The organism is Actinoalloteichus sp. GBA129-24 (assembly GCF_001941645.1).
GTDB lineage: Bacteria > Actinomycetota > Actinomycetes > Mycobacteriales > Pseudonocardiaceae > Actinoalloteichus_A > Actinoalloteichus_A fjordicus.
On record NZ_CP016077.1, the window covers coordinates 1319917 to 1376122 of the forward strand.

The following is a 56206-nucleotide window of genomic DNA, read 5'->3' on the forward strand; positions in this document are numbered from 1 at the left end:
GCGGGGCGTCATCGACACTGGCCGCAGGAGGGACGACGAGCCGGGGCCGCCGCGTCTGCTTCGTAGTGCGCCCGGCATGCGCGGGGGGAAGACCGAGCGGCTCCTCTTCGGTTCCGCCTCCTCTGACCGCCTTTCGCCGCAGGGAGGTGACACCGCGTGATCGGCCTGATCGCCCTCGGCGTACTCCTGCTCGCCGCAGAATTTCCCCTCGCATTCTGGGGATATCGCCCGCCGCCTGTTCGAAGCGCACACGTCCGCAGCGTCGCTCTCGCGTCGATCCTGGCCCGGTTGACCGAGGAGCGACTGGCGATGGCGGTGCGGTTATGACCCGGCTGGATGCATCGTTTCTTGATACCGATACTCGGAGTGGCAACATGTTCGTCACCACGGGCGGGCACGGCGTGCTCGTCGAAGGAGTCCGCCCGGGGGCCGACCCCGTGCGGGCCGCGATCAGCGCGACGGACGCGGTCGACGTGCTCGACTCCCTGAAGTCCGGGCGGACGATCGACCTGCCCGCGATCAACGGCGTCACCGGCACCCGGCGGCTTCAGGTCCGGCCCCGTCCGGACGGGGTGGAGATCTCCATCCGCAGCCGAGCCGCGGTGCTGGGCCGCTGGTTCGTCTACGCCGATCGTGTCGCCGAGCTGGCCGACGCACTGCGCCGGGCGCTGACCGCCGCCCGCGCTACGAACGGCATGGACACCCCGAACGGCATCGACACCCCGAACAGGTCCGACACCGCCGTCCGAGGTGCTGCCGATGTCCTCGTCGGGCTCGGCTCGGCTGCCGACGCCCCGCGTAGGGCGACTGCCCTGTCCGGCCATGTCGCGCCCGCCGCCGAGACCGCCTGCGGCGGCCGACGATGACGGGCGGCCCCTGGTTCGTCCGTGCCGTCGAGGACGGGGGGACCCATCGCGCCGAGGCCGAATACTGGACCGCCGACGGCCGCGTCCGTATCCGTCCGGTGTGTGATTCGACGACGGTGTTCACCGCGCTGAACCGCGAGCCCGTCGCCGTGCCCTACTACGACGAGCAGCGGTGCCCGGTCTGCCTGGCCGCCGCACCGGAGCCCCGCACCACCCGGCCACGCCACCTGGCGGTCGTCCGATGAGGACCCTCACGACGTGGACCGCCGTGGCGGTCGTGCATCGGTTGCGGGCGGCGCGGGTGCGGCCCTATGTCCGCGCGGTCACCGGGGGCAGGGGATGACGGGCGAGCGGGAGGTGACTGACCAGCCGATGCTGCGCAGCCAGGACGCGCTTCCCGTCGTCGGATTGATCCTGGATCGACATCTGGTGTTCCTGGACGTCGGCGACTCGGTCCCCCTCGACGGCGACGTGGCCGAGACCCTGTGTCGGGCACGAGTGACCATCGGCCCGGCGCCCGCCGAGGTGCTGCCGGGCATTCCGGCCACCCACGTGGCCGATTGTGCGGACTGTCAGGCCGTCGCCGATGCAGGATGCCGGGCCGACCTCGAACCGGCGACGGCATCGGTCGGCGCCGAATCCGTGGTGCGGGCCTTCGTTCGGCGGGTCGGTGCCGTAGCGGTGCACATCGTCGAACTCGACTCCGCCCAGGATGCGCCGGAGGTCCTGGTTGCGCTCTGCGGACAGGTCTTCCCGGCGGGGGAGCCGCTCGACAGGCTGTCGCTGGGGGACGGCGCCCCATGTTTTCGCTGCCTGCTGCGGTCGTTACCGGGCCTGACCCGGCCCCGCCGAGCCACCCGCGAGAGACAGACGCACCGCACCGGACGATCTTGTCGGCGTGATCGTTTCAGTGTCGATCAAATTTAGTTGTCATTTCAACTAGAGTGGAGCGGGCTGATAGAGCGTATGGCTCCTCCCAGGCCGATGGCGGGCGGTGGTGCGAGCCCGGTCCCGCTGTCCCGGCCATCGGTCGGGTCGAGTCGGCGAGAGAGCAGCCCGCACTTGTCCGAGGTCCTGGCATCAGTCCGCCTGGTCGATGCCCCTGGGTGCCGGACGACCACGTTCAGAAGCGGAAGCCGAAGAGCCCGCCGTCCTCGTAGGAGTCCCGGAGCCTCGGATCGACCACGTAGGCCGCCGGCGCGAATCCGCGATTCTCCGCCTTCGCCAGGTCGTCCGAATTGATGCTCGCCACGTACTGCATGCCTTCGTGTCGGGCGACTTCTGCGGCGAGGCCCAGGGCTGCGGCGATCTGTCGATCGTCGACGCCGTCGAACAGGTGGCTGTCGTGAACGAGGAAATCAGGCCCCCGGCCTGCTCGGTGTGCTACCACGGCGACGGCGAGATCAAAACAGAAGATCTTCATGTTGAGGATGGCGCGGCTCGCGTCGTCATCGATCCTCGGGTTGATCTTCAGGCTGCTGCGCCCTGGCTCGATCACGAGGTACGCGCCTCGGACGTCGCTGTAGAGCCGCTGGGCGTATTCGTAGAACAGCAGCGTCGCCTGGGTGGTCTGCTCGCTGCGCTCAGCGAGGTCATCCGCGATCTCCTGAGTGAGCGCGTCGCGTTGCGCTGTGATCTCCCGTTTACTTGCCTCCAGCGTCTCCGCAGCCGCCAGCCGGTGTCGGAGCGAACCTAGGTCGGCCTCTTCCTTGGCCGAGGCCTGTTGGAGCAGGTTCAACGCCTCCAATGCGCCACCCTCGTTCAGTCTCCGCAGGATGTGGCGCTGTTCCTCGCCCAGGGCAGCACGCTCCGCTCGCCTGCTCGCCAGCCGGGCCCGAATCGTCCCCAGTTCCTGACTCAGATACGTTCTGCGATTCCGGACCACCGCTTCGTGGAAGCTCCGGACGTCGGAGAACCGCTCGCGGATCTGGCCGTCGAAGACGATGCCCACCTCCGAATAGACGGTCTCCAGGTAGTCGATCTCGACATCGACGTCCTCGGTGAGCGCCGCTTCGAGTTGATCCAGGTTCTGCTGATCGATGGCGTCATCGATGCCGATCTGTTGGATTCGGCGAGTCAGCGCGTCTGCCGACTTCTTCAACTCCTCGTACTGCGGGACCACCCGGAAATCTCGGATCTGCTGTTCCAGATCGCGGATGCGGGATTCGGTGACGGTGATCTGACCGCGCAGTTCTGCGGGCTTCCCGACGATTCGGCCCCAGACCGGATCGTCGACGGCCTTCTTGAGCTGCGTCCGCGTCGTCTCCCGATCCTTGAGCTCGTGATACCGGCTCGCGAGTCTCCAGTCGAGTCCGAGCAGGTAGGAGAGGTTGGTGCTTGCCTCGGTGTCACTCTGGCGGGAGACCGCCTTGATCGGATCGTTGAAGCCGTGCGTGGAGACCCGGCGAATGAGAAAGGATAGTAGCGTTCGCCCGCTCACGCCGGGGTGCTCGGCAGGCAGGTGGAACAGTTCGGCCTCGATCAGCTGATTCCACTCCGCAATTTTGATTCGGCCGGTGGTGAGATCGAACAGCTGGCCCGCGCGAGCGCTGGATATGTCTGGTTCGAGGAGTACATGGTCCGGCTGACTTCCGGTGCGGCGGACGACGAGCGGTGAATTCAGATGCGGCCAGTCGATGCCCAACTCGAAGATGACGCCACTCAGCCTCTTGTGCAGCGCAACGTGGTTGCGATCGGTTCGCGACCCGAGGAGAAAGTGCAACAGTTCCACCATGCTGGACTTGCCTGCGCCGTTCCTGCTGTCGGTCTCTGTCGACTGCGGGGTGGTATCGGCTACCAGCAGGTTCAGACCAGGCTGGAAGCGTAGCGACTTGAACTCAGGATAGTCGGCGCTGAGGTGCCGCAGCATCGTCGACCCTCCTCTTGGTGAGTAGATCGTCCCGGAACTCGACTACACCCAGGGCGAAGAGCACGTCGAGCGAGAGGACGAACCAACCGAAGGAGATCGGAGCGGGGTGATGGTTGGCCGCCCGCCACTCGCGCAGCCTGCTCCAGGTCTGGCTGACGGTGAGCGGGGCGTCGAGCTGGCGGAGGATCTGGGCACCGACGGTGACCAATGCCCGATCCGGCGCTATTCCCTTGGTCGGCAGGATCATGTGGCTGCCTGTTCTGCGGTCGAACCTGACCAGTCTGCAGGCGGCGTCTCGAAGATGTGGCAGCGTTCGAAGAAGTACGCGAGTATTCCCCAGCCTGCCAGCGAGGCACTCGGCGTGGGAATCTTGTTCCCGTGGATGTGTTCCTGAAGGCGCGCGATGATTTTCTCGGAGTCGCGGTGCTCGAGCTCGCGGCGGGCCTCGTCGTAGTAGGCGGTGAAGCCTGCGGCTACCTGGTCCTCTGCGTAGGCGTCAAGGCGGCCCTGAAAGTATGCGCTGATCAGGTGGGTGCTTCGCAGCCCTATCACGAGGAATTCGCGGACCTCATCGCCGAGTTCGTTGAATTCGATCTTCGCGGCAGGCGGCGGCTCGACTCGGCGAAACTGATCCGGTTGTGGTCGGTTGCTCCGAAGATGCTCGATCAGTGGTGCGAGGTCGCTGATGCCGAAGACGAGGTTCTCGATCGGGATCTGGCAGTCGAGCAGCTCTTCGATCGCGACGACATCGAGGACCATGGCTTTGTACCACAGTTTGTCCGGTCCTAGTTGCTGGAATTTGACCGGGTGGTGGTCGAGCTGCGCCTGCTGAATCATCTTGCTGATCTCGGGATGTATTCCTCGTCGGCGATCGTTGTGCACGAAGACGAAGGTGGAGAACTGGCCTGATCGGTGTGTGACGGCACTGTTCAGGTCCTTGCGAAACTTCGACCTGACCTCCTCCGCGTTGAACACCTCGGGACCGTAGCAGGCGTAGAGACTTCCCTCGTGCAGACTGAGGCCATCAGCACCTCGGTCGCCGATGTTGCCGTGCGTTCGGACCGGCACATAGTCCGGTGCACTCAGCTCCATGAGGCGATGGAAGAACTTCTCGAACTCGGCGGTGTGGAGCTCCTCGACGACTTGCCGAAATCTCATCTTCGCGTAGATGCGTTGCACCGGCACCATCGCCCCCACTGCGCCCCCTCCCGCTCGACCTTCCCCGCACTCGAACTTAGCGCCCGGCGATTGTGACGTCGAGTATCGGATCGATCACGCATCGGAACGACGCTGCTCGCTCGTCGTGTCGTGCTGCGCTCCGGCTTGACCGCTCCGCCCGCTCCATTTAATAATGAACGAGCAGTTATTAATTGGGGAGGGCAGATGGCGGGCAGGCCGCGCACGGTGAGCGAGGAACGGATCATGGCGGCGGTGGCCTCGGCGGTCGGGCGGGTGGGTCCCGTGCGGCTGACGCTGGCCGAGGTCGCGCGCGACGCCGAGGTGTCCACCGGGGTGCTGGTGCAGCGGTACGGCAGCAAGCGCGGCCTGCTGCTGGCGTTCATCGGCTCGGGGCTGGCCCAGCGGGCATTTCACGTGCCGATGCGTGCGGCCTTCGCCGAGGCACCGGACGATCCGGTGGAGGGCGTCATCCGGGCGGTGGCGGCCACCGTCGGGCCGGATCGCAGTCCGGACGAGTTCGCCAACCACCTGGCGTTCCTGCATCTGGAGCTGGCCGACGAGGAGTTCCGCACGCTGCTCGGGGACTACGCCCGCGCGGTACAGGCGGAGCTGGCCCGGCTGTTGCGCACCGCCGTCGCGGCGGGGGCGATCAGCGAGGACATCGACGTCGATGCGCTGGCGGCTGCGCTGGACTCCGTCCGCAACGGCACGCAGATCACCTGGGCGATGACCAGGACGGGCCGTCTCGCCGATGCCGTGCGCCGCGACCTGACCATGCTGCTCGACCCGTACCGACGACGTGCCGAGGAGACGAAGCAGTGATCAAACCGCTCGAAGGACAGATCGCCCTGGTCGCCGGGGCCACCCGAGGCGGCGGGCGTGGGATCGCGACTCAGCTCGGCGCGGCGGGCGCCACGGTGTACGTCACCGGTCGCACCACCGCGCCGGGCAACTCGCCGATGGCGCGGCCCGAGACCATCGAGGAGACCGCCGAGCTGGTCACCGCGGCGGGCGGCCGGGGCATCGCCGTGCCGGTGGACCACCTGGAGTCGGATCAGGTCCGGGACCTCGTCGCCAGGATCGAGACCGAGAACGACGGCAGGCTGGACGTCCTGGTGAACAACGTCTGGGGCGGCGACCCGCTCACCGTCTGGGGAAAGCCGCTGTGGGAGCAGTCCCTGGAGACCGGTCTCCGGCTCCAGCGGCTCGCGGTGGACACCCATGTCATCACCAGCTGGCACGCGCTGCCGCTGCTGGTCGCCCGGGGCCGGGGCCTCGTCATCGAGATCACCGACGGGCTTGCCGACTCCGAGTATCGCGGCTCGTTCTTCTACGACCTGGTCAAGTCCTCGGTGATCCGCATCGCGCAGGCGCAAGCAGCCGAGCTGCGCCCGCACGGCGTCACCGCGCTGGCTCTCACCCCCGGCTTCCTGCGTTCGGAGTTCATGCTCGACCACTTCGGCGTCACCGAACGGACCTGGCGCGACGCCATCGCCAAGGATCCCTTCTTCGCGTTGTCGGAGAGCCCGGCGTACGTGGGGCGGGCGGCCGCCGCGCTGGCCGCGGACCCGGACGTCGCACGGTGGGCGGGGCAGTCGTTGGCCAGCTGGCAGCTGGCGAAGATCTACGGATTCACCGATGTCGACGGCTCTCGTCCCGACTTCGCCGCCTACTACGCCGAGACGCAGCAGCCCGAGAACAAGGGCGTGACCGTGGACCCGGCCGGTTACCGATGAGCTGAGCGGGGGCTGCGGCTGCTGCGGGGCGGGCCGGGTTCGGTGGTTCGCTCCGCACCTGCGGGCGGGGCCGTGGCGGAGCGGGGCCGCTGCGACCGGCACCACGCTGGGCCGGATCGCGTCCTCGCTCGCCATGTCACGGCCGGATGCCGTGCGGCGGGACTAGACGAACTCGACGTCGGAACAGGACACGAAGAACTCGCCCGCGAGCCTGCCGTCCGGAAGGCCGGGCCCGCCGTGGCCGCCCCAGACGGTGACGATCACATGCCTGCCGGTCTTCTTCTCGGGCACCGCCTCGGTGGCGTGGTGGGTGGTGCCGGGGTCGCCGTGGACCTCGGTCATGAACGGCACAGGCTCCAGATCGTCCCAGGACACCGCCCCCTCCGGGTTCCAGTCGTCTCTGGTGATGAACCACTGGTGCGTCCAGGTCGGGTCGACGTGGTGCGCGCTGCGGCGGTAGGTGAAGGAGTGCTCGGCGTCGGCGGCGGACAGGATCGTCCTCGGCCGCTCGCCCGCCTCGTCCAGGCCGGTGTACAGCGGGTTGCCCGCCGAGGCCACGTCCCCACCCCGGAAGAACTTCCGATATTCCAGATAGGAGCCGTTCCACGGCGGATCAGCCAGCATCGCCGTTGCCGGGGGCGTCACCGCCTGTCCGGCGGCGGTGTTCAGCTCGCGCGCGCGCCGACGGGCCGCCGCCGAGTCGTCCTTGCGGACGAGAAGGACGGCGCGGCTCACGGGGTGGTCCAGGCTGCCGTGCCGATCCGGTGCGGGGACCGGTGCCTGGACGAGGATCACGGCGGGAGCCACGGCGGAGTAGGCGCGGGCGTCGCCCGTGGTGACGACGACCTCGTCGGTGAACGGGCTCCAGGTGCCGTCGGCCAGCCTGGCGCGGATCGTCACGCGGTACTCCGGATCGGGATCGGTGCCCAGGCAGACCCAGTGTGTCCGGGCGGCCTGCCAGCTCGGTGCCCAGTCGGCCCAGAACAGGACCGCCGTCTGCTTGATCGCGCCGCCGTTGAGCCACACCTCGTAGAGGTGCGGATAGGGGGCCCGGCCGTCGTTCCAGTCGACGGGCGGCGGCCAGTCTCCGCCGCTGTTCCCACCGACCGTCCACTCCAGCTGGATTCCCTTCAGGACCAGTTCTCCGTCCGTGCGGTCGGCGGCGGTGGCCGCCAACGAGTGCGGCACCGCGAGGTCACGAGTGCGGGGATTCACGGCCTGACTCCTCTCCTTCGATCACGTCCGCCGGCGTGATGCGTCGATCACCGTGATGATCTTCGTGGCGGGGATGCCCTTGGGTCCGCAGGCGGCGCGGGCTGGTCGCTTTCTGACTCCATCGTGTGAACGCGGTGGTGGGACGGGGGTCGTGCCGTCCCGACCCGCCGCGTGAGTGCGAATCGGAGCGGGCGCAGGCCCGGCAGCAGCAGCCACGTGCAGCGACACCAGGTGGAGAAGCTCCTGCGGAGCAGCCTCGTCGGGAGCGGCCTCGTTCTCGGGGAGCGGCTCACCGGGAGCGGCCCGCAGGGAGCGGCTCAGCCGCAGGATTCCCGGCCGACAGTGGACTCGGCACAGTCTGGCCTTGGGCGGGCCGCCGCCCGAGGCTCCGACGGCCTCCCGCCGACGGCCGAGCGCCCGCCTGCGGTCGGCGGCCCCCCGAACCCGGCGCCCGCCCCACCGGCCGCGGTGTCCTCGGCTGCCGGTCGAGGAACCGTCAGCGCCGGGCCGGCGGTCGGACCTGCTTGGATGCCGGAATGACCGGGTCGAAGTCTCTCGAGGAACCGCTGCCGCGTCCCACGGAGACCGCCCGCTGGGTGCTGCCCGTGCTCGCCCCCGTGGTGCTCGTGGCCGCGCTGGCGGTCGTGCTGGTCGGGCCGGGCGAGGTCTGGCAGGAGATGTCGGCCGCCGTCCTGTGGGCCGTCATCCTGCTGGCCCTGTTGGCGCCGGTCGCCTATCTCGTGGGCAGGCGTGCGCCGGGTGCCCTGCTCGCGTCGGCGGTCGCAGGCGCGTTCCTGGCGCTCACCGCGCTGTCGACCGCTCTGCCGAGGATCGGTTTCTTCGCCGATCTGGAGTGGAACTGGCAGGGCAAGCTCCTGGATCTGGCCTGGGTCTGCCTGCTGTTCCTCGTGCTGCGTCGCTGGGCCACGACCGAGGCGGGGCTCCGATGGCGGCTGGAACCCGGTTCGCTGCGCCCGGTGTCGATCCTGATCATCGCCGCTTTCCTGCTGCCCGCAGGTCTGATGGTGCTCGGCGGGTTCACGGAGCCGGGCTCGGTGCCGAGTCCGAGCGTGGAACGGGTGCTGTTCGACGCGACCGTGCCGAACCTGACCGAGGAGCTGATCTGGCGCGGCGCCATGCTCGCCGTCCTGGATCGCGTGCTCGGCACGCCGTGGCGGCTCTTCGGTGCGCAGGTCGGCTGGGGCCTGGTGCTGACCAGCCTGGGCTTCGGGCTGGGGCACGGCGTGCTCTTCGATCCGGCCGAGGGGCTCAGCGTGGACATCGCGGCCGTCCTGGCCACCGGGATCGCCGGGGTGATCATGGCCTGGGTGCGCGCCCGTACCGGCAGCATCTGGCCTGCCTTCCTCGCGCACTGTGCACCTGAGCTCGGCGTCGACATCGGCTCGGCGCTCGCGCCCTGATCCGGCGGCTCCGAGCGATCGGCGCCGGAACACCGGACCTGCGAGGAGGACCGGACGTCGATCGTCCCGGCGCGTCGCGAACTCCGGCCCGCGACGCAGGCGACGCCGGCGCTCAGGACGATCGATCCTCCAGCTCCTCGGCCAGCCGGGTCAGCAGCGCGAGGGACTCCGCCGGGGCCAGCGCCGTCGCGGCCAGGACGGGCAGTATGGCGCTGAACACGGCGGTGTCCTCGGCACGGTCCAGCAGGCCGTGCAGCCTGCCGTGCTCGAGGTGCACGACGGTGGAGCGCAGCGGGAAGTCCAGGATGAGGAGGCCGCCGTCCAGCCGCACCGGGCCGCCCGCCGCCGACGGGACGACCCGCACGCGGACGTTGGGACGACGGGCCATCGCGACGACGTGTCGCAGCTGCTCCGCCATGATCCGCAGACCGCCGACCGGACGCAGCAGGACGGGCTCGTCGATGAACGCCTCGAACTGCACGGGTGCGGTCTCCCGAGTGAGGACCGCCTGCCGTTCGATGCGCAGGGCGATCCGCCGATCCAGTTCCTGTTGTTGGCGGACTCCGTCGGCGATGAACAGCTCCCGCGCGTACGCGCTGGTCTGGAGCAGCACCGGAGCCAGGACCAGGGCGATCTCCACGATGCGGACGGCCTCCGACTCGAAGGAGACCGGCCCGACGGACTGACGGGGGACGGTGCCGAGCCCCCAGCCGAGGGCCGCGCGTTCGTAGCCCCGGCGGCGCCGCGCCCGCAGGGCGTCCTGCCGGGAGCGGCGCACCGGAAGCGTCGCGAGATGACGTTCCCAGACCTCCACGGCGGCCGGGTCCACACCGTCGTCGGACGGGTGGCGTGGAGGGACGGGCTCGGGGCCGAGTCGAGTCCCGTCGACCTGCGGTGTCGCGCCGCCTGCCCCGACCTTCTCGGCGGTCGTCGAGCCGTCGCCCGACCCCGTCCCGGCTGCCCGTCTGGCACCCGGTCCGCCCGCGCTGCCCCCGCCCGAGATCGATCCCGGCCGTCCGACCATGGACGCCGGGCAGGGAGCCGTCGTCGTCGCTTCGTGCGATCGAGGTGCCGCCACGGCCACAGCGTATTCCCGTGCCAAACCTGCGGGAGCCGGTTCGCCCCGTGCGGCCGATGGCAGGGTGATCGTCAGGACTCGCGGCTGCCCTCGGTGCGGTCGTGGAGATACCGGGTGTGGCAGGCCTGCCTGGTCAGGGTCGGCCGCGAAGAAGGCCGCGAGGCGACCCGCCGCGACGGGCGGGTCGGTCTCGCAACCACCGGTGGGCGCGGTCGGCCGGGACGGGAGAGCGGAGTCAGCCGAACGTCTGATTCAAGCTGAACCAGTTCCCCGAGTCGTCCCGGAAGACCGCCTCGATGCCGTAGGGGCGGTCGGCAGGCTCCTGAAGGAATTCGACGCCGTTCGCGCGCAGGCGTTCGAAGTCGCCTCGGCAGTCGTCCGTCGCCAGCGATCCCGCCGACAACGCGCCCTTGGCGATGAGGTCGCGCAGCTGATCCCGGGTCTGATCGTCGTGTCCCATGCCTGCGTCCGCGAGGATGATCTCGACGTCGGGCTGATCGTGCGGCCCGACGGTCAACCAGCGGAACCCCTGGCCCGCGCCCTCGAACTCGCCACCCATGACGACGTCGGCGCGCACCTCGAATCCCAGCCGCTCGGTGTAGAACTTCTTCGCGGAATCCTGGTCGAGCACGTAGAGGCAGGTGTGGGTCAGGCGTTGCGACATCGTCTTCGCTCCTTGTTTCGATCGGTGTCACTCGACCGTAGGCAGGCCCGGCCTGCGGTGCTTCTCCCAGAGTGATCAGGCGTCCGGGCCGGGCCGCGACCAGGCCAGCACGAAGCAGCCGGGGATGACGATGTCGGTTGATCGCGCCCGATGATGCCGCTGGTACTCGCTGGGCGACCGACCCATCAGCTGGTGGAAGCGGGAACTGAACGAGCCGAGGCTCGCGAAGCCGACGTGGAAGCAGACCTCGGTGACGGTCAGGTTCGCCGCCCGAAGCAGGTAGGCGGCCCGCTCGATGCGCCTGCGGGTGAGATAGGCGATCGGCGTCTCGCCGAAGATCGCCCGGAACCGTCGGGAGAGATGGTGCCGCGAGTACCCGGCGACCGCAGCGAGCCGATCGAGGTCGAGCGGGGCCGCGAAGTCCCGGTCGATGACGTCCTTGGCGCGTCGCACCGCCCTCGTCGTCTCCCACACCGCCATCGGCACAGTGTAAGCGCGGCGAATCGGACATCCCGTCGTCGATCACGGCCGGGCGGATCGGCGCCGAGGCAGGCGATCTCGGTGCCCCGGCGGCGTTCGCGCGCGGCGGTGCGGCTGTCGGCGGGTCGGGTGTCCAAGGGCCTCGGCGGAGACGGGCAGCGTGAGTTCGTCCCGAGGACGGTGGGGCCGGGAGGACGGCGAGCATCCCGAGGTTCGTCGTGGCGACGGTGCTCGTGGTGTCGAGGCTTCGGGGGCGGCTCGTCGGCGGCGTCGACCTGTGCCGACCCGTGGCAGCCGATCAGCCCGGAAATCGATTGCCGGTGGCTCGGGTGCGACCTAGCCTCGCCGAGGTGCCCGAACCCCATGCCTCCGATGCTGCCCGTGCCCTGATCGCCTGCGGGCGGCGGGCCTGGCGGTCACGCTCAACACCGACATCCCCGACGTCACCGGCGCGGACCTGACGCAGGAGTACCGGCGGGTGCGGGACGCCTTCGGCTACGACGACGCGACGCTGGCCGAGCTGGCGCGGGCCGGGGTGGACGCCTCGTTCGCCCCGACGACCACCAGGACACGCCTGCACCGGGAGATCGACGCGTGGCTGGCTGCTCCGGCGGGCTGATCGCCGGAGTTCGTCGTGGCGGGCGGTGCAGTGCCACGGCGACGCGGCAGGCGGCAGGCGGTCCGGGTGTCCCGTCGCGGTGCCGCGAGGCGGGCCGCCGGTCAGATCGGGATGACCCGGATCAGTCGGTGCAGAGCCGCGAAGTCCTTCGGGTTGCGGGTGAGCAGCGGCAGGGAGCGGGCCGCTGCGGTGGCCGCGATCTGGAGGTCGACCCGACGGGGGACGGACTTCCGGCCGGTCTCGCGCACCAGAGTGGCCAGCACGCCGTACAGCTTGGCGGCGGCCGTGTCGAAGGGCAGCACGTCGATCCGCCGCAGCGCGGCGTGGTAGCGCTCGACCCGCGCGTGTCGCTCCACCAGGTCGGTGGTGCCCAACGCGTAGGCCAGTTCCGCGACGCTGACCGAGCTGACCAGCGGCCGTGCCGAGGCCAGCTCGCCGAGCTCGATGCGGTCCAGGTCGATGATCACCGAGGTGTCGAGCAGCACTCGTGCAGGCGTCGTCGGAGTCGTCATCGGGGGTACGAGCCGCCCGGCGCGCTGCGGTCGTTCCGGCGACCGGCGGAGTCGGCAGTCCCTCGGCCGACCACGGCGGCGAGACCCGTCGCAGGGGCGACGGTGTCGGCAGGCGATCCCTCGGCGCTCCCCGCGTCGGCACGCTCGCCGGAGCCCTCGCCGGGGTGTCGGGCGGGCCGGGCGGTGACGGCGGAGCCGTGCCTCGTCCCGCGATCCCAGGGGTTCTCCAGCGGGTCGTCCGCGCCGAATCGGGAGTCGGAGCGTCGTCGATCCCGGTCCCAGCGGGACGCGTCCACGGGCGGCAGGCTGCGGAACTCGGCCTGTACCGCGCCCAGCGTCCGGTCCGTCGTCGCGGGCCGTCCGCCGGGGCGATGCGGAACGAGATCGGCCACCGGTCTGCCTGCCTGTGTGACGGTGAAGCTTTCGCCCGCTTCGACCCGACGGATGATCTCGGCCTCGTCTCGGCGCAGCTCGCGCGAACCGATCCGCTGACTCATGCGCCTACCGTAGTCGGGGCGGCCCCGAAAGTGACAGAATCTCCACCCGGTACAGGAGAATCGGTACCCAGACCGTCGCTTAGCGCTCGCTCGGGGCAGTCGAGGCGGCCGACCCGACCTGGCCTGGGCTGATCCCGAGTCCCCAGCAGGCTCGGCTGACCGCGCTCGTCACCCGAACGGCGGTGATGTGATCATCGTCGTGACACGACGGCCCCCGGCGTCTCGTCGGCGGCATCCTCGGTGGAGTCGGCGGGCGCGCGGGGCGGATTCGTGCGGGTATCGACGGCGATCGGAGTCGGGTACATGGTCGACCACTACGAGCTGCTCGGCGTGCGCCGCAGCGCGTCGGCTGCGGACATCAAGACGGCCTATCGGCAGCTGGCCAAGACCATGCACCCCGACGCGGGCGGCACCTCCGGCGCCTTCCGGCTGCTCACCGAGGCCTACGAGACGCTGTACGACCCGGTGCTGCGAGCCGAGTATGACCGGTCGTCCACCCTGCGCCGCCTGCCGGCCTCCCGGCCGCACGTCGCCACCGAGCACGCGGCTCCGCTGCGGCGAACGCCGTGGCTGGGGCGCAACCGGAGCACCCGGAAGTGGGACCTCGGCGAGGACCCCGACTACGTGCCGCCGTCGCCGAGAATCGATCCGCGCGGCATCCCCTGGTGGGACACGCTCGACGTCCGTCGGGCCGTGCGGTACCTGCCGTCCACCGGACTCGGCCATGCACCGCTGCTGCTGCCGCTGTCCTGTGTGCTCGTCCTGGTGACGGTCGCTCCGATGCTGCTCGGCGCTCCGGTGACCCTGGTGGCCTGGCTGCTGCTGGTGTCCGGCGCCGTGACCATGACGATCCGCGCCGTCCGCAGGCAGGTCGCCGCCAACCGCCTCGACGAGGACTTCGTCTCGGAGTTCGGCACCGAGCGCGTGTTCGGCAAGACCGGCGACGAGCGGGAGGACATCGGCAGGCAGCTGACCGCGGACCTGCTCGACCGATACCTGACCCGGCTGCCCGGCGCGCGGATCTTCCACGGGCTGGCCTGGCCGGGATCGGTGTTCGCCGACGTCGATCACGCAGTCCTCTGTGGACGAAGGCTGGTGCTCATCGAGTCGAAGAAGTGGCTGCCCGGCCACTACGTCGCCGACGAGGACGGCACGCTCTGGCGTAACGGCCACGTCTTCCGGGGCGGCTCGATCCGGTTACCCGAGGCGGTGGCGGCGTACCGCACGATGCTCCCCGACGTCGAGGTGCGGGGGGCGTTGCTGCTCTACCCCAGCCGAACCGGCCGGATCACCACCGACGAACCGCTGGACGACACCGCCGCGCCGATGAACCCGGAGTGGTTCCTGGAGGAGATCGGCGGCTGGCTCGCCGAGGACGCCGCGACAGTGGACCGCGAGCTGTTCCGCACCGTCCTCGCCCAGGTCGTCAGCTGAGGAGGCGGGCAGGCACCGCGCGAGGTCGGCGCGGCAGACCGCGAGGCGCACCGCTCGTCGCCGGGCCACGAAGAGCGCGTCTTCGCTCTCGGCGTCCTGCGCCGCTGTTGGTCGGTTCGGGGGCTGGCGCCCGCGCTGTGTGTTCGGTTCCGGGGGCTGGCGCCCGCGCTGTGTGTTCGGTTCCGGGGGCTGGCGCCCGCGCTGTGTGTTCGGTTCCGGGGGCTGGCGCCCGCGCTGTGTGTTCGGTTCCGGGGGCTGGCGCCCGCGCTGTGTGTTCGGTTCCGGGGGCTGGCGCCCGCGCTGTGTGTTCGGTTCCGGGGGCTGGCGCCCGCACTGTGTGTTCGGTTCCGGGGGCTGGCGCCCGCACTGTGTCTTCGGTTCGCGGGCTGACGCCCGCTCACGCCACCAGCCCGTGCTCCCAGGCCCACGCCGCGATCTCCACCCGGTTGCGGGCGGACAGCTTCTGCTGGATGCGCGTCAGATGGCTCTTCACGGTCCCCATCGAGATGAACAGTCCCTCAGCGATCTCGGTGTTCGTCGCGCCCCGTGCGACCAGCAGCACCACCTCCCGCTCCCGTGGGGTCAGCGGCTCGATCAACTCGGGCGTCCGGTCCGGGCCGGGCCGCGCGAAGGCGTCCAGCAGTCGCACCGTCACCGTCGGCGACAGCAGCGCCGCGCCGTCCACCGCCGCGCGCACCGCGTCCACCAGCACCCGAGGCCCGGACTTCTTCAGCACGAACCCCACCGCGCCCGCCCGCAGCGCCCCGTAGACGTATTCGTCGAGGTCGAAGGTCGTGACCACGACGACCTTCGTGTCTCGCGTGCCCGGTTCCGCGGCGATGCGCCGGGTCGCGTCGATGCCGTCGAGGCCGGGCATGCGCACGTCCATCAGGCAGACGTCGGGCCGCAGCTCGCGTACGAGGGTGAGCGCCTCCACCCCGTCGGCAGCCTCCCCGACCACAGTGATGTCCTCCTGCGCCTCCATGATGAGTCGGAAGCCGGTCCTGATCATGGCCTGATCGTCGGCGATCACCACGCGAATGCTCATCGGACCGCCTTGGCCGTGCGAGGCAGGGTCGCGCGCAGTTCCCAGCCGCCCTCCGGCTGGGCCGCGCTGGACAGCGTCCCGCCGAGCATCGAGACCCGTTCCTGGAGCCCGATCAGCCCGAAGCCGCTGGAACGAAAGCGGACGCGGCCGGACTTCGTCCCGTCGTCGCGCACCCGGACGACGACGTCGTCACCCTCGGCGTCGACCACCACCCGCACCGAGGTGGCGTGGTGGGCGTGCTTGCGGACGTTGGTCAGGCCCTCCTGCACCAGTCGCTGCACCGACCGGCTCAGCTCGGCGGACCAGTTTCCCGGATCGACGCCGGGCCGCACCTCCACGCTCGTCTGCGGGCCGGTGGCGGAGTTCCGGGCGGCGAGTTCGTGCACGGCGGTCAGGCCCTGCGGCACGGTGCGGGTCTCCTCGGCCGCCGCGCCCTCGCGCAGCAGCCCCACCATGCGACTCATCGCGGTCAGCCCCTCCTGTCCGATGGATTCGATGTTGGCGAAGAGCTGCCTGCCGGTCGCCGGGTCGCCTTCGACGATCTCGTGGCCCGCCTGTGCCTGCACCACCATCGCGGTCACGTAATGCGCGACGTGATCGTGCAGGTCACCCGCGAGGTCGAGTCGTTCGGCGCGGCGGACCTGCTCGGCGGTGGCCGTCCGGCGCAGATCCTCCTCCCGCAGGTGCAGGCCGAGGAACATCGCGGCCACTGTCACCAGGATCAGCAGCAGTCCCAGCTCGGCCGTGTTCCACCACAAGGCCACCGAGCGCAGCAGCAGCACGGCCGAGGCGACCGAGGCCGCCAAGGCGACCGCCATCGCCGACCGTCGGGAGCCGTGCCGGGCGGCGCCGACGACGAGCACCAGCAGCAACAGCAGTTCCACGGTGCCGAAGGTGCGTTGCAGGATCGTCGAGTGGATCACCGCAGTGGCCGCCAGCGACAGGCCCGCGCCGACGAGAGCCGCCTGCGGGTGCCTCCCAGACCGGGCCGCGAAGACGATCAGGCCGAGCAGCACCACCGGCATCGCGGCCAGCGCCACGCTGGAGACGTCCGGCGCCAGCAGGGACACCTCGATCGCGTACATCATGGCTGCGAACACCGATATCGCGATCGTGCGACGGCGCAACCACCTGTCCTGCGGGCGCGGGAGCCTCATGGGCGCCGACCCTAATGCTCAGGCAGGCCCGGCGAATCAGACCTTCGGCCGAGGCGGCGCGCGTCGCTCCGTCGGCATCGCCGCGACGAAGAACGGCCCGCGCCCGCAGGGGAGGGCAGACCGCGCCGGGCCGGCGTGCGCGCGGCACGGGCCTGCTGCGAGCATCGTCGACGACCGCCGTCCCCGAACACCTCCGGGAGCGTCATGTCCGCTCGCCCGTCGCCCGCCGATCGCCGTGGCAGGCGCCGCCTCGTGCCGATGCTCGCCGCGCTGCTGCTCGGGGCCCCGCTCGTCGGGCTGCTGAGCGGCTGCGGGCTCTCCGGGCAGGTCTTCACCATCGAGATGCACGTCGACGGGCCCGACCAGCCGTCGGCGATCTACTACCACTTCGCCGGGACCGAGTGGGTGTACGAGTACCAACCGGCCGCGTCGTGGCGGAAGGCCGCGAACATCGGATTCGGCCAGAGCGATCTGCGGGTGACCGATCCCGCCGAGGGCATGGAGTGCACGATCTCCGTCAACGGCGTCGAAGTCGACCGCGCCGTGGCCGCCGCCGGGGACGAGGAACTCTGGTGTGGGGCCAACGCGCAGAGCACGGACTGATCGCGGAAGCCTGCGCCCGAGCCTCGAACCGAGCGGCGGGCTCCGGGGTGATCGAGCGCCTTCGCCCGGAGCGGCCGCCGATCAGCCGAGGATGTTGCGCGGTGCGGCGGCGGCAGGAACAGTGGCGGTCGAGGACCGCGATGCGCGGGGTGGCGATGCGACCCCACGCGTCAGGGCTTCCTGGGCGGCTCCCGTAGACAAGCACCCATGCTGACCTGCGCCTCGAGTGCGCCGCCGTGCCGTGTCGTCCGCTCGGTCCGGCCGCCGGGTCCTGTCGCCACGGCGATGAGCCCCCGCCGATCGGCTAGGACTTTCGGCTGACCCGACGCGCACATCCCGGCCGATCGGCCGATCTACGCACCGGGCCGCGCCCCGCATGCTGCTTTCCGAGACAGAGCACTTCTGATCAAGGAGGACCACGTGCGGAGCCGCCTCACCACAGCCGCGTGGGGAGCCGCGCTCGCTTCGACCGGGCTGCTGCTCGCGGGCTGCGGGCTGGTCGGCGCGACCTACGACGTCCAGATGGAGGTTCAGGGCTCCGGCACGGCGATGATCGGCCACGGCTTCGCCGGTGGCGAGGATCCGACGCTCACCGAGCAGGACCTGCCCTGGTCCATGGCGGAGTCCGTCGGATTCGGCTTCAACGATCTCCGGGTCTCCGACGCCGAGCCCGGCACGGTCTGCCGCATCCTCGTCGACGACGAGGTGATCGACGAGCAGACCGCGGGCGAAGACGGCAGCATCGACTGCTTCGCGAACAACCAGGACGACTGACATTCCGGCACTGACGAACACCCACGAACTGCCCCGAACCAAGAGAGGACACAGGCATACCGACATGTCGACGACGACGACCGCCACCGCGACCATCGTGACGACCCATGCCGTCAGCAAGGTCTATGGCACCCAGGACAACCAGGTCCATGCACTGCGCGCGGTGAGCACGGGCATCAACCAGGGCGAGTTCACCGCCGTGATGGGCCCGTCCGGTTCGGGCAAGTCGACTCTCATGCACTGCATGGCGGGTCTGGACCGGCCCACCTCGGGCACGATCGTCCTGGGGGGCACCGACATCACCGCGTTGTCCGAGCGCCAGCTCACCGACCTGCGCCGCGACCGCATCGGCTTCGTGTTCCAGAAGTTCAACCTGCTCAACGAGCTGTCGGCCCAGGACAACATCCTGCTGCCGCTGAGCATCGCGGGCCGCAAGCCCGACCGGGAGTGGGTCGACACGGTGATCAAGGTCCTCGGCATCCAGGATCGACTGCGTCACCACCCGTCGGAGCTGTCCGGCGGCCAGCAGCAGCGGGTCGCCATCGCCCGCGCGCTGGCCAACCGTCCCGACGTCGTCTTCGCCGACGAGCCGACGGGCAACCTCGACACCTCCACCGGTCGTGAGGTGCTCGCCTTCCTCCGCCGCTCCACCAAGGAGTTCGGTCAGACCGTGGTGATGGTCACGCACGACCCGGCCGCCGCCGCCGAGGCCGACCGGGTGGTGCTGCTGGCCGACGGCCGGATCGCGGGCGAACTCCGCGAGCCCAGCCGCCAGCAGGTCCTCGCCGCTCTCGACGACGTGAGCCGGTGAGACGAATGGGACTGATCAAGGCATCCATCGCCCAGATCCGGCATCGGCCGTCGCGCATCCTGTTGACCGGCGTCGCGATCGGCGTCGCGACGTTGTTCACCGCCGGGACCGTGTTATTCACCGACACGCTGCGCACCGAGTTCACCTCGGGATTCACCTCGGTGTCCGAGAACGTCGACGCCATCGCCAGCCCGGACTTCCAATACGCGGACGGACTGACGAGCGAACACTTCGACCAGGTCCAGGCCCTGCCCGAGGTGACCGAGACCGTGCCTGCGATAACCGGGTTCGCCACCGCTCCCAACAGGCAGATGATCATCGCGACCAGCGGCATCTTCGACGGTCCGCTCGCCGACACCGAGATCGTCGACGGGCAGGCGCCTGCCGGACCCGGTGAGGTCGTTCTCTCCTCGGCCAGTGCCGAGACGATGTCGGCCGGGGTGGGTGACACCGTCCCCCTGATCTTCACCCTGGAGACGCTCGATGGGAACCAGTCCACTCAGGAGCTGACGCTCACCGTCAGCGGCATTGCCGAGTCCGCCAACGCCTTTGACCTCGTCGCGATCGGTGACCCGGATTCCGTCCGGGAATGGCTCGGTTCCCAGTTCTGGGACGAGATCCTCGTCGCAAGCACCGACCCGGCCACCGCAGTGGCGGCCATGAGCGAGGTTCTCGGGGACGCCGCGAGCGTTCAGAGCGGCGCCGAGCGCCGCGCCAGTGACCTGGCCAACGCCGACGCGGGCGCCGACCAGGTGTTCATGCTGCTGTCGGTGTTCCTGTTCATCGCGTTGTTCGCCGCAGCGATCATCGTCGCCTCGACGTTCCGCATCCTGCTGGTCCGTAACCGTCGGCGCACCGCGCTGCTGCGTTGCGTCGGCGCCCAGCCCGGCCACATCCTGCGCGCCCTGCTGGTGGAGGCCGCGTTGTCGGGCCTGGTCGCAGGCGCGGCCGGTGTCGCGGCGGCGGTCGGACTCGGCTACGGGGGTCTGGCGATCGCCGGGGCTCTCACCGGCAATCAGATCTCCCTCGTGGTCTCGCCGATCGGCCTGGTGTGGTGCCTGGTGCTGGCCGTCGCGGTCGCGGTCACCGCCGCCGCCGTGCCCGCGATCCGGGGTTCCCGCATTCCTCCGGTCGCGGCGATGAACGTCGCCGCGCTCAGCGACAGCGGAACGGGCATCGGCAGGCTCCGCATGGTGTTCGCCGTACTCGCGGTCCTCGGGGCGGCCGGGTTCGCGGCGGTGCCGATCGTGATGCCGGATGCCGCCCAGCTCGGCATCCTCGCAGCGGCAGCCTCTGGCTGCGCCCTGTTCGTGGGCTTCCTCGCCTTCGGCCCCGCCGTGTTGCGTGGCGTGGTCGGTCTGCTGGAGAAGCCGCTGACCAAAATCGGCGGCATCTCGGGCCGGCTGGCGGTCCGCAATACGCTGCGGGTCCCGCGCCGCTCCGCCACCACGGCCGCGGTCTTCGCCCTGGGCGTCACGTTGGTCACGGCAGTCCTGGTCTCGCTGTCCAATATGCAGACGGGCGCGGAGAACAGCCTCGCGGCTGCTCGCCCCGCCGACGTGACGATCTCCAGCTACACCGACTATGAGGAGCCGTCGGCGATCACGTCAGAGGTGGTCGAGTCGCTGCGGAACGATCCGGCGGTGGGGGAGCTCGTCGAGGTCACCCAGACGCTGAGCGACCTCACCGTCGGAGGTACGACGGCGACGGACCTGACGGTCCGAGGCCTGGACCTCACGAGCCTGCCGGATGTGGTGCGTGCTCCCGCCGAGGGCAGCTTCGACGGCTGGGGCGCGGGTCAGGTCGGGCTGTACACCGAGACGGCGGCTGATCTGGGACTCACCGTCGGTGACAGCATGACCATCACCACCGACGGCGGGGACGTCACCGTCGAGGTGGCCGCGCTCTACGAGAACACCGGCACGATGGGCGTCGTCGTGGTGCACCCGGACGACATCGCCAGGATCGATCCGGACGCATCGCCGGTGGTGCTGTTGGCGAATCCGGCACCCGGCGTCGAGCAGGCGGACTTCCGCGCCGCCGTCGAGGGCCTGGTACCGGTGGACCCGATGATCCACTTGTCCTTCCCAGGCGACGAGAGGGAGATGTTCCAGGAGATCATCGACACCCTGCGCCTGGTCGCCCTCGGGCTGGTGGGCATCACGGTCCTGGTCGCCATGGTCGGGGTCGCCACCACGCTGTCGCTGTCGGTGGTGGAACGGACTCAGGAGCACGGACTCCTCCGGGCGCTCGGCCTTCGTGGCGGCGGCCTGCGGGCGATGCTCAGCTGGGAGGCCGCGATCCTCGGCGGCTACGCCACCGTCCTCGGCATCCTCCTGGGCACCGGCTACGCGATGTTGATCACGCTTGCGGACCCGCAGTTGGGTGCCGAGCCGAGCATTCCGTTCGACCAGCTCGGGCTTGTGCTGGTGGCGATGTTGGGGATGGCACTGCTCTCGGCGCTGATCCCGGCGGCCAAGGCGGCCAAGAGCTCGCCCATGCACGCGCTCGCTGACGACTGACGACTGACGACGACTCGGGCCCGCACCGGGCTCGTCGCACGAGAAGGGAGACGACAGTGGAGGACGACACGCCACGGCGCAGGCGGTATCGCCGGGACTCGCTGGCTCTCGCGGAGCTCGGGGCGGGCCTGGTCGGGACCACGCTGCCCAGGATCGAGGTCCGGCTGCCCCGCGCCTCGGCGGATCGAGCCGTCGCGGCCTGGCGGGCGCTCGACGAGCGTGAGGGCCCGCTGGGCGGGGAGGACCGTGAGCAGCGGCGGCAGCGTCAGCGGGCGGGCACGCTGGCCCTGATCGGCCTGGCCGTGGAGGAGCGGGGCCGTCGGGTCGGTGACCAGGTGATCGTCCTGTTGGACGCCGTGCTCGTCGTGCTGGCGATGGAGGCCGCCGACGACGAGCCGGAGCGGATGGTGGTGACCGATCCGGCGGTGGGAGCGCCGGGCGGGCACGCCGTCCGAGGGTAGGGGGCGGGGGAGGTCCGGATCGGAAGCCGAGTCGGGGGCAGGGATCGGGCGTATCGCCGTCGGGGCGGCGAGAGTCTCTGGTCGATGCCGTGCGGCTTCCGATCCGGCTGCCTGTCGGTGCCGCAGGCGGCTGTTCGGATCGTCAGTCGGTGATCGGTGCGGCGTGCGCCTCCGCGAATCCCGAGGCGGCCAGCCGATCGAGCGCCCGTTGCAGGACGAGGGTGTCCTCCAGCGTGCGGACCTCGGTGATCCGGCCCCAGCGCATCCGGACGAACTGATGGACGACGTTCTCATAGCGCGAGCCGTCGGCGAGGTCGGCCGTGACGGTGAGCACCGTCGCGACACGGGTCGACCAGGGCGGACCCGTCACGAGCACCTCCTCGACCCGGAACGTCGGGTCCGGCATCAGCCGGAAGCATCGCTCCCACCAGGCGCGCAGCGCCCCAGTGGTGTGGCGGCTGCCGGAGAGGGCGTGCTCGCCGTGGAATCGGTAGGTGAAGCTCGGCGCCATCCCGTCGACCATCGGCTGCCAGTCACCGGCGCTGATCATGGCGAAGATCCGACGTACGCGACGTGCCACGAAGCGGTGGTACACCAGGACACCTCCAGTCTGTTCACCGTGCGAGCCCACCGTAGACAGATAAAGTTCAATAGAACAACTGACTAGGATGTCGAGGATGCGTCAGACAAGCTTCGCCGAGATGCACTGTTCTCTCGCCCGGTCGCTGGACCTCGTCGGCGACTGGTGGTCGCCGCTGATCCTGCGGGATCTCTTCCTGGGCGCGCGCCGCTTCGACGAGCTGGTCGGCGACCTCGGGATCTCCCGCAACCTGCTCACCATGCGACTGACCGCGCTGGTCGACGCCGGAGTGGTCGAGCGCACGCCCTACCAGGAGCGACCGGTGCGTCACGGCTACAGCCTCACCGAGGCGGGGCGCGACCTCGTGCCGATCCTGCTGGCGCTCACCGCCTGGGGCGATCGATGGGCGGGGCTGACCGAACCGCCGATCACCTTCCGACACCACGACTGCGGACACGCCTTCATTCCCACCGTCCGCTGCTCGGAATGCGGAGCCGAGATCAAGGCCGACGACGTCGATCCGGTCCCCGGCGGCGGTGCCCGCGTCGCACCGGGCACGCGGCTCGTCGGCGACTTCCTCGCCCGCCGCGCGCAGGGGGTCGAGTAGCTTCGATCGGGCGATTGGCTTAGCTCGAACGGGTCAAGATCGGCGGCTGAGCTGGACGAGATCAACTTCGATCGAGTCCTATGCTCGCCATGTCCTCTCGTATGTCGGCCTCGATCCTCGCGGCGATCGTGGCGACGACTCTGCTCGTGCCGCAGTCCGCCGCCGTCGCACAGGAGCCGACGGTCCGACTGCTCGGCGAACAGACGATCGCCCATCGGCTGATCTTCCAGGACACCGTCGTCGGCGGACTCTCCTCGATCGACCACGACCGTCGCACCGGGCAGTACGCCTTGCTGAGTGACGACTGGTCGGACCACAGCCCGGCTCGCTACTACACCGCCGAGATCGAGCTGGACGCCGACGGCCTGCACGGCGTCGAGCTGATCGACGTCACGTCCTTCCGTCGCCCTGATGGTCGGTTCTACCCGACGATCGACGAATGGCGCGTCGAGCAGCACGAGCACCCGGTGGCCGAGCGCAACGCCCTGGGCACGGTCGATCCGGAGGAACTGCGCATCGACCCGTGGACCGGTGACGTCGCCTGGACCTCCGAGGGACAGCGCAACGTGCTGCCGGGGCAGACCCCCCAGGACCCGGCGACAGTGCTGATGGACCCGGCGATCCGGCTGTCCACCGCCGACGGCGATTACCTCCGGGACGTGCCGACGGCCCCGCAGGAGAAGATGACCTTCGGCGAGTCGGGTCCTCGGGTGAACGACACCTTCGAAGGCCTGACCTTCGCGGCGGGCGGCGGCCTGCTCGTCTCGGCCCTGGAGTCTCCGCTGGAGCAGGACGGCCCGCCTCCCACGCCCGACCAGGGCGCCGTCACCCGGATCACCGTGCACGACCGGAGCGGGCCCGCGCGGGCCCAGTACGCCTATCCGCTCGACCCGGTGTTCACCGAGCCGGGGCCGGGAGCCAGGGGAAGCAACGGCCTCTCCTCACTCCTCGCGTACGACGCCGTCGACCCCACCCGGTTCCTGGCGGTGGAACGCGCCTACGTCAGCGACGCGGGGACCAGCGTCCGCGTCTACGAGTTCTCCACGGCCTGGGCCACCGACGTCCTGAATCGACACTCGCTCGCGGACGGCGACTTCCGGCCCGCGTCGAAGCGCCTGCTCGTCGACCTCGGCGAGGTGGGCGCGACGCTGGACAACATCGAGGGCATCACCTGGGGCCCCATCCTGCCCGGGGGAGAGCGGACGTTGCTGCTGGTCAGCGACGACAACTTCTCCTCAGCACAGTCCACCCGTATCACCGCCCTGGCGGTCGGCTGATCGTCGATCACCTGCGAACGGGTCCGGCGGACGGACCCAGGCGGCACGTCGAGCGTGACGTCGGTGCATTCGGGGCGCCGACGTCACGCTCGACGCAGGGTTTCAGCCCTGTATCGGGGCGTCGACCGGTCGGTGCGCGCCGACTCGGCTCTGCGCGCGCTGTCTGACCGGGTTCACCGCCCGGTGTCTCGTTCCTCGATTCGGCTGCCCTCGGTGCCGCCGCCCCCGGTTGCCCAGTCCTGGACGACCGGGATCGACACCGAGGTGCCCGCCAGCTCCAGCGTCATCTCCGGCCGTTCGCCGGGCAGGATCGTGTCGGCGGCGTCGGTGCCCGCGATGATCAGTGCCAGCCGATGTCCGGCGGGGATCACGTGGTCGGTGGTGGACAGTTCGAAGGTCCGCGAGTAGGACCGGTCCGGACGCAGCGGCACCCGGTAGCGAGGACTCTCGAAGCGACCGACGTCGGCGGCGGCCGACGCGATGATCTGGTGATCGACCCGCGTCGTCGTGGTCTCGGTGTCGAGATAGCAGGCGCTGTCGGCCTCGGTGCCCTCTCCCCAGCACGACCTGGTCTCCAGGGTGCGGATGCCCTGCCCAGGCCCCGCGTGATCCCGGATCGTCGCCGGGCCGTAGTCGACCAGCGCGGCGCTCACCCTGGCCAGCGGCGTGGAGGAGCGCACCCGCACGGTCACCGACGCCGTTCCGGACACCCGGGTCTCCTCGGCCAGCGGCTCGCCGAGGAACACCAGCCGGTCGCCCGCCTGCTCCTCCGGGTCGAGCGCCCGATCGTGCCTGCTCCGCTCGGGGTCGTCCACGAAGGTCCGGATCGCCGCAGGCTCGGGACCGGTCGTCACCAGCGAGTCCGCGCCGGTCCCGTCGCCGAGCGCGGGCCACAGCGTGTGCAGCCGCGTGCTCGCGGGCGGCCAGTCCGCCTCGTCGGCCCACTCGTCCGGGGCGTGCTCGATGCGGATCATCGGCTCGGTGTCGATGCCGTTGTCCACGTCGAAGAGATGGTGGTCGAACCAGCGGTGCAGGGTGGCCACGAACTCGGCGCGGTCGAGGTCGAACCCGTCGACGTGCCCGGCCTGATTGAGCCAGGCCTTCCGCTCGACGCCTGCCTCGGCGAGGGCGTCCCACCAGCGGCCGAACTGGCTGGGCGCCACGTTGACGTCGTGGAAGCCGTGCACCGCGAACACGCTCGCCCGCACTTGATCGGCGGCCAGCGTGTAGTCCCGCTCGATCCAGAAGTCGTTCCAGTCGCCGTCGGTGCCGCCCAACTCCTCCAGTTCCTCGGTCAGCGGTGCGCACAACACCTGGGCGCGCGGGTTGAGCCGATCGGGCGGCCCGCTGGACTGCGGGTACCCGGACCAGGTGCCGTGGGAGTTCCAGATCGGGTAGTACGAGCTGACCCCGCCGATCGGCACGACGGTGCGCAGTCCGTCGACTCCGGTCGTGGCCGCGCCGTTGGCCGCCGCCCCGTCGGCGGACTTGCCGATCATGCCGACCGCGCCGCCGGACCAGGACGCGGTCACCTCGGCGCCGCCGAAGGGAGCCTCGAAGCCTGCCGCCCGGCCGTTCAGCCAGTCGACGACGGCCGCGCCCGCGGAGATCGAGGCTTCTCCGCCGGTGTCCGGACAGCCGGAGGAGCGGTTGCTGCCGGTGTCGTCGACCAGGACGACGGCGTAGCCGCGCGGCACGAAGTAGTTGTCGTAGTAGAGCGGGAAGCCGATGGGAACGCCGTCGGAGTCGTAGGTCTTGAACTGGGCCTCGTTGCCTCGACCGCAGCAGGTGAAGTACGGGCTGACGTTCACGATCGACGGGATCTGCTCGCCGAGGGCCGCAGGCTCGGCGGGGCGGATCACGTCGGCGGCCACCCGGTCGTTCCTGCCGTCGCGATCGAGGTCCATGCCGAGGTCTACCCACACGGTCTCGCGGATCGCGTCCGCGTAGGAGTACACCGGCGCCGTCACCCCGTCGACCAGCACGGGGTCGAGGTGGGGTCCCCGGCCGGTTGTTCGGACCGGGTCGGCGGCCCGGCCTGTGGCGACCTGTTCCGAGGCAGGCGAGTCGTCGGGCGCGAGCACCTCCGTTCGTGGGTCCGGCGTCGTCGGAGCGGCTAGTGCCTCCGGGCCGAGGGCCGTCGATCCGAGGGCGGCGGAGGTCACCACGGCGGCGGAGAGCATCATCGTCGGAAATCTCGACCGCAGGTGTGTCATCGGTCTCCTCATCGGCTCAGTATCGAATCGGAGATCTCGGGTTCCTACGTCCATTCGGGTGGATGGTCGACCGTGCAACCATCGTGCGGTCCGGCGGGATCGGCGACCGGCCGGCGGGCCTCGCAGCTGATCGAGGAGCCGTCCGGCCCCGATCGTGCGCCGACCGACCGACAGATCGCACCCGCGCACCGCGCAGGTCTGCCGTGTCCTTCGCCCCCGACACCTGGCCGGACTCGGCGGCGGTGCCCGCGCGCAGTCGCCGCCCGTCACCCATGGTCGCCGCCGCCGCACGGTGCGCGGCGGCGGGATGACGGCGGGTCTGTCGTGCGTTGTGCAGTCAGGCGCTCGCGTGAACAGGCGCTCGCCGGGGCGCGTGCCGGGCGGCGGTGTCCCTTGAGTCCACCCGGCCCGGCGTGCCCGGCGGAGGCTTCATAGGGTGGACGCACCGGGACGACGGTCGAGGAGTTCACCTCGGCCGCCTCGGCGGTAGGGGTAAGAAGACGGAGGGCGCGAGGTGCGAGGAGAAGTCCGAGACCGTCGCGACCACGTCGTTTCCGGCTGAGCCGAGCGTCGACGAGAGTCGACGAGGGTGCCAGGGCAGCCGGCGAATCGGTGGACAGGAGAGGGTCGTAGGCATGAGCACGCACTTTGACGTTGTGGTCCTGGGCGCGGGGCCAGGCGGTTACGTCGCCGCGATCCGGGCTGCTCAGCTGGGACTCAAGACGGCGATCATCGAGGAGCGCTACTGGGGCGGGGTCTGCCTCAACGTCGGCTGCATCCCGTCGAAGGCCCTGCTGCGCAACGCCGAGCTCGCGCACATCTTCAAGCACGAGGCCAAGACGTTCGGCATCACCACGACCGGTGAGGTCGACTTCGACTACGGCGCCGCCTACACGCGGAGCCGCAAGGTCGCGGACGGGCGCGTCAAGGGCGTCCACTTCCTGATGAAGAAGAACTCGATCACCCAGTTCAAGGGTCGGGGCAGCTTCACCGACGCGAACACCCTCGAGGTGAGTCTGACCGACGGCGGCACCGAGACGGTCACCTTCGACAACTGCATCATCGCGGCGGGCGCCACCACCCGGCTGCTGCCCGGCACCTCGCTGAGCGAGCGGGTCGTGACCTACGAGGAGCAGATCCTCAGCGACACCCTGCCGGCGAGCATCATCATCGCGGGCGCGGGCGCCATCGGCGTCGAGTTCGCGTATGTGCTGCACAACTACGGCGTCAAGGTCACGATCGTGGAGTTCCTCGATCGCGTGGTTCCGTTGGAGGACGTCGAGGTCTCCACCGAGCTGGGCAAGCGCTACAAGCGGCTGGGCATCGAGGTGCTGACCTCCACCCGAGTGGAGTCGATCGACGACTCCGGCGACTCGGTCAAGGTCGTCGTCTCCACCAACGGGGAGCAGCGCACCCTGGAGGCCGACAAGGTCATGCAGGCCATCGGCTTCCAGCCGAGGACAGGCGGCTACGGCCTGGAGAACACCGGTGTGGCGCTGACCGAGCGCGGGGCCATCGACATCGACGGCCGGGGCCGGACCAACGTGCCGCACATCTTCGCGATCGGCGACGTCACCGCCAAGCTGATGCTGGCGCACGCCGCCGAGTCGATGGGCGTCATCGCGGCGGAGACCATCGGCGGCGCCGAGACGATGGAACTCGACTTCGTGATGATCCCGAGGGCCACCTACTGCCAGCCGCAGATCGCCAGCTTCGGCTGGACCGAGGCGCAGGCCAGGGAGAAGGGCTTCGACGTCCAGGTGGCGAAGTTCCCCTTCACCGCCAACGGCAAGTCGCACGGCCTCGGCGAGACCGCGGGCTTCGTCAAGATCCTCAGCGACGCGACCCACGGCGAGCTGCTGGGCGCTCACATCATCGGCCCGGAGGCCACCGAGCTGCTGCCGGAGCTGACCCTGGCTCAGCAGTGGGACCTCACCGTGCATGAGATCTCCCGCAACGTGCACGCGCACCCGACCCTCGGCGAGGCGGTCAAGGAGGCCGTCCACGGCCTGGCCGGTCACATGATCAACATGTGAGTTCGTCGCGGTGGCTCCACCGCGCCAGAGCCGAACCACTGCCCCCGTCGTGCCCGGTCTGCCCGTCTGGCAGGCCTCGGGCGCGGCGGGGGCGGTGTCGTCCGGTGCCCGGCCGGGCCTCCGAGGCCGGTGTGGCCCGACCCGGCTGCGCCCGTCCTGCCTCAGCGCGGCCGAGAGGGGCGCTCAGACGAGGCGGAACGGTCGACGGACGCGCGCGCCAGCCGGAGGGCCAGCGTGCCGTCGAAGACGGTCAGCGCGCTCATGCCGACCGCCCCGGCCTGCGCTCCTGCGAGGCCGTCCTGCCGGTTCGCCTCCGCGCGGTACCGGGTGGCAAGCACGAGGTTGAGCGCCGCTCTGGCGGCCATCCAGGGGGCGCGGCGGCGGGATCGCAGCAACCCCCAGCCGATCGCCAGGTCTGCCACGCCGATGGACCGGGCCGCCGTCCGGCTGCCGCCCAGCCGCAGGATCGCGGCGGTCCGCTCGGGCGCGACGGTGAGGGCCGCGCCGAGGGCGAGCGTGATCACGCCCACTCCGGTCGTCAGTCGATCGGTCAGGGCGTCGGTCACGGCGGTGTCCCCCTCGACTAGTTCGATGACGGCACCGTACGAGCAGGCCCGTTCCGTTCAGTCGGCGGGCCGAGCGGCCGTCGACGCCTCCGCGGCCTCCGCGTCGCCGAGTGCGAGAGTGACGGCCCGGCCGCCGCTCGACGCGCCGTCTTCGGCGCGGAGTGGAATAACGGCTGATCAGCGGGCTGAGGAGCGCGCCGATCCTCCCGGAGATCGGCTTAAGGGACCCCCCTGATTTCGGGGTTCTCCCGGCGTGCTAACTTTCTCCCTGTCAGAGAGAAGCGGTTCGAGAAAATGGAACCGGATCTGACACGGCGCGGGGTGGAGCAGCTCGGTAGCTCGCTGGGCTCATAACCCAGAGGTCGCAGGTTCGAATCCTGTCCCCGCTACCAGCAGACGCGGCCCCCAGGACATCGTCCTGGGGGCCGTTGTCGTGCGTGCGGTGGTTCGGCAGGCACCTCGTCGACTCGGCTGCCTGAACCGTGGTCGGCCGTCCGCGTCGACACCGGCGAGCCAGGGGAGTACTCCACCGCAACGCTGCTCGAACGCCGAGAGGCAGCCTCCGAGCGCTCGTCCGTCGTCCGCAGGGAGCGGTGTCGGGGTCGGGGGATCGGACAGGCGTCGGCGCGCCTGCCCGGTGCAGCGGGGTCCTCGGCCTCGATCGCGGCCTTTCCGTCGCTGCCGCCGCGTCCTGCGAACTCAGCCGCGCCGTTGGTCGCGCAGCGCCTGCGTGAGCGTCTCAGCATCGGTGCAGGCCACCAGGTATGGACCCTGGGCGACGTCGGCCTTCAGCTCGATGATCCATTCGGCCTGCTCTGCGGTGCGGATCTCGCCGACCATGGCCGTGCGGCCCGCGCGATGCACCAGCTTGACCACTGCGGTGACGGCCTCGCTGGTCACGGAGTCCTCGCACGGGTCGGCGGTCAGCTCGGCCAGCAGGCGATTGGAGATCCGCACCGGCGCGTCGGGAAGCAGCCTGAGACAGTGCAGGTCGAGATAGCTTGTGCCGAAGTCGCTGATCAGGATCACGATGCCCAGTTCGCGCAGCAGCGCGGCGTTCTCCCCGCCCTCGCGATCACTCCGGGAGACGGCGCCCGCCGGGAAGCCGAGCCAGAGCTTCGCCGGTTCGTACTGCGTCTCGTCGAGCAGCCGCCGCACCCGGCGCAGCAGATCGGGATCGCAGGCCTGGTCGGTGGTGAGGTTGATCACCAGCGGCGGCGCGTCATCGAACTCCCGCTGCCAGCGGAGTCCCTGCCTGCATGCCTCGTCGAGCAGCCAGCCGCCGAGCTGTCCGATCAGTCCCGTCTCGTTGGCGAGGCTGAGGCACTGCGCGTGGTCCAGCGTGCCGACCTCGGGATGGTCCCAGGTGACCAGCGCCTCGACGCCGACCACCTCACCGTCGGCCACCCGCGCCATCGGCTGGTACTCGACGCGGACCTCGCCCATCTCCAACGCGCCCGGCATCGAGGCCGCGAGTCGGTAGTGCTCGCGATGCACCTCGTCCTGCCGGGAGTCGAACAGGCTCCACTGCCCGTTGCCGACGGACTTCGTGCGATGCAGCGTGATGTCCGCGTCGCGCAGCAGTTCGGTGGTCACGATCTGTCTGGCGATCCGCTGGACGATGCCGATGCAGGCCGACACGGCCAGGCCGTTCTCGCGGTAGTAGGCGGGCTCGGTCAGCTCCGAGGAGATCGCCGCGCTCAGCGCGCCCGCGTCCGGCGTCTCGTCGGTGTTCTCGATCAGGATCGCGAACTCGTCGCCGCCCAGTCGTGCCACCATCGCGCGTTCCCCGCGGACCGCCGAGGTCAGGCGGCTGCCCACCTCCCGCAGCAGGAAGTCGCCCGCGGTGTGGCCGAGGCCGTGGTTGATCACGGTCAGTCCGTCGAGTCCGACATGGCACAGAGTGATCAGCGCGTCCGGTTTCGCGCGCGCCAGGACCCGCTCCAGATGGCTCACCAGGTACTGCCGGTTGGGCAGCGCGGTCAGCACGTCGTGCAGGGTCTGGCGACTGAACTCCTCCTGGAGCAGGTTCTGATCGGTCACGTCCTCGACCATGGTGACCAGGCCGCGCGGGCCGCCCTGGAAGTCGAACAGAAGCGTGGCCGAGATCCGGCCCCACACCGGCTCGCCAGAGGGATCGGTGAACCTGGCGTACTCCTGAATCCGAGTGACCTCGCCCGCGAGCAGCCGTGCGTAGTACTCGCGCACGGTGTCGATCTCCTCCGGATGGATCAGGTCCAGCAGGTTCAGCTCGGTCAGCGCCTCCTGCGGAGAACCCAGCATGGTTGCGAAGGCCTCGTTGACCTCTTCGATCTCGTTGTGCACGTCGCTGATGACGATGCCCAGCGCGGAGCCTGCGAAGATCTCCCGCAGCCTGGTCTCGCTGGCCCGCAGGTCCCGCTCTGCCTTGTTCTTCGCGCTGAGCAGGGCACGGTTGAGCTGCTCCTGCCGGTCGAGCACCTGATCGCGCAGGGCGACGGAGTACCCGGCGGCGAGTTCGCCGAGGAGTGCCACCACCTTGTGCGGCAGTCGATCGACCCCGCGCAGCCGAGGCTCGTCCAACAGCTGCGGGCCGAGTAGCGCGGTGGTGCTGCCGAGACTGTCCGGGCCGGTGAAGTGTCCCTCCACCAGCAGACGACCCATGTCGGTCGCGACGACCGTGCTGAAGGGCTCCGCTGCCAGCGCCCCGACGAGCCGGTTCAAGAACGTGTGGAGCTGCCGCTCGATGTCCGCGCGTTCCAGCGGGACATAGGTCGTCCGCGTCATGGCGGAGGCCCAACGCCGGACGAAATCAAGAGCCTGTGGGGAATCCACCTGGTTGCTTCTCCACCGTGAACATGCGGTTGATGCCGACTCGTCGGGCGACAGGCGAGGCGGTGCTGTTCTGCTCGTCAGGTCTTCAATCCGACACCAGCGTGTATACCGGAGTTCTCCGGGTGCGGGCCGACGGACGTCGGGTCTTCCGGCTGCCACTCGGGTGCCCAGACGAGGCCCGGCGCCACGAGTTCCAAGCCCGAGAACAGCGATTTCACCTGATCATGCTTTCGCATCGTGACCGGATTCGTGCTGCTCGCGTAGTATTCCACCAGGCGGTGCATTCCCTCGGTGAGCGACTCGTCTGTGACGTGCGAGATCGCGAGCATGCTGCCGGGCGCCATCCGATCCCGATACGCCGCGATGACGTCCAGCGGCCGATCCGAGTCGGGAATGAAGTGCAGCAGCGCCACCATCAACACCGCCACCGGCTGATCGAAGTCGATCAACGCTCTGGTGTGGGGGGACTCGAGGATGCTCGCGGGATCTCGGAGATCGGCGTGCACGACCTCGGCGAGGTCGACGTCCTCCAGGATCATCTCGCTGTGTGCGACCGCGACCGGCTCGTTGTCGACGTAGACGACCCTGCTGCGCGGCTCCACCTGCTGCGCGACCTCGTGCACGTTGCCGACCGTCGGCACCCCGGAGCCGATGTCCAGGAACTGTCGGATGCCCGCTTTGACGCAGTATCGCACCACTCGGCCCAGGAAGGCCCGGTTGATTCTGGCCACCTCGTTGACACCGGGCAGCGCGGTGGCCACCTTCTTGGCCAGCTCGCGGTCGGCCGCGAAATTGCAGTTGCCGCCGAGGTAGTAGTCGTAGACCCGCGCCGCGCTGGGCTTCTCCACGTCCACGACTTTCGGCAGGCCACCAGGTAAGGAAGTCATCGAACACCTCGATTCACGATGAAAACGATTGATCAGCATACCGATCTTGAACGACGTGTCGAGAGTCCGCGCCGAAGGAGCTAAATCACCCGTTCGTCGGTATTGCCCCGGCATTCGGCCGATGTTTAACGCGAGCCCGTACCTGGATTCCGCCGGGCGGGAACGATACAGGCAAGGCGGGGCCGAGTCCGGCGCGCAACGCGATGACGGTTCTTCGACCGAGGCTCGCCGCGGCCGTTCCGGCGAAGCCGCCCGCCCCGGGGGCGCGAGGCCCCGACGTCGATCCGCCGCCGTAGCCGGGCCCGGTTGTCCTGCACGGCTCGTCGGACCGGTGATCGACACCACGCGGCGGGCAGGCGAGAGGGGACGGCGGCGGGTGATCCGGGCGGGAACGGACGCCGATGACTAGGCCGGCTACGGCCCGAGTGCGCCGGCCGTGAGGCAGCGGTTTACGATCCGACACGAGCGTGTGCGGTCCATCCGGTCCGCTGACGCAGGTGAAGACAGGTCTACCAGGCCAGTGCAGGAGGCACCGTGACGGCCGTCGCTCCCCAGCCGATTGCGACACGCCCGTATCCGGCGCGCAAGGCGCCGAAGGGCTCCTTCCTGCTGAGGTCGTTGCGTACCACCGACCACAAGCAGATCGGCATCTACTACCTCGTCACCTCGTTCGGCTTCTTCATGGTCGGCGGCGCGATGGCGATGTTGATGCGTACCGAGCTTGCGGTTCCCGGTATGCAGTTCCTCTCGTTGGAGCAGTACAACCAGCTTTTCACCATGCACGGCACGATCATGCTGCTGCTGTTCGCCACGCCGATCCTCTTCGGCTTCGCGAACTTCATCCTGCCGCTGCAGATCGGTTCGCCGGACGTGGCGTTCCCTCGACTCAACGCCTTCTCCTACTGGCTGTACCTGTTCGGCGGATTGATCGTGATCGGCGGGTTCCTGACCCCCGGTGGCGCCGCCGACTTCGGCTGGTTCGCCTACACGCCGCTGTCCAGTGCCATCCACTCGCCCGGCCTCGGTGCCGACCTGTGGATCGCCGGGCTGCTGGTGAGTGGTCTGGGCACCATCCTCGGCGCGGTCAACATGATCACCACGGTGGTCTGTCTGCGTGCGCCCGGCATGACGATGTTCCGGATGCCGATCTTCACGTGGAACATCCTGGTCACCAGTCTCCTGGTGCTGATGGCGTTCCCGATCCTGACCGCAGCTCTGTTGGGGCTGATGGCCGATCGGCATCTGGGCGCCCACGTCTTCGACCCGGCCAACGGCGGCGTGATCCTCTGGCAGCACCTCTTCTGGTTCTTCGGCCATCCAGAGGTCTACATCGTGGCGCTGCCGTTCTTCGGCATCGTCTCCGAGATCTTCCCGGTGTTCAGCCGCAAGCCGCTGTTCGGTTACAAGGGCCTGGTCTTCGCGACGCTGGCGATCGCGGCCCTGTCGGTGACGGTGTGGGCACACCACATGTACGCCACCGGCGCGGTGCTGCTGCCCTTCTTCGCCTTCACCACGTTCCTGATCGCCGTGCCGACCGGAGTCAAGTTCTTCAACTGGATCGGCACGATGTGGCGAGGCCAGCTCACCTTCGAGACTCCGATGCTGTTCAGCGTCGGCTTCCTGGTGACCTTCCTCTTCGGCGGTCTGTCCGGCGTGCTGCTGGCCTCCCCGCCGATCGACTTCCACGTCTCGGACACGTACTTCGTGGTGGCGCACTTCCACTACGTCCTCTACGGCACGATCGTGTTCGCCGTCTTCGCGGGCATCTACTTCTGGTTCCCGAAGATGGTGGGCCGGATGATGGACGAGCCGCTGGGCAAGCTGCACTTCTGGCTGACCTTCCTCGGCTTCCACGGCACCTTCCTGGTGCAGCACTGGCTGGGCAACGAGGGCATGGTCCGCCGGTACGGCGACTACCTGCCGGAAGACGGCTTCACCACGCTGAACATCATCTCGACGGTGGCCGCGTTCGTCCTGGGCGCCTCGACGCTGCCGTTCCTGTGGAACGTGTTCAAGAGCTACCGCTACGGCGAGATCGTCACCGTCGACGACCCGTGGGGTTACGGCAACTCGCTGGAATGGGCGACGAGCTGCCCGCCGCCTCGGCACAACTTCACCGAACTGCCGAGGATTCGGTCCGAACGCCCTGCCTTCGAGCTGCACTATCCACATATGGTGGAGCGGATGCGCATCGAGGCGCATACCGGCGGCAAGCACGGCCCCCCTGGGGAGATCGACGGCTCGCCCGCGCCTTCTGAACGGCTCACCCATGCTCTGGAGCCGGAAGACCAGAAGACCGACGACCCTCGGGACAAGTAGTCCCGTCGGCTCTCGCGTACCGCGTCGAGCAGTCTCTTCGTCGAGCCCCGTGTTCCGGCCTTCCCGCCGGGCACGGGGCTCGATCGATTTCAGCGGCCGGTTCTGACGTCGGCCAGGAGGAGCGGGAACGACAGTGACAGCGACAGGATCGACCTCAGTGCTGATGACCGTGACCGGCCTGGACAAGCCGGGGGTCACCTCGGTGCTCTTCGCCGCGTTGACCCGGCACGGCGTCGACGTCCTGGACGTCGACCAGGTCGTCATCCGAGGCAGGCTGGTGCTGGGAGTGCTGGTGGACACCCAGCACGATCCGGAGGGCCTACAGGAGTCCGTCGAACAGGCGATGGCCAGCGTGGGAATGCAGGTCGAGGTGGTGATCGGCGGCGCACAGGCGGAGCATGCCCGCCATGTCCCCACCCACGCGCTGGTCGTGCTGGGCAGTCCGCTGAGCGCCCGAGCCTTCACCATGGTCGCGAGGGGACTGGCCGCCGAGGGCGTGAACATCGACTCGATCCGGCGCGTCGCCGACTACCCCGTCACCGGTCTGGAACTGCTCGTCGCGGCGGACGGCGGCGATGCGCAGTCCGACGCCCGGCTGGTCTCGGCGATGACCCGGGTGGCGACCAAGGCCGGGGTCGACATCGCGGTGGAGCGCGCGGGGCTGGCGCGGCGGGCCAAGCGGCTGGTGGTCTTCGACGTCGACTCGACCCTGATCCAGGGTGAGGTCATCGAGATGCTCGCGGCCAAGGCGGGCCGGGAGGCCGAGGTGCGTGCGGTCACCGAGGCGGCGATGCGCGGCGAGGTCGACTTCACCGAGTCGTTGCATCGTCGCGTCGCCGCGCTCGAAGGCCTGCCCGCCACCGTGCTCGCCGAGGTGGCGGAGCTGCTGGAGCTGACGCCCGGCGCGCGCACCACCGTGCGCACCCTCAAGCGGCTCGGCTTCCGCTGCGGCGTGGTCTCCGGCGGCTTCTCGCAGGTGGTGCAGTATCTCGTCGACGATCTCGGACTCGACTTCCATGCCGCCAACGAGCTGGAGATCGTCGACGGTCGGCTCACCGGCCGGGTGCTGGGCGAGGTGGTCGACCGGGCGGGCAAGGAGACCGCGCTGCGCCGGTTCGCGGACACCTTCGGCATTCCGCTCGCACAGTGCGTCGCGGTCGGCGACGGGGCCAACGACATCGACATGCTCTCCGCCGCCGGGCTCGGCATCGCGTTCAACGCCAAGCCCGCCCTGCGGGCGGTGGCCGACACGGCGCTGTCCGCGCCGTTCCTGGACGCGGTGCTGTTCGTCCTGGGCGTCACCAGGGCCGAGGTCGAGGAGGCTGACGCCGCCGAGGGCGTGCTGCGCCGGGTCCCGCTCGACTACTGAGCCGGGCAGCGATCACGGCGGCCGGGGGTCCGGGTGGGCCTCCCCGCCGCCGAGTCGTTCGTCGTCCTGGGTCAGTCGTCGATGCGACGCAGGGCGGCGCGGACGACCTCGGGGTCGGTGGTCGTCCAGAACGGCGGCAGCGACGCCCGCAGGAAGCTGCCGTAGCGGGCCGTCATCAGCCGAGGGTCCAGGATCGCGATCACGCCGCGATCGTTAGCCGAGCGCAGCAGCCTGCCCGCGCCCTGGGCGAGCAGCAGGGCCGCGTGGGTGCCCGCGACGGTGATGAAGCCGTTGCCGCCGCTCGCCGCGACCGCGCGCTGTCGCGCCGAGGCCAGCGGATCGTCCGGGCGGGGGAAGGGAATCCGGTCCATCACGACCAGTTGCAGGGCCGAGCCGGGCACGTCGACGCCCTGCCAGAGCGAGAGCGTGCCGAACAGACAGGTGCTCGCGTCCTCGGCGAACTTCGACACGAGCAGCGAGGTGCTGTCCTCACCCTGGCACAGCAGCGGGACGTCGAGTCGGTCCCGCAGCGCCTCGGTGGCCTGTTTGGCGGCCCGCATGGAGGAGAACAGCCCGAGGGTTCGGCCGCCTGCGGCCTCGACCAGCTCCGCGAGTTCGGTCAGGTAGTCCTCGTGGAGGCCGGTCCGTCCCGGCGGAGGCAGGTGACGGGCGATGTAGAGGATGCCGCTCTTGGAGTGCTGGAACGGCGAACCGACGTCCATGCCCTGCCAGGGCGTGTCGGCGGCGTCGGACGGCGGCGGGGTCGACGTCGCCGTCCCGGCGGCCCGCGCGGCCTGCGGTCCGGTGGGCGGCAGGCCCCACTGGCGGGCCAGGGTGTCGAAGGAACCGCCCAGTGCGAGGGTCGCGGAGGTCAGCACCACCGTGCGCGGCCCGAAGAGTCGTTCCCGCAGCAGGCCGCCGACGCCCAGCGGCGCCACCCGGACGGTGGTGGGCGTCGCGTCGTGTGGATCACGTGGCCCCCCGGCCAGCCAGACGACGTCGTGCCGCTCGGCCTCCGCACCGTCGAAGGCCTCCAGAAGACGTTCGGCGGTGTCGTGGACGTCGTCGAGCAGGGCCAGTGCGAGCCTGCGCTCGGTGGCGCCGTCCACGTCCTCGCGCCGTTCGGTGCCCAGCGCGGTGATGCACGCGTGTGCCCCGTCCCGCACCGTCGCCAGCGCGGCCCCCAGCGCGGGCGGCAGCGCCTCCAGCCTGCCGTGCTGCGAGTCCTCGAACACCATCGAGAGGCCCTCGCCCGCCTCGATGAGCCGATCCACCACCTGCTGGTCGACCTGCCTGCCGCAGCGTCGCGCGGCGGCGACCACCGAGGCCGAGGTGATCTCGGCGGTGGCTGCCGAGGTGACTCGGTCCACCAGGTCGTGCGCCTCGTCGACGATCACCACGTCATGCTCTGGCAGCACCGGTGCGTCGCCCATGGCGTCGATCGCGAGCAGCGCGTGGTTGGTGACGACGACGTCCGCCCGGCCCGCCTGTGCCCTGGCGCGCTCGGCGAAGCAGTCGACGCCGACCGGGCAGCGGGACATCCCGAGGCATTCCTTGGCCGTCACCGAGACCTGCCGCCAGGCCTGATCGGTGACGCCGGGCACCAGTTCGTCGCGGTCGCCGGTCTCCGTCTCCGACGACCACTCGTGCAGGCGCTTGACCTGCCTGCCCATCGCGGAGACCTCGAAGGGGTCGAACAAGGCGGTGTCCTGCGGGTCCTCCGGCGCTCCGGAGTGGATGCGATGCAGGCAGAGGTAGTTGCGGCGTCCTTTGAGGATGGCGAAGCTCGGCTCGCGGTTCACCAGCGGCGTCAGGACCTTCGCCAGTCGGGGCAGGTCGCGGTCGACGAGCTGTCGCTGTAGGGCGATCGTCGCGGTGGAGATCACCACCGTCGAGTCGGCCTCGATGGCATGCCTGATCGCGGGGACCAGGTAGGCCAGCGACTTTCCGGTGCCGGTGCCCGCCTGCACGGCCAGATGCGCGCCGCCGCGAATGCTCTCCGCCACCGCCTCGGCCATCCGTACCTGACCAGGGCGTTCGCTGCCGCCGAGTGATCCGACGGCCTCGGCCAGCAGGGTGGCGACATCGGGTAGCGCGGTGGTGGTGACGGCGTCGGGCACGGATCAGGACGGTACCCGGCTATGCCGTCGCGGCCGGGCGCAGGTGAGGGTTGTCGCGGGCGGCCGGGCGGGAGTCGGAATCGGCCGTGATCGTGCCTGCTCCGCCGCGTGGCGAGGCAGGCGGCGCCGGGGCGCGGCCGAGACGGGTGCCTTGCCCGGCCGCGCCCCGGCTCGCGGACGCGATCACACCTCGGCGAGGACCCGCCTGCCGGACTCGACGACGGCTCGGCCGTGCGCGACGGTGACGGCGATCGGCGTCCCGGCTCGCGCCGCGACCAGCTCGAGCAGCGGCTCGGCGAGGTCCGGCCACTCCGCCGCGGCCGTGTTGCCCGCCTCGGTCTTGCTGATCACCTCGCCCGTGCGGATGGTGTGCAGCAGCCGGGGCGGACCGAAGGCCAGCCAGATGACCGGTTCCGGCACGGCGGGCTCGTCGGGCTCGCGGCCCTCGATCAGCGCCTCGGCCTGGTCCAGCAGCGGCGCCCAGTACTCCCGGAGATTGGTCCGGCAGAACTCGGCGGCGGCGGGGACGTCGATGGTCGGGGTCGGCGCCTCGCCGTGCACGGTGACGCTGTAGCGGGCGAGTTCCAGCCAGGTCACGGGGTTGAGCTGGAAGCACCGTTCGTCGGTGTGCAGCTCGCCTTCGTTGACCCAGGGGCCGTCGCCCGCCGCGTCGGGGGTGCTCGTCAGGCCGCCTGCGGGCAGGTAGGTCGCCTGGACGGAGAGGCCGAGGCCCTGGTGGGCGGTGTTGATCACTTCGAGATCGGCCTCGGTGGGCGTGCGGGACACCTCTACGAGGAGATCGAGGTCAGAGCGGCCGGGATAGTAGTCGGCGAGGACGGCCGAACCGGTCACATGCGCGGCCACCAGGAGACTCTCGGCGGCTTCGAGGCGGGCGAGGTGGGCGAGGGCGGCCTCGCGAGCGGCGGCGACAATCGACCGGGCGTCCGGCGACAGGGTGGACATGTAACCGGACCGTACTCGCCGTGATCATGAAACGGTGAGGGCGCCCGGTGCTTTTCCCTCGATGGTCGTTCCGTCAGGTGACGCTGCGGGAAGGCGATCCGCTGTGTCGCCGACCGGCCTCCGGTCGAAGTCCCGCCCTGACCTGCGTCGAGCGGTTCCGGTGGCGCCCGGCCTGCCGGACTCGGGCGATGTCGAGACTCCGCGATCTGACGGGGGCGCGCGGGCTGCGGGCCTTGGCGGCGGGCCGACCATGGGGCCGCTCGGGACTCCTGGTCGGCTCCCGGTGCGCCGACCTGCGTTCCGCCGAGGTGAGCCTGCCACGGCCAGGGGGAGCGGTGGGCCGGCCGTTCGCCACGCCGACGCCGACGCCTCGGAACGATCCGGGACGTCGGCAGCGCAGACCTCGATGCCTGTCTCGCCGCGCCGTGCGCCGCAGCGCTCATCGGCACAGCCCAGGCACCGAGGCCCGTGTCGGTCTAGCGCTGGAAACGGTTCACCAGTGCCCAGCTCGCGGGCAGCACGCCCGCCGCTAGCGCGATCTTGATCGCATCGCCGATCAGGAAGGGCACCACACCTGCGGCCAGGGCCGCGGGCAGGCTCATGCCGCCGATGATCATCAGGCCCGGCACGCCGGCCGCGTAGATGACGAGGTTTCCGAGCGCCATCGTCCCGGTGGTCCGCAGCACCGTGCGGTCACCGCCTCGGCCCGCGAGCGCGCCGACCAGCGTGGCGGCCAGCAGCATGCCGAACAGGTAGCCGACGGTCACTCCGCTCAGCCCGGACGAGCCGCCCTCGAACCACGGCATGCCCATCGCGCCGACGACCAGGTACAGCAGCATCGTCAACGCGCCGCGCTGCCAGCCGAGCGCGGAGCCCACCAGCAGCGCGCCGAAGGTCTGGCCGGTGAAGGGGACCGGCGTTCCGGGGATCGGCAGCACCACCTGGGCGCTGAGCCCGATCAGTGCCGCGCCTGCTGCGACCAGGGCGAGATCGCGGGCCAGTGCACCGGGCACCAGATCAGCGAGTACTCGCGGCCGAGCGATCGATGCGGACGTTGCGACAGTGGACACGTGAACCTCCCAGCGACTGACCAGGCATTGGACAGATCGACTGCCGACCCTAATCGGGCAGGCCGCCCGCGCCATACCCCTGTGGTGACGGACACGTGTCGGCTCGACCCGGCCTCGAGCGCGCTGCCGCGAGGTCTCGACCGAGGTCGAGATCGTCTCGCGCCCGGAGCACGCGCGGCGTCGCGAGCGGGTTCTGGCGGGCCCGCCGAGGACTCTGGTCGTCGTCCTGGGCGGCCGAGCCCCGGCGGCCTGAACTGCCGAAGGCGCAACGATTCCGGCGGGGTCCGGTGGCCTTCGTCAGGCCGTCGCTCGACGGTGCCGGGCACGCGGGAGTCCGGACGTCGAGCCGCAGGCTTCCTTCCGCGACGCCGGGTCGCCGACTGCGAGACGTCTCTCCCTCGCGGCTGACGGGCCGACCGCTGCTGATCTCGCGAGTGGCGCGGCGACCTCTTCGGCCCGACCGGAGATCAGGCGGCCGGACCCGCCGGGGTGCCGACGAGGCCGACGCCCGCGCCGCGCAGCTGTTCGATCGCCCGCTGCACGGACGGGACGGTGACGCCTGCGGTGAGGTCGAGCAGGACGGTGGTGTGCAGGCCCTCGTCGTGGGCGTCCAGCGCGGTGGCCCGGACGCAATGGTCGGTCGCCAGGCCCACCACCTCGACGGTGTCGACCGATCGCTCCCGCAGCCATGCCGCCAGCGTGCGGCCGTCCGGGTCGAAGCCCTCGAAGCCGGAGTACGCCGCCGCGTGGGCACCCTTCGAGAACACCGCCTCCACGGCGGCGATGTCGAGCGAGGGATGGAAGGACGCGCCGGGGGTGCCCGCCACGCAGTGCACGGGCCAGGAGTTCACGAAGTCCGGCTCGTCGGAGAAGTGGTCGCCGGGGTCGACGTGGTAGTCCCGAGTGGCGATCACGTGGTCGTACTCCGAGCCTGCGATGTGCCGGGAGATCGCCGCCGCCACCGAGGCCCCGCCTGCCACCCCGAGTGATCCGCCCTCACAGAAGTCGTTCTGCACGTCCACCACGATCAGTGCTCTGGTCACGTCCACCCCCGAGTCGGCCTAAGCCAGAAGGATAGTCGCACCCTTCGGCGCGACGGCCCGTCCGCTGTATCCATTCAGTCCTCTGTCGGGGGCCTGTCACGTGAGTAGGGGACGCAGGACACCCGGATGGCGGACCGATGTTCCGCATCACACGATGCGGAACCGGAAGCACACCGTCGTCGTCACTCGACCAGCGACGACGGGCGAGAGCACCGTGCGAGACCGGTTCGTTCGACGACCATGTCGATCTTGTCGAAGAGCCAGGCGACGCACGGGAGACCGGGTCGGACGGGGCCTTCCGGCCTCCCCGCGCCGTCGTCAGTCGGACCTCAGCAGCCCTGCCTGCCGCTGTCGAGCCCGTAAACCCGGCCGCCCAGGGCGATGTGGCCCACGGCCGAGACACAGCGGTTCGACGTCTTGTTGACCCCGACGGGCCCCGCGTAGTACTGGAAATTGCCGGAGTCCGTGCGAGAAGAGACGTCGATCGTGCAGGGCCGTCCTTCGCCGCTGCTCTCCATGCACCGATGGATCTGCACGGAGGTCGGCGCCGCCACGCCATAGGTCGAGCCCCGGTGGTAGAGGCAGGCGCTGTTGGTCCCGCCCTCGGAGCTGTTGTAGTAGATCGTCAACTCCCCGATGCCGCCGGGCAGCATCTCGGAGTAGCTGACCGTTCCCGAGCAGGAGGCCGCAGTGATGCCCGGCCCCTCGCTCGGCTCACTCGCCGATGCCGCAGCGACGCCGCCCGTCGTCAGCAGAACGCCCACCACGGCCAGCATCGAGCACACTGATCGCGCGATCTTTCGCATGTCCCCCGTGATCCCTTCAGTCGGACAGCGGTCGACGTCCGGAGCCCCCTGCCCCGCGCGCGGTGACCGCGCCGCCCCGCTGCCGTGGATCATCGTGCGTCGGGCCGCGTTCGAACGCAGTGAATTGACGTCGATTACTCTGCTCGGCCGCATCATGATCGGCTGATCAGGGCCGGACGATTCGGCCGGATGGACGCGCAGGGGGCTGCCTGCGGTGCGCCCGCCTGGCCCACACCAGCTGCCGTTTTGCCCGCGTCCTGCGGGGGAGCGGTCGCCGCCTGCGGAGCCGACGGCCGGTGGGGTGCAGACATCGACATTGCGGAGCCGTCCCCGCGTGCGCGGGGACGATTCGCCGTGGGCGGATACCGCAGCGGATCGGAGCCGGCCTCGTCGGCCGCGACCGTTCTCGACGGTCGCGGCCGACTCGGCGTGGCCGGTCACTCCGCCTGCGGCAGGATCACGAGCTTGCCGACGTGCCGCTTGGCGACGAAGTCGGCCTGTGCCCGCCGAAGCTCGCGGAGCGGGTAGGTCGCGGCGACCGACGGGCGGATCTCGCCTGCGGTGATGTGGCCCAGCAGGGCGCGGAACTGATCGTGGGTGCCGAAGGACGAGCCGACGATCTGGAGCTGCCGCAGGTAGATGGTGCGCAGATCCGCCTCGACGACCGGTCCCGCCATGGCGCCCGCCACGACGTATCTCCCGAGCGGCCGCAGGCTCCGCAGCAGCGCGGAGAACGCCGCGCCGCCGACGACGTCGACGACCACGTCGAGGAGTCCGTCGCCGCCCTGGTCGAGGGACCTGACCTCCTCGTCGAGGTCGGCATGGCCCCGGACGATGACCTCATCGGCGCCGAGGTCGCGTGCCTGCTGCTCCTTGCCCGCGCCGACCACCGCGATCACCCGGCCGCCCCTGGCCTTCACGAGCTGGACGGCGGCGACGCCGACTCCGCCGGAGGCGCCGGTGATCAGCACGGTGTCCGCTCCGGTCACCCCGGCCCGGTCGAGCATGCGCAGGGCCGTGACGGAGGACGTCGGGAAGGAGGCCAGCTCGACGTCGCTGAGCGGGCTCTCCACCGGGTGGGCGTTGGTCGCGGGCACGGTGACCAGCTCCGCGAAGCCGCCGTCGCGCTCGGACCCGAGGTAGTCGGTGGTGACCAGCGCCCGCTCGTCGCCCTCGTAGAGCATCGGATCGATCAGGACTCGCTCCCCGATCCGGCCCGCGTCGACATCCGGCCCCACCTGGTCGATCCGGCCCACGACATCGGCACCCTGGATGCGGGGGAAGACCAGCGGCTCGCGTCGCCAGCCCGTCGTGGCGGCTGGGTCGTCCGCCGTGCCGTAGGCACCCTCGCGGGTCCAGATGTCGGTGTTGTTGATCGCGGCGGCGCCGACGCGCACGCGGACCTCGCCTGCGCCCGCCACCGGGTCGGGGACATCTTCGCGGTAGACGAGTCGCTCCGGTCCGCCGAAGCCGGTGAGCTGCACTGCACGCATGATTCCTCCTTGGTATACCGATCGGTGGGTATACCCACGGCATCATGCTGTGGTCTCCCTGTCAACTCACCGGTCGGTATAGTCACGGCATGGCGAGTATGAGAAGCGCAGACGAGCCTCTGACCCCGGCCGGTCGACTGCTCCTCGAAGTCGCCTCGAACCTCTTCTATCGGCGTGGCATCCACGCCGTCGGCGTCGACATGCTCGCCTCGGCTGCAGGCGTCACGAAGAAGACCCTCTATGCCTGCTTCGGCTCCAAGGACGCCCTAGTGGCCCGTTACCTGCGAGAACGGGATCGGCGGTGGCGTGAATTCCTGACCGCGCGAGTCGCCGAGCACGCCGATTCGCCCAAGGAGGCGCTGCTCGCGAGCTTCGACGCCCTCCAGGAGTGGATGGACCGCGCGGATCCGCGCGGTTGCGCCTTCGTCAATGCGCTCGCCGAGCTGCCCTCGGCCGATCACCCCGGCCACCTCGCGGTTCTGGAGCACAAGCGCTGGCTGCTGGACTTCCTGACGGATCTCGCCGTCGCCGCCGATCTCGCCGAGCCCGAGGACCTCGCCGGTCTGATCCTGCTCCTGCACGAGGGTGCGCTGGTCAGCCACGCCACCGGCAGCGTCCCCGACGCGCCGCGCCGGGCCCGCTCGGTAGCCGCCTCGCTGGTGGCCTCGGCGACCCGGCGCGGCTAGCTCTGTACCGCAGTCCACAGCTCAGCCCGTCGTCGACGTCCGGTGCCCGGCGGCTCCACGTGGATCGGTGCCGGAGTCCGGCGCGAGCGTCGACGTCCGCGCCGTCACGCCCGACGAACGAGACCGGCCTGCGCAGATCACGCCGATCGGCCGGGTTTCTTCATGCCGACCGGGCATGCCGACCGGGCATGCCGGCCCTACCGGCCGCACCAGGCCGCCGACCACGCCTGCCCGCCACTCACCCGGCCGGCAGCCCTCGGGCGGCAGGGACGCCGAGCCCGCCGTCGTCGCCCACCACCGTGACTTCAACGTCGGTGACGGTCTGGATGAGCACACTGCGCACGGCACTCCGGGGGCACGCTGTGCACGGCACCGACGTGGCGCTCCGGCCGGCGACCGGCCGGGACGGTCACCCCACGAACGTCGTCGGCAGCACCGGCTCGCCGCGCGACAGGGTCAGGCCCTCCCACGGGACGCTGACGAGCGCCTGGCGTAGCCGCTCGCGCCCTTCCTCCAGCGTCGGCAGTCCCGGCACGCGGGCCCCCTCACGCCACAGCGGGATCTGGAGCCTGCGGTCGTGCTCACCCAGCGCGGGGACCTCGGCGTCCGGGTGCACCCGGTAGACGACCTCCTCCACGGCCGTCCCGGTGGGCCGATGCCTGCGCAGCGCGGCCTTGCGCCCGCCGATCGAAGCCTTGTTCTGACTGCGCTTGGCGACCGGCCTGCCGTCGACCTCGACCAGCTTGTAGACCATGCCCGCCGTAGGAGCCCCCGAGCCGGTGACGACCGAGGTGCCCACTCCGTAGCCGTCCACCGGGTCGGCCCGCAGCGCCGCGATGGCGTACTCGTCGAGGTCGCCGGACACCAGGATGCGAGTCCCCGTCGCGCCGAGTGAGTCGAGCTGCTCACGGGCCTGCCTGGCCAGCACGCCGACCTCGCCGGAGTCGATGCGGATCGCGCCGAGCCCCGGCCCCGCGACCTCGATGGCCGTCGCGATGCCCTCGGTGATGTCGTAGGTGTCCACCAGCAGGGTGGTGTCGACGCCCAGGACGTCGACCTGCGTCCGGAACGCCGCCGCCTCCGAGTCGTGCAGCAGCATGAAGGCGTGCGCCGAGGTCCCGGCGGTCGGGATGCCGTACCGCCTGCCCGCCTCGAGGTTGGACGTCGCGGTGAAGCCCGCCAGGTAGGCGGCGCGGGCGGCGGCCACCGCCGACTCCTCGTGGGTTCGGCGAGAACCCATCTCGATGAGCCTGCGCCCGTTCGCCGCACTGGCCATCCTGGCGGCGGCCGAGGCCACCGCGGAGTCGTGGTTCAGTACGGAGAGGGCCAGCGTCTCCAGCAGCACCGCGTCCGCGAAGTCGGAGGTGACGGTGAGTACCGGCGAACCAGGAAAGTACAGCTCGCCCTCCGGGTAGCCGTCGATCTCGCCCTGGAAGCGGTAGTCGGCCAGCCAAGCCAGCGTGTCCTCGTCCACCAGGGCGTTCTCCCGGAGGACCCGCAGCTCGTCGGGCCCGAACCGGAACTCGGCAAGGGCGTCCAGCAGCCTGCCGACCCCCGCGACCACGCCGTAACGGCGCCCGCCGGGCAGGCTCCTGGCGAAGACCTCGAAGGAACAGCGTCGTGCGGCCGTGCCGTCGTGTAGTGCACCCGCGAGCATCGTCAGCTCGTAACGGTCGGTGAGCATTCCGGTGCTCGGTTTCCCCAGGCCAGCGTTCATGGGCGGAGCGTACGTTGCGAGTGCACTACACGAGGGATGTACTCGCGCGCGAGCACAGGTACGCGCTCGACGTCTTTTCCGGACGTGACACCATGGAGGAATGAGCACGCCAGTCGAACTGGAACAGACCCAGGTCGACCCGAGCGCCGAGACGCTCGGCGCGGAGGACAAGCCCTGGATGACCATAGTCTGGAACGATCCGGTCAACCTCATGTCGTATGTGACCTACGTCTTTCAGAAGCTTTTCGGCTACAACCGCGACAAGGCCACCAAGCTGATGCTGGACGTGCACCAGAAGGGCCGTGCGGTGGTCTCCTCCGGGTCCAAGGAGAAAGTCGAGGGTGATGTGGCGAAGCTGCACGCCGCAGGCCTCTGGGCGACCATGCAGCGGGACTCGTGAACGGCTGGTGGCGTCGAGGCGACGCCATCGTGGCCGAGTTCTCCCCGCAGGAGGCGGCCATTCTGCGCGGCCTGGTCGGCCAGCTGCGCGAGATGCTGACCGCGCGCGCCGAAGAAGCCCCGCAGGACGAGCTGTCCGCGCTGACCGGGATTCGCACCGGCCCCAGCACGCCCCCGGACGAACGGGTGCTGCGCAGGCTGCTGCCGGACTTCCACCGACCGCCAGAGGGCGAGGAGCTGACGCCCGGCGAGGCCGACTCGGCCGCCGCGCTGCGCTCGATGCACGAGCCGGAGGTCGTCGACCTCAAGACGGGCGTCGCCGGAGTGGTCCTGGCCACCTGCCCGCCCGACGGGGGGCGGATCAGGCTCGACGACGAGCAGGCCTCGGCCTGGCTGGCCGCGTTGAACGACGTCCGCCTCGCGTTGGGCACCGTGCTCGAGGTGAGTGACGACATGCCGGAGGAGCTGCCGGAGGACGACCCCCGCCAGCCGCATCTGAGCGTCTATCACTGGCTGACCGTCGTTCAGGACACCCTCGTCCACGGCCTCACCGTCGACTAAAGCCGCATGCGCCCCGACCCGAACCCCGGCCCGCTGGACGCGATCACCGACGTCGGCGGGCTGCTCGTCGGGCAGTACGGCCGCTCGGACGACGGCTGGGCCACCGGTTGCTCCGTCGTGCTGGTTCCGAATGGAGCGGTGGGCGGCGTGGACGTGCGCGGCGGTGGTCCCGGCACCAGGGAGACCGACCTGCTTGACCCGTCGAACCTGGTCAACGAGGTGCAGGGCGTGTGTCTCAGCGGAGGCAGCGCGTTCGGCCTCGCCTCGGCCGACGGCGTGCTGAGCTGGTTGGCCGAACGCGGGCACGGGCTGTCGGTGTCGGCCGAGCCGGGCCGGGTGGTGCCGATCGTGCCCGCCGCCGTGCTCTTCGATCTCGATCTCGGTGAGTGGGGGCTGCGGCCCACGGCCGATTTCGGCTACCAGGCCTGTGCACGGGCGACCGGCGATCGGCCTGCCGAGGGTTCCGTCGGCGCGGGCACCGGGGCGAGCGCCGGGACGCTGAAAGGCGGCATCGGCACCGCCAGCACCGTCCTCGCCGACGGGACGACCGTCGGTGCGCTCGTCGCGGTCAATCCGATGGGCGAGGTGATCGATCCGGCCACCGGGCTGCCCTGGTACGACGACTCCGGCACCCGCAGCGGGCTCGGACTGGTGGACCCGGACGCGGGGGAGGTGCGGCGGGCCGCGCCGCAGCAGGGCCGTCGTCCGCTCAACACCGTCATCGGCGTGGTCGCCACCGACGCGGAGCTGACCAAAGCCGAGTGCAGGCGGGTGGCCACGGTGTCGCACGACGGCATCGCCAGGGCGATCCGGCCCGCGCACTCGATCTTCGACGGCGACGCCGTCTTCGTCCTGGCCACCGGAGACAGGCCCGCAGCCGCACCGGCGGCGCGGGTCGTCGCGGTGGACGAACTGGCCCAGGCCGCGGCCGATGTCTTCGCGAGGGCGGTGGTGCGCGGCGTGCTGACGGCCACCGGGCTCGCCGGTCGTCAGGCCTATCGGGAGCGTTACCCGTCCGCCGTCGCTCACTGATCCGCTGCGCCGTCGACTGCCCCGGAATTGGCCGAACTCGTCCGGCTCGCTCCGCAGCGTGCCTCGGCTGAACCGGCATCGGCGAACCCGCCTCGGCGGCCGCGCCGCGCTCCGACGGCACGGTGCCGTGCGAGCGCCCGGCTCGCCGCCGCCCCTCGCCGCCGACGTCACAGCCCAGGCCACTGGACCTGCTGGACGTGACACGTAGGATTGGCGGCGTGCTGGTGATCCGACGCGACCTCGTGGACGCGATGGTCGCGCATGCTCGGCGGGACCATCCCGACGAGGCATGCGGCGTCATCGTGGGCCCGGCGGGCTCGGATCGGCCCGAGCGGCTGGTGGAGATGGTCAACGCCGAGCGTTCGCCCACCTTCTACCGCTTCGACTCCACGGAGCACTTCCAGGTCTGGCGGGCCATGGATCAGGCGGATGAGGAGCCGGTGGTCATCTACCACTCGCACACTGCCACCGAGGCCTACCCGTCGCGCACCGACGTGTCCTACGCGGGCGAACCCGAGGCGCACTACGTGCTGGTGTCGACCAGGCACCCCGAGGAGCACGAGCTGCGCTCCTACCGGATCGTCGACGGTCAGATCACCGAAGAGCCGGTCGAGGTCGTCGAGTCCTACATGTTCTCGCACACGGGCGCCGACGACGTGCCCGACTGTCGCTGATCTCCTCGCGCCACGCCGCCTGCGGCGTGTGCCCGGATCACGCTGGAACCTTCCTTCCGCCACGACAGGAGTCTCACCATGGCAGTGACCGTGTCCATCCCCACCATCCTGCGCACCCACACCGAGGGTGAGAAGTCGGTGCCTGCCGACGGCGCCACGCTCCAGGAGATCATCGACGACCTGGACAACCGCTACTCGGGACTCAAGGGCCGCCTGGTCAAGGAGGGGGCCCTGCACCGCTTCGTCAACGTCTACGTCAACGACGAGGACGTCCGGTTCTCCGGCGGGCTCGGCGCGGCGGTCAAGGACGGCGACAACATCACGATCCTGCCCGCCGTCGCAGGCGGGATGCGCTGATCACGCTGTCGAGAAGGGGCCCGGTGAGGACTGACTGATGGCTCGGTACGACTCGCTGCTCGACGCGCTCGGCGACACCCCGCTGGTCGGGCTGCCGCACCTGTCGCCGGGGCCGTCGGTCCGCCTCTGGGCGAAGCTGGAGGACCGCAATCCGACCGGCTCGATCAAGGACCGGCCCGCGCTGGCCATGATCGAGGCGGCGGAGCGCGACGGCAGGCTGCGGCCCGGTGACACCGTGCTGGAGCCGACCTCGGGCAACACCGGGATCGCGCTGGCCATGGCGGCCTCGCTCAAGGGATACCGACTGGTCTGCGTGCTGCCGGAGAACACGTCGGTGGAGCGCAGGCAGCTGCTCAAGGCCTACGGCGCGGAGATCATCTTCTCGGCGGCGGCGGGCGGCTCCAATCAGGCCGTGGCCACCGCGCGCAAGATCGCCGAGGAGCACCCGGACTGGGTGATGCTCTACCAGTACGGGAATCCGGCCAACGCCGAGGCGCACTACCGGGGCACCGGGCCGGAGATCTTGCGCGATCTGCCCGAGGTGACGCACTTCGTGGCAGGCCTCGGCACCACCGGGACGCTGGTCGGCGTCGGCCGTTACCTGCGGGAGCACAAGCCGGACGTGCAGATCATCGCCGCCGAGCCGCGCTACGGGGAGCTGGTCTACGGACTGCGCAACCTCGACGAGGGCTTCGTGCCGGAGCTGTACGACCCCGACGTGCTGACCGGCCGCTACTCGGTCGGCTCCTTCGACGCGCTGCGCCGCACCCGCGAGCTGCTCTCGACCGAGGGCATCTTCGCGGGCATCTCCACCGGGGCCGTCCTGCACGCCGCGCTGGGCGTCGCGGAGAAGGCCGCCGGGGCGGGTCAGACCGCGGACGTGGTGTTCGTGGTGGCCGACGCGGGCTGGAAGTACCTCTCCACCGGCGTCTACACGGGGGATCTCGAGGACGCGGCCGAGCGCCTCGACAGCCAGCTCTGGGCCTGACGGAGCCCGAGTCGGGACGGCGACGCCTCGACTCGGGACGGCACCGCCTCCGCTGAGCGGCGGATCGTCGAAACGAACCGCGACCCGATCCCGCGCGGGCCCGACCGGGATCGCATGGCGGCCTGCGTGCCGGGCGACAGCAGGCGACCGGCCTCGTCGGCCTGACCCGTCACGGGCCTCGGCTCCCACCGCTCACTCCGTCGCCGAAGGGGCTCAGCCGAGGAACAGGGTGTCGGGCAGCCCGACGTCGAGGTCCGGCAGCACCAGCAGCCTGCCGTCCTGCTCGAGCCCGGAATCCGTCGCGGGCGTCGCGGTGGTGACGTAGAGGTCGGTGAAGCCGAACCCGCCGAAGCAGCAGCCGGTCGGCTCGACGGCGGGCAGCTCGATCCGACGGTCCAGGGCTCCCGCAGGCGTGTAACGGTGGATCGCCGCGCCGCCTCGGATCGTCACCCACAGACAGCCTGCGGCGTCGACGCAGAGCCCGCTCGGCTCGCCAGGACTGTCCGCGACCTCGAATAACGGCCGCCGGTCCGTGCCTGCGCCCGTCGGCCGATCGAAGGTGAGCACGTCGACGCGCCGCGTGCCGCGCTCGACGACGTACATCGACCGCTCGTCGGGACTCCAGCCGAGCCCGGTGATCTCGGCGGCCGGATTCAGCGGCGTGGACGCGGCCCCGTCGGGCTCGATCCTGGCCAGCCAGCCCCGGCCTGCGGCCCCGGCCGGTGCGGTGGCGGGGTCGAGAGCGGACATCGGCGCGGGGGCCTCGTCGTTCGCGGACCGTGCCGTCGCGGGCCACCGGGTCGCATCGGCCGCTGCGGCGTGGCTGCCCGCCCACAGCCTGCCCGCCGGGTCGACCGATGCCATCCCGGGTTCGGCATCCGGACGGGCCCAGTAGACGAGCCAGCGTCGGGTGTCGTCCGAGTCGATCAGGGCGATGCCGTCTCGCAGACTCGCCACCAGACCGCCCCGCACCCTCGGGCGCACGGCGCCTACCCGCTGCGGCAGGTCCATGGTGACGTCGACGCCGGTGATGGGCTGATAGCGGTGCACGCGGGCGTTCGGCGTGTCCACCCAGAGCAGCGACTCGGCGGTGATGTCCCAGGTCGGGCAGGCGCCCTCGGCGGCGGCCTGCTCGACGGCCACCTCGCAGCTCGCATGATTCACCACGGCGACTGGCTCCTTCGGGATGTCCTGACGGCCGGCCGGGGTCGGCTGGTCGGTGCGGACCCCCTGCACGGGGGCTTCCGCCGTCGACCGGATCGACTGTTCACCCGCAATCGATATCAGTCGCCCCGTCGGCGCCGACGATGGGGGCCGATCATGGGCTGCCTGCGCCCACACGTCGCGGCATCGGACGACGTCGCTCGAGAGACGTGCTCGTCGTCACGGCGCGCGGGGAGCCGTCCTGGTCGCCTGCGGTGCGCGCTGCGGAAGGCGTCGACGGAGGCCTGTGACGCCCCGCACTGACCGCGTCGGTCCAGCCGCCGATCCGGCCGGCGACGAGCCGCTGCAGGCAGGAAACGGATCGGAGACGATCCGGGGCTTCTCAGGGCCGACCCCGATGCAGGGGTCGCGATCGTGCGTAGGCTCGTTCTCGTGGATGCTCTCGCTCATGCCAAGCCGCCTCGCCCGCCTGCCAAGCGGGTCCTCCCGCCGCAGCCGAAGCAGGCGGCGATCGTCATGGTCGGGTTCACGGCGACGTTGTGGGTGGTACACCTGATCAACGTGCTGACGAGCACCCCGCTGTCGCCCGGCGGACTCAACGGCCACGGCATCAGGCCCCTGGACTTCTCCGGCCTGGGCGGGGTGCTGTGGGCGCCGTTCCTGCACGGCGACTGGGCGCACCTGATGGGCAACTCGCTGCCCTTCCTGATCTTCGGTTTCCTGGCGATGTCCGGCGGCGTCGGTCAGTGGCTCGCGGTGACCTCGCTGATCTGGCTGGTCGGCGGCATGGGCGTCTGGCTGGCGGGCGGCATGGGAACCCTGCACATCGGCGCCTCCGGCGTCGTGTTCGGCTGGCTGGCCTTCCTGCTGGTGCGCGGCGTGTTCAGCAGAAGCCTGCCGCAGATCGGCGTAGCCATCGTCTTGTTCTTCTTCTACGGCGGAATCCTCTGGGGCGTCCTGCCCGGCCAGCCCGGCATCTCCTGGCAGGGCCACCTGTTCGGCGCCCTCGGCGGTGCGTTGGCGGCCTGGCTGGTGGCGAAGTCCCTGGCCAAGCAGCAGAGCAGGCCGACCCTGACTCCCGGGCTGAGCTGAGATGCCCGACCGCGATGCGCCCATCGGGGTCTTCGACTCCGGCGTCGGCGGCTTGACCGTGGCGCGGGCCATCGCCGATCAGCTGCCTGCCGAGCGGCTTCGCTATGTGGGCGACACGGCCAACAGCCCGTACGGCCCGTTGCGGATCGACGAGGTGCGCGAACACGCGTTGGCGGTCGCGGACAGGCTGGTGGCGGACGGGGTGAAGATCCTGGTCGTGGCCTGCAACACCGCCTCGGCGGCCTGCCTGCGCGACGCGAGGGAGCGATACCCCGTCCCGGTCGTGGAGGTCGTGCTCCCGGCGGTTCGGCGCGCGGTCGCCACCACCAGGTCGGGGCGGGTCGGCGTGATCGGCACGGCGGCCACCATCCGGTCCGGCGCCTACCCGGACGCCTTCGCCGCCGCCCGCGACATCACGGTGCACGGCGTCGCGTGTCCCCGTTTCGTCGACTTCGTGGAGCGCGGCATCACCTCGGGCAGGCAGGTGCTCGGTCTTGCGCAGGGGTATCTGGAGCCGTTGCAGGCCGCCGACGTCGACACCCTGGTGCTCGGCTGCACGCACTATCCGCTGCTCACCGGCGTGCTCCAGATCGCGATGGGGCCGGACGTCACCCTGGTGTCCAGCGCGGAGGAGACCGCCAAGGACGTGGTGCGGGTGCTCACCGAGACCGATCTGCTGCGCGAGGCCGACCCGGACGAGCCCGTAGATCGCGAGTTCGCGGCGACCGGCGACGCGATCTCCTTCCAACGGCTGGCCCGCCGCTTCCTGGGGCCCGCCTTCGCCTGAACCCGGCGCCCGAACCCAGAGCCCGAGCCGAGGGCAGGCGGCCGGGGCCGGTCCAACGACGGTCTGGGCAGGGCCGGGAGTTCGTTCGCGAACCCGGCCCGCTGTTCCTCGGCGGCCGCCGCGACTCGTTTCGCTCTGGTGTCCCGGCGCCGGGACGGGCAGGCTGGACGGGTGTTGTTGACCATCCTCGGCTGCTCCGGCAGCACACCCGGCCCCGGCGCCGCCTCCTCCGGCTACCTGATCGAGGCCGAGGGCGCGAGTCTCGTCGTCGACCTCGGCAACGGCACGTTCGCCGCGCTCCAGGGCCACCGGGATCCCTTCACCCTCGACGCGCTGCTCCTCTCGCACCTGCACCCGGACCACTGCGCGGACGTCAGCGCGCTCACGGTGCTGCGGCGTTATCACCCACGCCCGCCGTACGACCCCCGCCTGCACCGGCTGCCCCTGCACGCTCCCTCGGAGGCGGCCGACCGGCTCGGTGCGGCGTACGCCCCCTCGGCGGCCGAACGGGCCGAGACCGATCTCTCCGACGTCTACGACTTCGAGCCGCTCAGCGAGGGAACCCGGCGCATCGGGCCCTTCGAGGTGACCGCGTTCCCGGTCGCGCACCCGTGCGAGGCCTACGGCTTCCGCATCCGACATGAGGGGCGGGTGCTGGCCTACACCGGCGACACCGGGCCGTGCCCGCAACTGCGCGACCTGGCCGCCGACGCCGACCTGCTCCTCGCCGAGGCCACCTGGCCCGACCACCCCGACGCGGTGCCCGACCTCCACCTGTCCGGCAGGCAGGCGGGGGAGCTGGCTCGCACGGCCGGGTCTCGGCGGCTGCTGGTCACCCACGTGGCGAGCTGGTTCGACGCCGACGAGGTCGTGGCGGAGGCAGCCGGGGCGTTCGCGGGCCCGACGTTGCGGGCCGTCGCAGGACATCGACACGAGGTCTGACCGCTGCGGCGGACTCGCCTCGGATTCGCCGAAGGCCGGGCGCGCGGCCTGCACCTCCCGGCCCTGGCCTGTTCCGCCTGCTGATCACAGCCAGCCTCGGCGTCGGAACAGCAGATACAGGACGAGCGAGGAGCCGAGGATCGCGACGTAGGAGCCGATGAGCCCGGCATGATCGCCGTAACCGGGATAGGGCAGATTCTGGCCGAAGTAGCCGGTGACGGCCGTCGGGACGGCGATGATCGCCGCCCAGCTGGTGACCTTCTTCATCACCACGTTGAGCCGATTGCCCTGGAGGGCGAGCTGGGTCTCCCGCACTCCGGAGGCCAGCTCGCGCATCCCCTCGACCCACTCCGTCACCCGCAGTACGTGGTCGTAGACGTCCTGGTAGTAGGGCATCAGCCGCTCGTCGATCAGCCCGATGTCGCGATGCATGAGCCCGAGCAGCACCTCCCGCAGCGGCGCCGCCACCCGGCTCAGCCGCAGGAGGTTCTTGCGCAGCCGCAGTGATCGCCGCTGCACGGTGTGCAGCTGAGAAGGCTCCGCGAAGAGGAGGTCCTCCAGTTCCTCGACCTCGTCCTCCAACGCCTGCGCCGCGTCGAAGTGGCTGTCCACGACGGCGTCCAGCAGCGCGTACAGCAGGTAGTCGATGCCCCGCTCCCGGCCTGCCGCCGCCCACCGCCGCGCCACGTCGGTCGGGTGGAGGTTCGTGTCCTTGTGCACGGTCACCAGCGCGTGCGGGGTCACGAACACGGCCAGCTCCGACACCAGCAGGTCGTCCTGCTCGTCGAGCACCACGCGATGCACGGTGAGGAAGAGATGGGAGTCGTAGCGGTCCAGCTTCGGCCGCTGCCGCTCGTCGCCCGCGTCCTCGACGGCGAGCTCATGCAGTCCCAGGGCCTCGCCGATGCGATCGATCAGCGCGGGATCGGGCGCGGGCAGGTCCAGCCAGTCCGCCATGCCCGGGTCCGCCAGCCGGGCGCCGAGGTCGCCTTCCGCGAGGGGCTCCGTCACCCGCTCGCCGTTCTGGAACAGGGTGAACTCCGCCATGGTCACCGAGGCTAGCTCGCGGTGTCCGTACAAGTGCGGACCGTGAGCGCGTCGATCGGGTGACGAGTTGGGCCGGGGCGCCGCCACCGGTCTCGGCGTGGCAGACCCGGCGCGACTGAGCCGCGACGTCGGCTCGGCTCATCGTCGCGGCACCCGTCATGGCCGGTCAGCTCGATGGCGGTCGGTGCGTGCGGCCGAGCGGCGCCCTGGGCCGGGCGCGGTGCCGTCGGGTGAACCCCGGCGACACGCCGATCGAATCGGGACCGCTCGATGGGTAGGGTGACCGGGTGGTACGTGCAGATGGTCGAGAGAACGACGCGCTCAGGGATGTCCGTTTCACCCGTGGCTACCAGGAGTGGCCCGCCGGATCGGTGCTGGTCGAGTTCGGCCGTACCAAGGTCCTGTGCGCGGCCAGCGTCCAGGCGGGTGTGCCGAGGTGGCGAGCGGGCTCCGGCCTCGGGTGGGTGACCGCCGAGTACGCGATGCTCCCCTCGGCCACACACACCCGCTCCGGCCGTGAGTCGGTGAAGGGTCGGGTCGGCGGCCGCACCCACGAGATCAGCAGGCTGATCGGGCGGTCCCTGCGGGCCTGCGTCGACCTCGCCGCGCTCGGGGAGAACACGATCGCGCTGGACTGCGACGTCATCC

Annotated in this window: 55 protein-coding genes and 1 tRNA gene (1 of these 56 cut by a window edge); 31 read left to right on the forward strand and 25 right to left on the reverse strand. The window is 70.5% G+C overall.

Going from position 1 to position 56206, the window contains the following annotated elements:
- The first annotated feature begins 156 nt into the window (after positions 1–156).
- From UA75_RS32595 to UA75_RS06040, 4 genes are all read left to right on the forward strand, one after another.
- Positions 157–327 carry a hypothetical protein gene (locus tag UA75_RS32595; RefSeq protein ID WP_157434016.1) on the forward strand — a complete coding sequence of 57 codons (171 nt, stop codon included), beginning with the start codon at positions 157–159 and terminating at the stop codon, positions 325–327.
- A gap of 47 nt (positions 328–374) precedes the next feature.
- On the forward strand, positions 375–866 hold the full coding sequence (locus tag UA75_RS06030; RefSeq protein WP_075739411.1) for a hypothetical protein: 492 nt from the start codon (positions 375–377) through the stop codon (positions 864–866).
- On the forward strand, positions 863–1111 hold the full coding sequence (locus UA75_RS06035; protein ID WP_075739412.1) for a hypothetical protein: 249 nt from the start codon (positions 863–865) through the stop codon (positions 1109–1111). The genes UA75_RS06030 and UA75_RS06035 overlap by 4 nt, the downstream gene beginning before the upstream one ends.
- 112 nt (positions 1112–1223) lie before the next feature.
- Entirely contained in the window at positions 1224–1793 is a 570-nt protein-coding gene (locus tag UA75_RS06040) for a hypothetical protein (RefSeq protein WP_157434017.1), read from the forward strand.
- Between the two features lie 196 nt (positions 1794–1989).
- Here UA75_RS06040 and UA75_RS06045 read toward each other — a convergent pair whose 3' ends face one another.
- Genes UA75_RS06045 through UA75_RS06055 form a run of 3 tightly spaced genes read right to left on the reverse strand, consistent with a single transcriptional unit; the run spans position 1990 to position 4923 of the window.
- A complete protein-coding gene (locus UA75_RS06045) occupies positions 1990–3735 on the reverse strand; it encodes an ABC-three component system protein (RefSeq protein ID WP_075739414.1) in 1746 nt (581 codons plus the stop codon).
- The gene (locus UA75_RS06050; RefSeq protein WP_075739415.1) at positions 3704–3982 is read right to left on the reverse strand and encodes an ABC-three component system middle component 6; all 279 of its coding nucleotides are present in this window, start codon (positions 3980–3982) and stop codon (positions 3704–3706) included. Before UA75_RS06050 ends, UA75_RS06045 begins: the two co-directional genes overlap by 32 nt.
- Positions 3979–4923, reverse strand: a complete 945-nt coding sequence (locus tag UA75_RS06055) for an ABC-three component system protein (RefSeq protein ID WP_083690637.1) — start codon at positions 4921–4923, stop codon at positions 3979–3981. Before UA75_RS06055 ends, UA75_RS06050 begins: the two co-directional genes overlap by 4 nt.
- Before the next feature lie 195 nt (positions 4924–5118).
- Here UA75_RS06055 and UA75_RS06060 point away from each other — a divergent pair, with 195 nt between their 5' ends.
- Both UA75_RS06060 and UA75_RS06065 read left to right on the forward strand, forming a co-directional pair.
- On the forward strand, positions 5119–5736 hold the full coding sequence (locus UA75_RS06060; RefSeq protein ID WP_075739416.1) for a TetR/AcrR family transcriptional regulator: 618 nt from the start codon (positions 5119–5121) through the stop codon (positions 5734–5736).
- The gene (locus UA75_RS06065; protein ID WP_075739417.1) at positions 5733–6650 is read left to right on the forward strand and encodes an SDR family oxidoreductase; all 918 of its coding nucleotides are present in this window, start codon (positions 5733–5735) and stop codon (positions 6648–6650) included. The genes UA75_RS06060 and UA75_RS06065 overlap by 4 nt, the downstream gene beginning before the upstream one ends.
- A 162-nt stretch (positions 6651–6812) precedes the next feature.
- On the opposite strand, the gene UA75_RS06070 is transcribed toward UA75_RS06065, so the two are convergent.
- Positions 6813–7865, reverse strand: coding sequence for a lytic polysaccharide monooxygenase auxiliary activity family 9 protein (locus tag UA75_RS06070; protein WP_075739418.1), 1053 nt, complete (start codon positions 7863–7865; stop codon positions 6813–6815).
- A 536-nt stretch (positions 7866–8401) separates the two neighbouring features.
- On the opposite strand from UA75_RS06070, the gene UA75_RS06075 reads away from it, so the two are divergent.
- The gene (locus UA75_RS06075; protein WP_075739419.1) at positions 8402–9286 is read left to right on the forward strand and encodes a CPBP family intramembrane glutamic endopeptidase; all 885 of its coding nucleotides are present in this window, start codon (positions 8402–8404) and stop codon (positions 9284–9286) included.
- Between the two features lie 112 nt (positions 9287–9398).
- Here the strand turns inward: UA75_RS06075 and UA75_RS06080 are convergent, their stop codons facing one another.
- The 3 genes from UA75_RS06080 to UA75_RS06090 all read right to left on the reverse strand — a co-directional run bounded on the left by UA75_RS06080 (position 9399) and on the right by UA75_RS06090 (position 11508).
- Positions 9399–10364 (reverse strand): DUF5753 domain-containing protein, encoded by a 966-nt coding sequence (locus tag UA75_RS06080; protein WP_157434019.1) that lies wholly within the window; start codon positions 10362–10364, stop codon positions 9399–9401.
- 235 nt (positions 10365–10599) lie between these two features.
- Complete coding sequence (locus tag UA75_RS06085; protein WP_075739421.1) at positions 10600–11028, reverse strand: VOC family protein; 429 nt, start codon at positions 11026–11028, stop codon at positions 10600–10602.
- 75 nt (positions 11029–11103) lie between these two features.
- The gene (locus tag UA75_RS06090) at positions 11104–11508 is read right to left on the reverse strand and encodes a helix-turn-helix transcriptional regulator (protein WP_075739422.1); all 405 of its coding nucleotides are present in this window, start codon (positions 11506–11508) and stop codon (positions 11104–11106) included.
- A gap of 394 nt (positions 11509–11902) precedes the next feature.
- Between UA75_RS06090 and UA75_RS06095 the strand changes: the two genes are divergently transcribed.
- Positions 11903–12127: a hypothetical protein gene (locus UA75_RS06095; RefSeq protein WP_083682965.1), complete on the forward strand. Its 225-nt coding sequence runs from the start codon at positions 11903–11905 to the stop codon at positions 12125–12127.
- A 101-nt stretch (positions 12128–12228) separates the two neighbouring features.
- On the opposite strand, the gene UA75_RS06100 is transcribed toward UA75_RS06095, so the two are convergent.
- Both UA75_RS06100 and UA75_RS06105 read right to left on the reverse strand, forming a co-directional pair.
- On the reverse strand, positions 12229–12639 hold the full coding sequence (locus tag UA75_RS06100; protein WP_075739423.1) for a PIN domain-containing protein: 411 nt from the start codon (positions 12637–12639) through the stop codon (positions 12229–12231).
- Positions 12636–13136: a type II toxin-antitoxin system Phd/YefM family antitoxin gene (locus tag UA75_RS06105; protein WP_075739424.1), complete on the reverse strand. Its 501-nt coding sequence runs from the start codon at positions 13134–13136 to the stop codon at positions 12636–12638. Before UA75_RS06105 ends, UA75_RS06100 begins: the two co-directional genes overlap by 4 nt.
- Positions 13137–13406: 270 nt before the next feature.
- On the opposite strand from UA75_RS06105, the gene UA75_RS06110 reads away from it, so the two are divergent.
- Positions 13407–14570, forward strand: coding sequence for a J domain-containing protein (locus tag UA75_RS06110; protein WP_318533289.1), 1164 nt, complete (start codon positions 13407–13409; stop codon positions 14568–14570).
- Positions 14571–14967: 397 nt separating this feature from the next.
- Here UA75_RS06110 and UA75_RS06115 read toward each other — a convergent pair whose 3' ends face one another.
- Complete coding sequence (locus UA75_RS06115; RefSeq protein ID WP_075739426.1) at positions 14968–15618, reverse strand: response regulator; 651 nt, start codon at positions 15616–15618, stop codon at positions 14968–14970.
- Positions 15615–16775, reverse strand: a complete 1161-nt coding sequence (locus UA75_RS06120; protein WP_157434020.1) for a sensor histidine kinase — start codon at positions 16773–16775, stop codon at positions 15615–15617. Before UA75_RS06120 ends, UA75_RS06115 begins: the two co-directional genes overlap by 4 nt.
- 204 nt (positions 16776–16979) lie before the next feature.
- On the opposite strand from UA75_RS06120, the gene UA75_RS06125 reads away from it, so the two are divergent.
- From UA75_RS06125 to UA75_RS33725, 5 genes are all read left to right on the forward strand, one after another.
- Positions 16980–17378 (forward strand): hypothetical protein, encoded by a 399-nt coding sequence (locus tag UA75_RS06125; protein WP_075739428.1) that lies wholly within the window; start codon positions 16980–16982, stop codon positions 17376–17378.
- A gap of 420 nt (positions 17379–17798) precedes the next feature.
- A complete protein-coding gene (locus tag UA75_RS06130) occupies positions 17799–18152 on the forward strand; it encodes a hypothetical protein (RefSeq protein ID WP_075739429.1) in 354 nt (117 codons plus the stop codon).
- 64 nt (positions 18153–18216) lie between these two features.
- Entirely contained in the window at positions 18217–18963 is a 747-nt protein-coding gene (locus tag UA75_RS06135; protein ID WP_075739430.1) for an ABC transporter ATP-binding protein, read from the forward strand.
- Positions 18964–18968: 5 nt separating this feature from the next.
- Positions 18969–21485, forward strand: a complete 2517-nt coding sequence (locus UA75_RS06140) for an ABC transporter permease (RefSeq protein WP_075739431.1) — start codon at positions 18969–18971, stop codon at positions 21483–21485.
- Positions 21486–21541: 56 nt separating this feature from the next.
- Complete coding sequence (locus UA75_RS33725) at positions 21542–21946, forward strand: hypothetical protein (protein WP_075739432.1); 405 nt, start codon at positions 21542–21544, stop codon at positions 21944–21946.
- 142 nt (positions 21947–22088) lie between these two features.
- Here the strand turns inward: UA75_RS33725 and UA75_RS06150 are convergent, their stop codons facing one another.
- On the reverse strand, positions 22089–22541 hold the full coding sequence (locus tag UA75_RS06150) for a nuclear transport factor 2 family protein (RefSeq protein ID WP_075743467.1): 453 nt from the start codon (positions 22539–22541) through the stop codon (positions 22089–22091).
- Between the two features lie 82 nt (positions 22542–22623).
- On the opposite strand from UA75_RS06150, the gene UA75_RS06155 reads away from it, so the two are divergent.
- Both UA75_RS06155 and UA75_RS06160 read left to right on the forward strand, forming a co-directional pair.
- The gene (locus UA75_RS06155; protein WP_075739433.1) at positions 22624–23133 is read left to right on the forward strand and encodes a winged helix-turn-helix transcriptional regulator; all 510 of its coding nucleotides are present in this window, start codon (positions 22624–22626) and stop codon (positions 23131–23133) included.
- Positions 23134–23222: 89 nt separating this feature from the next.
- The gene (locus tag UA75_RS06160) at positions 23223–24410 is read left to right on the forward strand and encodes an esterase-like activity of phytase family protein (protein WP_075743468.1); all 1188 of its coding nucleotides are present in this window, start codon (positions 23223–23225) and stop codon (positions 24408–24410) included.
- 173 nt (positions 24411–24583) lie between these two features.
- On the opposite strand, the gene UA75_RS06165 is transcribed toward UA75_RS06160, so the two are convergent.
- Positions 24584–26626 (reverse strand): CocE/NonD family hydrolase, encoded by a 2043-nt coding sequence (locus UA75_RS06165; protein ID WP_198044230.1) that lies wholly within the window; start codon positions 26624–26626, stop codon positions 24584–24586.
- Between the two features lie 635 nt (positions 26627–27261).
- On the opposite strand from UA75_RS06165, the gene lpdA reads away from it, so the two are divergent.
- Positions 27262–28662 (forward strand): dihydrolipoyl dehydrogenase, encoded by a 1401-nt coding sequence (gene lpdA / locus UA75_RS06170; RefSeq protein ID WP_075739435.1) that lies wholly within the window; start codon positions 27262–27264, stop codon positions 28660–28662.
- Between the two features lie 161 nt (positions 28663–28823).
- On the opposite strand, the gene UA75_RS06175 is transcribed toward lpdA, so the two are convergent.
- Complete coding sequence (locus UA75_RS06175) at positions 28824–29228, reverse strand: hypothetical protein (protein ID WP_075739436.1); 405 nt, start codon at positions 29226–29228, stop codon at positions 28824–28826.
- A 315-nt stretch (positions 29229–29543) separates the two neighbouring features.
- Here UA75_RS06175 and UA75_RS06180 point away from each other — a divergent pair.
- A tRNA-Met gene (locus UA75_RS06180) sits at positions 29544–29620 on the forward strand.
- Positions 29621–29927: 307 nt separating this feature from the next.
- On the opposite strand, the gene UA75_RS06185 is transcribed toward UA75_RS06180, so the two are convergent.
- Together UA75_RS06185 and UA75_RS06190 are read right to left on the reverse strand one after the other, a co-directional pair.
- Positions 29928–32042, reverse strand: a complete 2115-nt coding sequence (locus UA75_RS06185) for a putative bifunctional diguanylate cyclase/phosphodiesterase (RefSeq protein ID WP_157434022.1) — start codon at positions 32040–32042, stop codon at positions 29928–29930.
- A 77-nt stretch (positions 32043–32119) separates the two neighbouring features.
- Entirely contained in the window at positions 32120–32929 is an 810-nt protein-coding gene (locus UA75_RS06190) for an SAM-dependent methyltransferase (RefSeq protein WP_075743469.1), read from the reverse strand.
- Between the two features lie 534 nt (positions 32930–33463).
- Between UA75_RS06190 and ctaD the strand changes: the two genes are divergently transcribed.
- On the forward strand, positions 33464–35248 hold the full coding sequence (ctaD, locus tag UA75_RS06195; RefSeq protein ID WP_075739438.1) for a cytochrome c oxidase subunit I: 1785 nt from the start codon (positions 33464–33466) through the stop codon (positions 35246–35248).
- A 163-nt stretch (positions 35249–35411) separates the two neighbouring features.
- Positions 35412–36617: a phosphoserine phosphatase SerB gene (serB, locus tag UA75_RS06200; protein ID WP_198044269.1), complete on the forward strand. Its 1206-nt coding sequence runs from the start codon at positions 35412–35414 to the stop codon at positions 36615–36617.
- 71 nt (positions 36618–36688) lie between these two features.
- On the opposite strand, the gene UA75_RS06205 is transcribed toward serB, so the two are convergent.
- From UA75_RS06205 to UA75_RS06230, 6 genes are all read right to left on the reverse strand, one after another.
- The gene (locus UA75_RS06205; protein WP_075739440.1) at positions 36689–38737 is read right to left on the reverse strand and encodes an ATP-dependent DNA helicase; all 2049 of its coding nucleotides are present in this window, start codon (positions 38735–38737) and stop codon (positions 36689–36691) included.
- A gap of 183 nt (positions 38738–38920) precedes the next feature.
- Positions 38921–39700, reverse strand: a complete 780-nt coding sequence (locus UA75_RS06210) for a hypothetical protein (protein WP_075739441.1) — start codon at positions 39698–39700, stop codon at positions 38921–38923.
- Between the two features lie 476 nt (positions 39701–40176).
- On the reverse strand, positions 40177–40770 hold the full coding sequence (locus tag UA75_RS06215; protein ID WP_075739442.1) for a biotin transporter BioY: 594 nt from the start codon (positions 40768–40770) through the stop codon (positions 40177–40179).
- A 467-nt stretch (positions 40771–41237) separates the two neighbouring features.
- Positions 41238–41813, reverse strand: coding sequence for an isochorismatase family protein (locus UA75_RS06220; protein WP_075743470.1), 576 nt, complete (start codon positions 41811–41813; stop codon positions 41238–41240).
- Positions 41814–42142: 329 nt separating this feature from the next.
- Positions 42143–42619 carry a hypothetical protein gene (locus UA75_RS06225; protein WP_075739443.1) on the reverse strand — a complete coding sequence of 159 codons (477 nt, stop codon included), beginning with the start codon at positions 42617–42619 and terminating at the stop codon, positions 42143–42145.
- A gap of 437 nt (positions 42620–43056) precedes the next feature.
- Positions 43057–44112 carry an alcohol dehydrogenase family protein gene (locus tag UA75_RS06230; protein ID WP_075739444.1) on the reverse strand — a complete coding sequence of 352 codons (1056 nt, stop codon included), beginning with the start codon at positions 44110–44112 and terminating at the stop codon, positions 43057–43059.
- Between the two features lie 89 nt (positions 44113–44201).
- Here UA75_RS06230 and UA75_RS06235 point away from each other — a divergent pair, with 89 nt between their 5' ends.
- Complete coding sequence (locus UA75_RS06235) at positions 44202–44798, forward strand: TetR/AcrR family transcriptional regulator (RefSeq protein ID WP_232237652.1); 597 nt, start codon at positions 44202–44204, stop codon at positions 44796–44798.
- 409 nt (positions 44799–45207) lie between these two features.
- Here UA75_RS06235 and UA75_RS06240 read toward each other — a convergent pair whose 3' ends face one another.
- On the reverse strand, positions 45208–46515 hold the full coding sequence (locus UA75_RS06240) for a nicotinate phosphoribosyltransferase (protein WP_075739446.1): 1308 nt from the start codon (positions 46513–46515) through the stop codon (positions 45208–45210).
- 100 nt (positions 46516–46615) lie between these two features.
- Between UA75_RS06240 and clpS the strand changes: the two genes are divergently transcribed.
- The 6 genes from clpS to UA75_RS06270 all read left to right on the forward strand — a co-directional run bounded on the left by clpS (position 46616) and on the right by UA75_RS06270 (position 50526).
- Positions 46616–46915: an ATP-dependent Clp protease adapter ClpS gene (clpS, locus tag UA75_RS06245; protein WP_075739447.1), complete on the forward strand. Its 300-nt coding sequence runs from the start codon at positions 46616–46618 to the stop codon at positions 46913–46915.
- Positions 46912–47475 (forward strand): DUF2017 domain-containing protein, encoded by a 564-nt coding sequence (locus UA75_RS06250; RefSeq protein ID WP_075739448.1) that lies wholly within the window; start codon positions 46912–46914, stop codon positions 47473–47475. The genes clpS and UA75_RS06250 overlap by 4 nt, the downstream gene beginning before the upstream one ends.
- Before the next feature lie 6 nt (positions 47476–47481).
- Positions 47482–48507: a P1 family peptidase gene (locus UA75_RS06255; RefSeq protein ID WP_075739449.1), complete on the forward strand. Its 1026-nt coding sequence runs from the start codon at positions 47482–47484 to the stop codon at positions 48505–48507.
- 218 nt (positions 48508–48725) lie between these two features.
- Positions 48726–49181, forward strand: a complete 456-nt coding sequence (locus UA75_RS06260; protein ID WP_075739450.1) for a Mov34/MPN/PAD-1 family protein — start codon at positions 48726–48728, stop codon at positions 49179–49181.
- 78 nt (positions 49182–49259) lie between these two features.
- Positions 49260–49538 (forward strand): MoaD/ThiS family protein, encoded by a 279-nt coding sequence (locus UA75_RS06265; RefSeq protein ID WP_075739451.1) that lies wholly within the window; start codon positions 49260–49262, stop codon positions 49536–49538.
- Between the two features lie 37 nt (positions 49539–49575).
- Entirely contained in the window at positions 49576–50526 is a 951-nt protein-coding gene (locus tag UA75_RS06270; protein ID WP_075739452.1) for a PLP-dependent cysteine synthase family protein, read from the forward strand.
- A 213-nt stretch (positions 50527–50739) separates the two neighbouring features.
- Here UA75_RS06270 and UA75_RS06275 read toward each other — a convergent pair whose 3' ends face one another.
- Positions 50740–51693: an SMP-30/gluconolactonase/LRE family protein gene (locus tag UA75_RS06275; RefSeq protein ID WP_075743471.1), complete on the reverse strand. Its 954-nt coding sequence runs from the start codon at positions 51691–51693 to the stop codon at positions 50740–50742.
- A gap of 429 nt (positions 51694–52122) precedes the next feature.
- Here UA75_RS06275 and UA75_RS06280 point away from each other — a divergent pair, with 429 nt between their 5' ends.
- The 3 genes from UA75_RS06280 to UA75_RS06290 all read left to right on the forward strand — a co-directional run bounded on the left by UA75_RS06280 (position 52123) and on the right by UA75_RS06290 (position 54511).
- Complete coding sequence (locus UA75_RS06280; RefSeq protein WP_075739453.1) at positions 52123–52782, forward strand: rhomboid family intramembrane serine protease; 660 nt, start codon at positions 52123–52125, stop codon at positions 52780–52782.
- Between the two features lies 1 nt (position 52783).
- Entirely contained in the window at positions 52784–53569 is a 786-nt protein-coding gene (gene murI / locus UA75_RS06285) for a glutamate racemase (RefSeq protein WP_075739454.1), read from the forward strand.
- 171 nt (positions 53570–53740) lie between these two features.
- The gene (locus tag UA75_RS06290) at positions 53741–54511 is read left to right on the forward strand and encodes an MBL fold metallo-hydrolase (RefSeq protein WP_075739455.1); all 771 of its coding nucleotides are present in this window, start codon (positions 53741–53743) and stop codon (positions 54509–54511) included.
- 84 nt (positions 54512–54595) lie between these two features.
- Here the strand turns inward: UA75_RS06290 and UA75_RS06295 are convergent, their stop codons facing one another.
- Positions 54596–55558: a magnesium transporter CorA family protein gene (locus tag UA75_RS06295; protein ID WP_075743472.1), complete on the reverse strand. Its 963-nt coding sequence runs from the start codon at positions 55556–55558 to the stop codon at positions 54596–54598.
- A 287-nt stretch (positions 55559–55845) separates the two neighbouring features.
- Here UA75_RS06295 and rph point away from each other — a divergent pair, with 287 nt between their 5' ends.
- Positions 55846–56206, forward strand: partial view of a ribonuclease PH gene (gene rph, locus UA75_RS06300; protein WP_075739456.1) — the 5' portion only. 398 nt of this gene lie beyond the right edge of the window; 361 of the gene's 759 nt are visible here — the first part of the coding sequence; the start codon lies at positions 55846–55848; its stop codon lies beyond the right edge, outside the window.

Bases quoted from the DNA above. Each gene is read 5' to 3' on its own strand.
- UA75_RS06235 (WP_232237652.1), top strand. From the start codon at position 44,202: ATGGCGAGTATGAGAAGCGCAGACGAGCCTCTGACCCCGGCCGGTCGA.
- murI (WP_075739454.1), top strand. From the start codon at position 52,784: ATGCCCGACCGCGATGCGCCCATCGGGGTCTTCGACTCCGGCGTCGGC.
- UA75_RS06295 (WP_075743472.1), bottom strand. From the start codon at position 55,558: ATGGCGGAGTTCACCCTGTTCCAGAACGGCGAGCGGGTGACGGAGCCC.
- UA75_RS06240 (WP_075739446.1), bottom strand. From the start codon at position 46,515: ATGAACGCTGGCCTGGGGAAACCGAGCACCGGAATGCTCACCGACCGT.
- UA75_RS06230 (WP_075739444.1), bottom strand. From the start codon at position 44,112: ATGCGTGCAGTGCAGCTCACCGGCTTCGGCGGACCGGAGCGACTCGTC.
- UA75_RS06050 (WP_075739415.1), bottom strand. From the start codon at position 3,982: ATGATCCTGCCGACCAAGGGAATAGCGCCGGATCGGGCATTGGTCACC.
- serB (WP_198044269.1), top strand. From the start codon at position 35,412: ATGACCGTGACCGGCCTGGACAAGCCGGGGGTCACCTCGGTGCTCTTC.
- UA75_RS06160 (WP_075743468.1), top strand. From the start codon at position 23,223: ATGTCCTCTCGTATGTCGGCCTCGATCCTCGCGGCGATCGTGGCGACG.
- UA75_RS06090 (WP_075739422.1), bottom strand. From the start codon at position 11,508: ATGGCGGTGTGGGAGACGACGAGGGCGGTGCGACGCGCCAAGGACGTC.
- UA75_RS06035 (WP_075739412.1), top strand. From the start codon at position 863: ATGACGGGCGGCCCCTGGTTCGTCCGTGCCGTCGAGGACGGGGGGACC.
- UA75_RS06155 (WP_075739433.1), top strand. From the start codon at position 22,624: ATGCGTCAGACAAGCTTCGCCGAGATGCACTGTTCTCTCGCCCGGTCG.
- UA75_RS06105 (WP_075739424.1), bottom strand. From the start codon at position 13,136: ATGAGTCAGCGGATCGGTTCGCGCGAGCTGCGCCGAGACGAGGCCGAG.
- UA75_RS06100 (WP_075739423.1), bottom strand. From the start codon at position 12,639: ATGACGACTCCGACGACGCCTGCACGAGTGCTGCTCGACACCTCGGTG.
- UA75_RS06120 (WP_157434020.1), bottom strand. From the start codon at position 16,775: ATGAGGCTCCCGCGCCCGCAGGACAGGTGGTTGCGCCGTCGCACGATC.
- UA75_RS06135 (WP_075739430.1), top strand. From the start codon at position 18,217: ATGTCGACGACGACGACCGCCACCGCGACCATCGTGACGACCCATGCC.
- UA75_RS06055 (WP_083690637.1), bottom strand. From the start codon at position 4,923: ATGGTGCCGGTGCAACGCATCTACGCGAAGATGAGATTTCGGCAAGTC.
- UA75_RS06125 (WP_075739428.1), top strand. From the start codon at position 16,980: ATGTCCGCTCGCCCGTCGCCCGCCGATCGCCGTGGCAGGCGCCGCCTC.
- UA75_RS06115 (WP_075739426.1), bottom strand. From the start codon at position 15,618: ATGAGCATTCGCGTGGTGATCGCCGACGATCAGGCCATGATCAGGACC.
- UA75_RS06030 (WP_075739411.1), top strand. From the start codon at position 375: ATGTTCGTCACCACGGGCGGGCACGGCGTGCTCGTCGAAGGAGTCCGC.
- UA75_RS06045 (WP_075739414.1), bottom strand. From the start codon at position 3,735: ATGCTGCGGCACCTCAGCGCCGACTATCCTGAGTTCAAGTCGCTACGC.
- lpdA (WP_075739435.1), top strand. From the start codon at position 27,262: ATGAGCACGCACTTTGACGTTGTGGTCCTGGGCGCGGGGCCAGGCGGT.
- UA75_RS06140 (WP_075739431.1), top strand. From the start codon at position 18,969: ATGGGACTGATCAAGGCATCCATCGCCCAGATCCGGCATCGGCCGTCG.
- UA75_RS06210 (WP_075739441.1), bottom strand. From the start codon at position 39,700: ATGTCCACCCTGTCGCCGGACGCCCGGTCGATTGTCGCCGCCGCTCGC.
- UA75_RS06255 (WP_075739449.1), top strand. From the start codon at position 47,482: ATGCGCCCCGACCCGAACCCCGGCCCGCTGGACGCGATCACCGACGTC.
- UA75_RS06075 (WP_075739419.1), top strand. From the start codon at position 8,402: ATGACCGGGTCGAAGTCTCTCGAGGAACCGCTGCCGCGTCCCACGGAG.
- UA75_RS06270 (WP_075739452.1), top strand. From the start codon at position 49,576: ATGGCTCGGTACGACTCGCTGCTCGACGCGCTCGGCGACACCCCGCTG.
- UA75_RS06165 (WP_198044230.1), bottom strand. From the start codon at position 26,626: ATGACACACCTGCGGTCGAGATTTCCGACGATGATGCTCTCCGCCGCC.
- UA75_RS06060 (WP_075739416.1), top strand. From the start codon at position 5,119: ATGGCGGGCAGGCCGCGCACGGTGAGCGAGGAACGGATCATGGCGGCG.
- UA75_RS06085 (WP_075739421.1), bottom strand. From the start codon at position 11,028: ATGTCGCAACGCCTGACCCACACCTGCCTCTACGTGCTCGACCAGGAT.
- UA75_RS06190 (WP_075743469.1), bottom strand. From the start codon at position 32,929: ATGACTTCCTTACCTGGTGGCCTGCCGAAAGTCGTGGACGTGGAGAAG.
- UA75_RS06225 (WP_075739443.1), bottom strand. From the start codon at position 42,619: ATGCGAAAGATCGCGCGATCAGTGTGCTCGATGCTGGCCGTGGTGGGC.
- clpS (WP_075739447.1), top strand. From the start codon at position 46,616: ATGAGCACGCCAGTCGAACTGGAACAGACCCAGGTCGACCCGAGCGCC.
- UA75_RS06265 (WP_075739451.1), top strand. From the start codon at position 49,260: ATGGCAGTGACCGTGTCCATCCCCACCATCCTGCGCACCCACACCGAG.